Origin of the sequence: Enorma shizhengliae, from assembly GCF_009676995.1 — a bacterium.
Lineage (GTDB): Bacteria > Actinomycetota > Coriobacteriia > Coriobacteriales > Coriobacteriaceae > Enorma > Enorma massiliensis.
Genome location: NZ_VTFZ01000011.1, coordinates 57,672 through 115,223 on the forward strand (window position 1 = coordinate 57,672; position 57,552 = coordinate 115,223).

Annotated in this window: 50 protein-coding genes, 2 tRNA genes and 1 other RNA gene (2 of these 53 running past the window's edge); 10 read left to right on the plus strand and 43 right to left on the minus strand. The window is 61.9% G+C overall.

Features of this window, described 5'->3' with window-relative positions:
- A protein-coding gene (locus GJE22_RS08360; protein WP_144688755.1) for an ATP-binding protein crosses the window boundary here: on the minus strand, nt 1-289 show its 5' portion. Its footprint begins 1,004 nt before the window's first position; 289 of the gene's 1,293 nt are visible here — the first part of the coding sequence; the start codon lies at nt 287-289; its stop codon lies beyond the left edge, outside the window.
- 449 nt (nt 290-738) lie between these two features.
- Here GJE22_RS08360 and GJE22_RS08365 point away from each other — a divergent pair, with 449 nt between their 5' ends.
- From GJE22_RS08365 to GJE22_RS08375, 3 genes are read left to right on the plus strand one after another with little or no spacing between them, the layout of a single operon-like run.
- Complete coding sequence (locus tag GJE22_RS08365; RefSeq protein WP_144688756.1) at nt 739-3,129, plus strand: hypothetical protein; 2,391 nt, start codon at nt 739-741, stop codon at nt 3,127-3,129.
- Nucleotides 3,113-3,442, plus strand: a complete 330-nt coding sequence (locus GJE22_RS08370; RefSeq protein ID WP_144688757.1) for a hypothetical protein — start codon at nt 3,113-3,115, stop codon at nt 3,440-3,442. The genes GJE22_RS08365 and GJE22_RS08370 overlap by 17 nt, the downstream gene beginning before the upstream one ends.
- Nucleotides 3,443-3,460: 18 nt before the next feature.
- Complete coding sequence (locus GJE22_RS08375) at nt 3,461-5,551, plus strand: DUF4357 domain-containing protein (RefSeq protein WP_144688758.1); 2,091 nt, start codon at nt 3,461-3,463, stop codon at nt 5,549-5,551.
- A gap of 143 nt (nt 5,552-5,694) precedes the next feature.
- Here the strand turns inward: GJE22_RS08375 and GJE22_RS08380 are convergent, their stop codons facing one another.
- The 12 genes from GJE22_RS08380 to GJE22_RS08430 form a co-directional block, all read right to left on the minus strand.
- The gene (locus GJE22_RS08380; protein ID WP_144688759.1) at nt 5,695-6,846 is read right to left on the minus strand and encodes an IS256 family transposase; all 1,152 of its coding nucleotides are present in this window, start codon (nt 6,844-6,846) and stop codon (nt 5,695-5,697) included.
- A 331-nt stretch (nt 6,847-7,177) separates the two neighbouring features.
- Nucleotides 7,178-7,258 carry an AlbA family DNA-binding domain-containing protein gene (locus tag GJE22_RS10320; protein WP_407923531.1) on the minus strand — a complete coding sequence of 27 codons (81 nt, stop codon included), beginning with the start codon at nt 7,256-7,258 and terminating at the stop codon, nt 7,178-7,180.
- 324 nt (nt 7,259-7,582) lie between these two features.
- Entirely contained in the window at nt 7,583-8,677 is a 1,095-nt protein-coding gene (locus tag GJE22_RS08390) for a hypothetical protein (RefSeq protein WP_144688760.1), read from the minus strand.
- Nucleotides 8,667-8,852: a hypothetical protein gene (locus GJE22_RS09930; RefSeq protein WP_144688761.1), complete on the minus strand. Its 186-nt coding sequence runs from the start codon at nt 8,850-8,852 to the stop codon at nt 8,667-8,669. Before GJE22_RS09930 ends, GJE22_RS08390 begins: the two co-directional genes overlap by 11 nt.
- 50 nt (nt 8,853-8,902) lie before the next feature.
- A complete protein-coding gene (locus GJE22_RS08395) occupies nt 8,903-9,697 on the minus strand; it encodes an ATP-binding protein (RefSeq protein WP_235895864.1) in 795 nt (264 codons plus the stop codon).
- 148 nt (nt 9,698-9,845) lie between these two features.
- Nucleotides 9,846-11,456: a glutamine-hydrolyzing GMP synthase gene (guaA, locus tag GJE22_RS08400; RefSeq protein ID WP_235895865.1), complete on the minus strand. Its 1,611-nt coding sequence runs from the start codon at nt 11,454-11,456 to the stop codon at nt 9,846-9,848.
- A 131-nt stretch (nt 11,457-11,587) separates the two neighbouring features.
- Nucleotides 11,588-12,310, minus strand: coding sequence for a phosphatase (locus tag GJE22_RS08405; RefSeq protein WP_144688762.1), 723 nt, complete (start codon nt 12,308-12,310; stop codon nt 11,588-11,590).
- 102 nt (nt 12,311-12,412) lie between these two features.
- Entirely contained in the window at nt 12,413-13,354 is a 942-nt protein-coding gene (locus GJE22_RS08410; protein WP_144688763.1) for a metallophosphoesterase family protein, read from the minus strand.
- 245 nt (nt 13,355-13,599) lie between these two features.
- Nucleotides 13,600-14,409 carry a phosphonate ABC transporter, permease protein PhnE gene (gene phnE, locus GJE22_RS08415; protein WP_019128965.1) on the minus strand — a complete coding sequence of 270 codons (810 nt, stop codon included), beginning with the start codon at nt 14,407-14,409 and terminating at the stop codon, nt 13,600-13,602.
- The gene (gene phnE / locus GJE22_RS08420) at nt 14,406-15,185 is read right to left on the minus strand and encodes a phosphonate ABC transporter, permease protein PhnE (protein WP_019128964.1); all 780 of its coding nucleotides are present in this window, start codon (nt 15,183-15,185) and stop codon (nt 14,406-14,408) included. Before phnE (GJE22_RS08420) ends, phnE (GJE22_RS08415) begins: the two co-directional genes overlap by 4 nt.
- The gene (gene phnC / locus GJE22_RS08425; protein ID WP_019128963.1) at nt 15,185-15,955 is read right to left on the minus strand and encodes a phosphonate ABC transporter ATP-binding protein; all 771 of its coding nucleotides are present in this window, start codon (nt 15,953-15,955) and stop codon (nt 15,185-15,187) included. Before phnC ends, phnE (GJE22_RS08420) begins: the two co-directional genes overlap by 1 nt.
- 207 nt (nt 15,956-16,162) lie before the next feature.
- Nucleotides 16,163-17,122, minus strand: a complete 960-nt coding sequence (locus tag GJE22_RS08430; RefSeq protein WP_019128962.1) for a phosphate/phosphite/phosphonate ABC transporter substrate-binding protein — start codon at nt 17,120-17,122, stop codon at nt 16,163-16,165.
- A 228-nt stretch (nt 17,123-17,350) separates the two neighbouring features.
- Here GJE22_RS08430 and GJE22_RS08435 point away from each other — a divergent pair, with 228 nt between their 5' ends.
- On the plus strand, nt 17,351-18,379 hold the full coding sequence (locus GJE22_RS08435; RefSeq protein WP_144688764.1) for an asparaginase: 1,029 nt from the start codon (nt 17,351-17,353) through the stop codon (nt 18,377-18,379).
- Between the two features lie 441 nt (nt 18,380-18,820).
- On the opposite strand, the gene GJE22_RS08440 is transcribed toward GJE22_RS08435, so the two are convergent.
- Nucleotides 18,821-19,030: a helix-turn-helix domain-containing protein gene (locus GJE22_RS08440; RefSeq protein ID WP_235895866.1), complete on the minus strand. Its 210-nt coding sequence runs from the start codon at nt 19,028-19,030 to the stop codon at nt 18,821-18,823.
- 109 nt (nt 19,031-19,139) lie between these two features.
- Here GJE22_RS08440 and GJE22_RS08445 point away from each other — a divergent pair, with 109 nt between their 5' ends.
- The gene (locus GJE22_RS08445; protein ID WP_144688766.1) at nt 19,140-19,961 is read left to right on the plus strand and encodes a hypothetical protein; all 822 of its coding nucleotides are present in this window, start codon (nt 19,140-19,142) and stop codon (nt 19,959-19,961) included.
- A gap of 531 nt (nt 19,962-20,492) precedes the next feature.
- Here the strand turns inward: GJE22_RS08445 and GJE22_RS08450 are convergent.
- The 3 genes from GJE22_RS08450 to GJE22_RS08460 form a co-directional block, all read right to left on the minus strand.
- Nucleotides 20,493-20,879 (minus strand): DUF1648 domain-containing protein, encoded by a 387-nt coding sequence (locus GJE22_RS08450; RefSeq protein ID WP_144688767.1) that lies wholly within the window; start codon nt 20,877-20,879, stop codon nt 20,493-20,495.
- A gap of 58 nt (nt 20,880-20,937) precedes the next feature.
- A complete protein-coding gene (gene ychF / locus GJE22_RS08455) occupies nt 20,938-22,014 on the minus strand; it encodes a redox-regulated ATPase YchF (RefSeq protein ID WP_087185944.1) in 1,077 nt (358 codons plus the stop codon).
- Nucleotides 22,015-22,179: 165 nt separating this feature from the next.
- Nucleotides 22,180-23,445 (minus strand): 4Fe-4S binding protein, encoded by a 1,266-nt coding sequence (locus GJE22_RS08460; protein WP_144688768.1) that lies wholly within the window; start codon nt 23,443-23,445, stop codon nt 22,180-22,182.
- Between the two features lie 249 nt (nt 23,446-23,694).
- On the opposite strand from GJE22_RS08460, the gene GJE22_RS08465 reads away from it, so the two are divergent.
- Nucleotides 23,695-24,342, plus strand: coding sequence for a zinc ribbon domain-containing protein (locus GJE22_RS08465; protein WP_186297449.1), 648 nt, complete (start codon nt 23,695-23,697; stop codon nt 24,340-24,342).
- Between the two features lie 225 nt (nt 24,343-24,567).
- Here GJE22_RS08465 and lysS read toward each other — a convergent pair whose 3' ends face one another.
- The 5 genes from lysS to GJE22_RS08490 form a co-directional block, all read right to left on the minus strand.
- On the minus strand, nt 24,568-26,595 hold the full coding sequence (lysS, locus tag GJE22_RS08470; RefSeq protein ID WP_144688770.1) for a lysine--tRNA ligase: 2,028 nt from the start codon (nt 26,593-26,595) through the stop codon (nt 24,568-24,570).
- Between the two features lie 187 nt (nt 26,596-26,782).
- Nucleotides 26,783-27,250 carry a GreA/GreB family elongation factor gene (locus GJE22_RS08475; RefSeq protein WP_019128953.1) on the minus strand — a complete coding sequence of 156 codons (468 nt, stop codon included), beginning with the start codon at nt 27,248-27,250 and terminating at the stop codon, nt 26,783-26,785.
- 125 nt (nt 27,251-27,375) lie between these two features.
- Complete coding sequence (gene tatA / locus GJE22_RS08480; RefSeq protein ID WP_022349674.1) at nt 27,376-27,636, minus strand: twin-arginine translocase TatA/TatE family subunit; 261 nt, start codon at nt 27,634-27,636, stop codon at nt 27,376-27,378.
- Nucleotides 27,637-27,896: 260 nt separating this feature from the next.
- Nucleotides 27,897-29,378 carry a YfcC family protein gene (locus tag GJE22_RS08485; protein ID WP_144688771.1) on the minus strand — a complete coding sequence of 494 codons (1,482 nt, stop codon included), beginning with the start codon at nt 29,376-29,378 and terminating at the stop codon, nt 27,897-27,899.
- A 229-nt stretch (nt 29,379-29,607) separates the two neighbouring features.
- On the minus strand, nt 29,608-30,804 hold the full coding sequence (locus GJE22_RS08490; RefSeq protein ID WP_144688772.1) for a M20 metallopeptidase family protein: 1,197 nt from the start codon (nt 30,802-30,804) through the stop codon (nt 29,608-29,610).
- 201 nt (nt 30,805-31,005) lie between these two features.
- Between GJE22_RS08490 and GJE22_RS08495 the strand changes: the two genes are divergently transcribed.
- Nucleotides 31,006-32,454 carry a helix-turn-helix transcriptional regulator gene (locus GJE22_RS08495; protein ID WP_144688773.1) on the plus strand — a complete coding sequence of 483 codons (1,449 nt, stop codon included), beginning with the start codon at nt 31,006-31,008 and terminating at the stop codon, nt 32,452-32,454.
- A gap of 43 nt (nt 32,455-32,497) precedes the next feature.
- Here GJE22_RS08495 and GJE22_RS08500 read toward each other — a convergent pair.
- From GJE22_RS08500 to GJE22_RS08535, 8 genes are all read right to left on the minus strand, one after another.
- Nucleotides 32,498-32,574 (minus strand) — tRNA-Pro (locus GJE22_RS08500).
- 38 nt (nt 32,575-32,612) lie between these two features.
- On the minus strand, nt 32,613-33,527 hold the full coding sequence (gene ispE, locus GJE22_RS08505) for a 4-(cytidine 5'-diphospho)-2-C-methyl-D-erythritol kinase (RefSeq protein WP_144688774.1): 915 nt from the start codon (nt 33,525-33,527) through the stop codon (nt 32,613-32,615).
- Nucleotides 33,517-33,813, minus strand: coding sequence for a Veg family protein (locus GJE22_RS08510; RefSeq protein WP_019128947.1), 297 nt, complete (start codon nt 33,811-33,813; stop codon nt 33,517-33,519). Before GJE22_RS08510 ends, ispE begins: the two co-directional genes overlap by 11 nt.
- Nucleotides 33,814-34,396: 583 nt before the next feature.
- A complete protein-coding gene (gene dtd / locus GJE22_RS08515; protein WP_087185868.1) occupies nt 34,397-34,843 on the minus strand; it encodes a D-aminoacyl-tRNA deacylase in 447 nt (148 codons plus the stop codon).
- A complete protein-coding gene (gene rdgB, locus GJE22_RS08520; RefSeq protein ID WP_144688775.1) occupies nt 34,840-35,577 on the minus strand; it encodes an RdgB/HAM1 family non-canonical purine NTP pyrophosphatase in 738 nt (245 codons plus the stop codon). Before rdgB ends, dtd begins: the two co-directional genes overlap by 4 nt.
- A 337-nt stretch (nt 35,578-35,914) precedes the next feature.
- Entirely contained in the window at nt 35,915-36,655 is a 741-nt protein-coding gene (gene rph / locus GJE22_RS08525; protein WP_144688776.1) for a ribonuclease PH, read from the minus strand.
- A 214-nt stretch (nt 36,656-36,869) separates the two neighbouring features.
- Nucleotides 36,870-37,775 carry a glutamate racemase gene (gene murI / locus GJE22_RS08530; protein WP_144688794.1) on the minus strand — a complete coding sequence of 302 codons (906 nt, stop codon included), beginning with the start codon at nt 37,773-37,775 and terminating at the stop codon, nt 36,870-36,872.
- Complete coding sequence (locus GJE22_RS08535; protein ID WP_144688777.1) at nt 37,775-38,704, minus strand: HAD family hydrolase; 930 nt, start codon at nt 38,702-38,704, stop codon at nt 37,775-37,777. Before GJE22_RS08535 ends, murI begins: the two co-directional genes overlap by 1 nt.
- Before the next feature lie 112 nt (nt 38,705-38,816).
- On the opposite strand from GJE22_RS08535, the gene GJE22_RS08540 reads away from it, so the two are divergent.
- Nucleotides 38,817-38,892: transfer RNA gene (locus GJE22_RS08540), tRNA-Val, on the plus strand.
- 182 nt (nt 38,893-39,074) lie between these two features.
- Here the strand turns inward: GJE22_RS08540 and GJE22_RS08545 are convergent.
- The 12 genes from GJE22_RS08545 to GJE22_RS08600 form a co-directional block, all read right to left on the minus strand.
- On the minus strand, nt 39,075-40,361 hold the full coding sequence (locus GJE22_RS08545; RefSeq protein WP_144688778.1) for an aminotransferase class III-fold pyridoxal phosphate-dependent enzyme: 1,287 nt from the start codon (nt 40,359-40,361) through the stop codon (nt 39,075-39,077).
- Nucleotides 40,362-40,399: 38 nt separating this feature from the next.
- Nucleotides 40,400-41,371 (minus strand): acetylglutamate kinase, encoded by a 972-nt coding sequence (gene argB / locus GJE22_RS08550; RefSeq protein ID WP_144688779.1) that lies wholly within the window; start codon nt 41,369-41,371, stop codon nt 40,400-40,402.
- Nucleotides 41,372-41,464: 93 nt separating this feature from the next.
- The gene (argJ, locus tag GJE22_RS08555) at nt 41,465-42,730 is read right to left on the minus strand and encodes a bifunctional glutamate N-acetyltransferase/amino-acid acetyltransferase ArgJ (protein ID WP_144688780.1); all 1,266 of its coding nucleotides are present in this window, start codon (nt 42,728-42,730) and stop codon (nt 41,465-41,467) included.
- A 128-nt stretch (nt 42,731-42,858) separates the two neighbouring features.
- On the minus strand, nt 42,859-43,935 hold the full coding sequence (gene argC / locus GJE22_RS08560) for an N-acetyl-gamma-glutamyl-phosphate reductase (RefSeq protein WP_144688781.1): 1,077 nt from the start codon (nt 43,933-43,935) through the stop codon (nt 42,859-42,861).
- Between the two features lie 279 nt (nt 43,936-44,214).
- Nucleotides 44,215-45,549, minus strand: a complete 1,335-nt coding sequence (nox, locus tag GJE22_RS08565) for a H2O-forming NADH oxidase (protein WP_144688782.1) — start codon at nt 45,547-45,549, stop codon at nt 44,215-44,217.
- 234 nt (nt 45,550-45,783) lie between these two features.
- Nucleotides 45,784-46,791, minus strand: a complete 1,008-nt coding sequence (locus tag GJE22_RS08570; protein WP_144688783.1) for a patatin-like phospholipase family protein — start codon at nt 46,789-46,791, stop codon at nt 45,784-45,786.
- A 536-nt stretch (nt 46,792-47,327) separates the two neighbouring features.
- A complete protein-coding gene (locus GJE22_RS08575) occupies nt 47,328-48,539 on the minus strand; it encodes an ATP-binding protein (protein WP_144688784.1) in 1,212 nt (403 codons plus the stop codon).
- Between the two features lie 483 nt (nt 48,540-49,022).
- Nucleotides 49,023-49,390: a transfer-messenger RNA gene (gene ssrA, locus GJE22_RS08580) on the minus strand.
- 214 nt (nt 49,391-49,604) lie between these two features.
- A complete protein-coding gene (locus GJE22_RS08585; protein ID WP_186297450.1) occupies nt 49,605-50,864 on the minus strand; it encodes an AlbA family DNA-binding domain-containing protein in 1,260 nt (419 codons plus the stop codon).
- 398 nt (nt 50,865-51,262) lie between these two features.
- Entirely contained in the window at nt 51,263-53,044 is a 1,782-nt protein-coding gene (gene gatB, locus GJE22_RS08590) for an Asp-tRNA(Asn)/Glu-tRNA(Gln) amidotransferase subunit GatB (protein ID WP_087185878.1), read from the minus strand.
- Nucleotides 53,041-54,591 (minus strand): Asp-tRNA(Asn)/Glu-tRNA(Gln) amidotransferase subunit GatA, encoded by a 1,551-nt coding sequence (gene gatA, locus GJE22_RS08595; protein ID WP_144688786.1) that lies wholly within the window; start codon nt 54,589-54,591, stop codon nt 53,041-53,043. Before gatA ends, gatB begins: the two co-directional genes overlap by 4 nt.
- Nucleotides 54,591-54,896 (minus strand): Asp-tRNA(Asn)/Glu-tRNA(Gln) amidotransferase subunit GatC, encoded by a 306-nt coding sequence (locus tag GJE22_RS08600; RefSeq protein WP_019128931.1) that lies wholly within the window; start codon nt 54,894-54,896, stop codon nt 54,591-54,593. Before GJE22_RS08600 ends, gatA begins: the two co-directional genes overlap by 1 nt.
- A 234-nt stretch (nt 54,897-55,130) precedes the next feature.
- On the opposite strand from GJE22_RS08600, the gene GJE22_RS08605 reads away from it, so the two are divergent.
- Both GJE22_RS08605 and GJE22_RS08610 read left to right on the plus strand, forming a co-directional pair.
- Entirely contained in the window at nt 55,131-56,042 is a 912-nt protein-coding gene (locus GJE22_RS08605) for a LysR family transcriptional regulator (RefSeq protein ID WP_144688787.1), read from the plus strand.
- A gap of 257 nt (nt 56,043-56,299) precedes the next feature.
- Nucleotides 56,300-57,376 (plus strand): M24 family metallopeptidase, encoded by a 1,077-nt coding sequence (locus GJE22_RS08610; protein WP_144688788.1) that lies wholly within the window; start codon nt 56,300-56,302, stop codon nt 57,374-57,376.
- A gap of 92 nt (nt 57,377-57,468) precedes the next feature.
- Here GJE22_RS08610 and GJE22_RS08615 read toward each other — a convergent pair whose 3' ends face one another.
- Nucleotides 57,469-57,552: the end of an iron-containing alcohol dehydrogenase gene (locus GJE22_RS08615; protein ID WP_144688789.1), read on the minus strand. 1,131 nt of this gene lie beyond the right edge of the window; only the last 84 of its 1,215 coding nucleotides appear in the window; the start codon falls outside the window, past its right edge — the gene reads right to left on this strand; it ends in the stop codon at nt 57,469-57,471.

Genomic DNA, 57,552 nt, shown 5'->3' on the forward strand with positions numbered 1-57,552 from the left:
ACTGGACCTCGTCGAGAAAGACATAGTATTGCTCATGCCTGTTCGCGATCTTTGAGCGAAGGTGGGAGGACAGTGCGGCAGCGTCACGGAGGGCGGCGTTCTCCTCGACATCGAGCGCGACCTCGATGATGTGCTCGTCGTCGACGCCCTCCGAACGCAGGTAGTCGCCGAAGAGGTTGAAGAGCAGATACGTCTTCCCGCAGCGGCGGATACCCGTAACCACCTTGACCATGCCATTGTGCATGCGGTCGATGAGCCTGTTGAGGTATCGATCCCGCCTGATTTCCATGCATACCTCGCTTTGATTCACAGTTGCCATCTATTGAGCAATTTTGCCGCATGCGGCATTTTTTCTCAATAGAAGGCGATGGGTCTTAGCCATTGAGCGGGTTCGGCTCCCTAAAGCATGATTTCCCCTGATAGCTGTGGTGCCGAATCCGTCGTTACGCTGGATTCGTTCGCAGCCGGACGCAATCTACTTAATCGGAGCCAAATCAGCTGATTAGCTGCGAGCAAAGATAGCGGATGGCATCCATTGGTAGAATACGATGTAGAGAGAGTGGACGATGTAATACGTTCAGGAAAGAACATAGAGACCGCTCTCGACTACGTAGACAGGGCCGTGCTCATCGATCGTATGGGGTTTGAAGAAGAGGTGTGCGAAGGATGCCGGCGAATATGGCAGACGCTACAGGCAAGACGCCTGGGACGCAGTACGAGATAATTTGGTAGGCGATTATGGCATCAACTGGTCAAATAGTCCAAAGACCGGTCAAGATAGACTTTCATATCCACTCTGCCGCTTCCGCTCATAAGGATGGGCAGAAGGTCAAGGATGGAACGGTCGAAAACATTGGCGTTCTCTTCGAGAAGCTTGAAGAGTACGAGGTCAATATGGTCGCTATAACCGACCACGATTGCTTCGATTACAGCATTTACGGTGCTTTGCGCAGCAAGGTGGATAATGCTCGGTTCCTACAAAGAGTGCTTCCGGGCGTAGAGTTTACAGTGAGCTTCAAGACGAACGAGGGCAGCAAACCCATACACGTCGTTACGATCTTCGATGACAGAGATGAGGAGGCCGTTAAGCGCATAAGCACTGCGATACCCTTTAAGGATGGTAAGCCAAATTATGACGACGGCAACGCTTTCACCGAGGATACCTATTGGGGCATCATTCGCGATATCGGGCTAGACATAGTTGCCATCGCGCATCAAAAGAATTCGCCCGGCTCTGCGCGCACGAGGACAAACGATGCCAACAGTGTCGGAGAGGATCTGTACAACAAGTTCCTGTTCGTAGAGTACTTCGAGGCTTACGAGTACAAGAACCGAAGGAACGAGCTCTTCAACAGAAGTTACGCCTATACTCACGATCAACAAGAGCAGCTTCGCTTCATCACTGGTTCTGACTGCCATGTATGGAGCGTCTATCCGAACTACGACACTCAGCCAAACCAAGCCGACCGCAACTACGCCCCTACGTATCTCAAGTGCCTGCCGACCTTCAAAGGATTGGCGATGGCGGTGACTGACATTTCTCGCATTAAGACCGTGCCCAGCTTCTTTAGCGGCTCAACGAAGGCGCTAGGTGGAATTGAGATCACACTAGGTGGCGAAAACATCACCATCCCACTATCGCCTGGCATCAATGCAATTATTGGGGATAATTCGATAGGCAAATCTTCCCTGCTTAATGCGCTCAATCGTTTCGATGGAGTGAAGCCAACGGCTAAAAGAGGCCAGGAAAAGTATCTTGCCTCCGTGGGGCTCTCGCTTCGGACAACAATACCTGACGGCCACGTTCTCTGTTTCGACGGGCAGGAATCCATCAGGGAAACCTTTGCCAAACTCAGTGTTGGCAAAGCAAGAAAGCAACTCGACAAGCATTTTCCTGCACCCATAAAGCCAGCGCCATACAAGCTTTATGCCATGGGGCAGTTCAATATGTACCTGCAGGCATTAAGGAGATCATGCGAATATCAGGAAGCCCTCGCATCGCTCTATGAATACGTCATTCCTGCAGAGCGTCCATTAGAAGCACCGGAGAGCGTTACCTTCGACAAGGGAATAAAGCTGGATGACTCAAGCCCACACAGTGGTCTAATCAACGACATCACAGCCTCTCGTATCCAGCTATCTAATGCAGCCACGCTGCACGAAGAAGTTCTCACCGATGATGACAAGAAGGACTTTGATGCAGCGCTGGCAGCTCTCGTACGCATCACCGGGCGACACCAAAAAGTAGTTAGCAGAATTCACCTTGATGGCAGGGTCGCCAACAAGGTTGAAGAGGCTGTTACAGAGCGCGAGACCGCACAGAACCAAGTCGTAACCGATGCGCATAAGTCGCAAGCGGAATACCAGCATTCCATTGACCGCATTGGCGGCATGGTTGCAGATGCTGTGATGCACGAGCGCCGCTTGCAGGATTTCTCGTTTGACTTCGAAACAATGCCCGTAACAGTGGACCCAAATCCTGTCGGTGACCTGCAATTCGTTTGCAAACTCGGAGTTGATGCAATCACGCCGAAACTTCTCTCCTCGCTCATCGATGGGCTTATCGGCAAGCACAAGAGCCTCGATACCCTCACGTCCAGTTACGAGAGCGTCATTGATGCAATCAACAACTATCCCGATGGTGAGGAAGATCCTCTTTCGGTGCTCACAACCAGATTCGAAAGCGCGCTGGACGAGAAGCTGCAACTTGCGAAGTCGATTATTCGCGAGGGCGACGACGTCTACAACGAACTATCACAGGGCTACAACGCCCAAATGTATTTCGCACTGATGGCAGACAGTAGCGTTGGCGATGGCATCTATATTGTTGACCAGCCTGAAGATCAGATATCTCAAAAGGCAATCAAAGAGACGGTGCTAAGGGAGTTCCGTGACATCGCCAGCTCGCGCCAGGTGATCCTCATAACGCACAACCCCCAGTTCATCGTAAACCTCGACGTAGACAACGTGATCTTCATCGGCAAGAAAGACGGTGCTTTGTGCATCCGAAGTGGCGCCCTCGAATACGAGTGCGACGAGTACAGCATGCTAGAGACTGTCGCAGAGAACATCGAGGGCGGACTTGATACCATCCAGAGGAGGATGAAGCGATATGAAAAGGCAGGTTAGTTTCGAAGACACACAAGATAGTTACCGCTTCGTGCTTGTTGGTGATGGGGAAACCGCCTTCGAAATTGGCAAGGGCACCTTGACGTTTAGCACTAACGATTTCTACAAGCTCTTCTTTATGGGGTTGAAAGAGAAGCCTGAGTACGAGCTTGTACAACCTGCAGATAGCCTCCAAGGTCAGGCTAAACATGTCTTCGACACCGTCAAAGCGATCTTTAAGAAGGCTTGCGATTCGATAGACGCCTCATGGTTCGTGGAGGACGAAGAACAGGCTGCTGAATCGGTTGACGCTCTAAGTGAAGAGTCATTCTAAACAGGTTAGGATTGCATCATGCAGGCATACAAGAAGCAAATTGGCGACATCTTCCCGCGAAACAAGCTGTTGGAGATTCCTTTCTATCAACGCGCATACGTATGGGGAAAGACCGAATGGGAGCGCATCCTCGAAGACCTCAAGGGGATGTGCGAGCGTGATGAGGAGTACTTCCTCGGCTCAGTCATCCTCAAAGACACGACGGTCAAGGGCGCCAACGAGGAGGGCTTCGCAGGCAAGTTCGTAGTGGTTGACGGTCAGCAACGACTCACGACGCTCCTCGTGATGATGCGTGTCATCGCCATCCTCAACGATGACATCGACACCTTCGAGAACTTCTTCATCACCAAGAACAAGAAGAAGGACTTCGTCGCTCCGTCGATGCGGCACAACCACAAAGACAGGCCTGCTTTCGAGAGGATACTTGCCCTCACCGAGCTCGAGGACATCGAAGGTGAGACCGGCGTGATCGGTGCATACAACTACTTCAAGGAGAGCATCGACGAGGAGACCGCCGAGCTGATGGATCTGAGCGAGATGACCGAGCTCATGGCCTTCGTCATGATCACCGTGGACGACGGCGAGGACGAGCAGCAGATCTTCGACACCATCAACTCCCTCGGCGTGCGCCTCACCACCGCCGAACTGCTCAAGAACTACTTCTTCAGCAGCGAGGATATCGACCTCTACAAGGCAAACTGGGAGGCCGTGTTCGAGGCCGATGGAGAGACGCGTGCCTACTGGGACCAGGAGATAACGACCGGCCGCTTCAAGAGGTCCCTTATCGACATCTTCTTCGACTCATTGCTCCAGATCCTCGTCGAGGACAGCGAGATAGAGGTCACCGCCGACGACAAGAAGGCATACGAAAAGGTAGAGAAACTATTCCAGTCGTATCGCAACTTCATCGAGATCAGGCACTATCGGAGCAAGCAGTACGTGCTCGATTCCATAAAGCCGTTCGCCACGTGGTTCAAGGCGACCTTCAATCCCGACGCCTGTGACAGCGTCGTGGGCAAGGAGCCCGGAACCGACAGGATCAACGTCGTCATCTTCGGTTTGCAGAATTCGACGCTCATCCCGTACATCCTCTACCTGAGAAGCTGCATGCCAAACGACGAAGAGACATTTAGCAAGATGCTCGGCATCCTCGAATCCTTCATCATGCGACGCATCGTCTGCCGCGAGACGACGAAGAACTACAACAGGTTCTTCAACGGGCTCATCCGGGAAGACATCGACACGCCCGACAAGCTTGTCGGTAAACTGGCCGCGAAGGAAGATGTCACGACCGCCTATCCCGACGACGATGCTTTGAAGGCAAGTTTCCACGAGGAGCACCGCCTTACCTCGTTGCAGGCCAGAGGCATCCTCTACCTGCTCGAGACGGCAATGTGGCCGGAGGGGTCAAGTACCACCATGCTCGGGTTCAAGCCCTACAGCCTTGAGCACCTCATGCCCAAGAAGTGGCGCAACCATTGGGGTCGCCTCGGAAACAAAGAGGCTGAGGAGCAGCGCGACAGGACGCTGCTCACCCTCGGTAACCTTGCCGTGATTCCCCAAAAGCTCAATGGCTCCATCAGCGATTCCGCCTGGAAGTCTAAGAAGGCAGGTACCAAGAGGACCAAGGGCCTAACGCTCTGTGCTGGCGGGTTGCCGTCAATGGTAGAGCCTCTTGCTTCTGACGTGTGGAATGAGGATTTGATCTCTGAACGCGCTGATTTGCTTCTCGGATACGCCACGATAGTCTGGCATGTTGATATTCCCGATGTGCCAGTCGTTGTTGAACCCGACAATAGCGAAACGGTCCTGTATTTCTGCACGGGCAACGAGTCTGACCCATCAGGCTATCTGAGCAGCGGCGGATTTACGATACAGGCCGGGTCGCGTATCTCAAGGCACATAGTGCCTTCGCTTGAAGCCCATCATCCCTGGAGCGCGGAAGACCGTGAAGAGCTCATCGCCAATGGCACGATTGTGGACGGCGTCTTCCAGAAGGACCATGAATTCGAGTCGCCTACGAGGGCAGCAGACGTCATCATCGGGAGACCGACCAATGGCCAGGAGGCCTGGAGCACAAAGGACGGAAAACAGCTCAAGGAGCAATAGCAAAACCCCCAGCTTGTGACACCCCAAGACAATGCCCGTACCGGTAAAGGTGCGGGCATTGTTCGTCTCTGCCCGCCTTACGAGGTACCGTCAAGATTCTTTCGCACTTTACGACAACCCCATAGGCCCGCCTTCCGGTGCGTCTACTCGTCCAGCAGCGTCACGTCCAGGTAGCGGCGGGCGCCCCACTCGCTCTCCGCGACGTACTTCAGCCTCGCGGTCACGAGCATGAGGGCGCTTTTCCCATCGGGGAACGTCCCGACCACGCGAGTTCGCCTGCGGATCTCGCGGTTCAGCCGCTCGATGGCGTTGTCGGTCCTGATCCTCCGCCAGTGCTCGCGGGGGAACCTGGTGTACGCCAGGGTCTCTGCGTAGCCGTCCATGACGACCTTGGCGGCCTCGTTCAGCTTGGCCGTCCGGAGCTCCGAGGCCACCTCGATCGCCTTGGCCTCGGCGGCCTCGCGCGACTCCATGGCGTGGACGGCCTTGAGCATTGCCGCGGCCCCCGGCCGCTTGGACTTGGGCACCCTGGCCAGCACGTTGCGGTAGAAGTGGACCGTGCAGCGCTGGTAGGCGGCCTCCGGGAACACCTCGGCAATCGAGCCGACCATGCCGGCCGCCTTGTCCCCCGTGAACATGCGCACCCCGCGCAGCCCGCGCGACCTGAGCCACGAGAGGAACTCCCGCCAGCACCCGGCCGACTCGGTGAACCCCTCGGCGGCGCCTATGACCTCGCGGTAGCCGTCGTCGTTGACGCCTATGGCCACCATCACCGCCACGTTCTCGTAGGAGCCGCCCCAGCTTCTCTTCAGGTAGATCCCGTCGATGTAGACGTAGGGGTAGGCGCGCTCGAGGGGGCGGTTGCGCCATCGCTCGAACGCCTTCTCGTTCAGGTTCGAGACGGTGGCGGCCGAGACGCTCGAACCGCAGAGAATCTCGCTCACGTCCTCGATGCGCCTGGTGGAGACCCCGGCGAGGCACATCTCGATCATGGCCTCCTCGACGCTGGTCTCCCGCCTGCGGTAGCGCTCGATGATCGCCGTGGTGAAGCGCATGCCCTTGAGCTTGGGCATGCGGATGGTGACCTCTCCTGACGTCGTCGCGAGCTTCCGCTCGTAGTGGCCGGCGCGGTACGCCTCCCTCTCGGCGGTCCGCTCGTAGCGCTCGGCGCCGACCAGGTCTCCGGCCTCCTCCTCGAGGAGGCCGTTCAGGGTGTCCTCGACGGTCCTCCTGACGAGCTCGCCGAGATCGGCCCTCAGGGATTCCTCGTTCAAAGATACAATGGGATCGGGCATGGTCTACCTCCAGCATGTTTCTTGTCTAGGCAACTCGAATCATACCGGGGCGGGCCGTGCCCTCCTCTCTATCTGGACGCTATTCCGCTGTCAAAGTGCGCAAGAAATTGTACGTTACCCCGCTTTTCACGCGCACGTCGGCGTCTGCCACGCGGTCGTACACGACCCCCTTGAACGTATAGAGAGACGGTCCCATGGGGACCCAGGCCCGTATGACGAGCTTGTCATCAACGTCTCGCAGCCGTTCGAACTCAACCAGCGGCGTCGCGTTGAACAGGTTCGGATTGCTCGTGACGTTGGATATGTCCCGCTCGATGGAAAGCGCGGAGGCCTAGGGCACTCCTTCGACCGCACCGTCGTCCCGCACGCCGAGAAGGATGCTGCCTCCCTGCCGGTTGGCGAACGAGCAGATAGTCTCAAACGTGTCTTGGCCCGGCTGAGACCCCGCAACGCTTGAACTCGATACTCATGCCTTCGCCTACTTGGATGTATCTGTCAAGCGCGTCGCTCATAGGTGCTCCGTTCTATTCTGGTCATTTATATTAGTATTGTCCAGAATAGATGTTGCTTAGACGCTCGTCCCGTAGTCGCTCAAAATACGAAAAATGAACCCCTAAATGCTGCCCAATTAACCGTGGCTGCCTACATTAGTATCATGAGCACGACTAATATCCTTTGCATTTTGATGTTTGGCTACCTCCGAATGAAAGCTTTTATTAACTGGGCTATCTGATAGTCAAATCTCCAAATCGGGCAACGTGGGGTCAATCCTTCTTGCGTTGGCATTGGCGAGGGCCTTACCAACAACGGTAAGTCTAAGCGCCGACGGAATGCCGTTCCACCAGTCCTGCACCGTTAATATATTTGGATAGTTTTTGAGCTTCCGTTCGAGTGTGGCCTTCATTTCCTGTTCGTGTCCCGCAATGCTCATCTGATCAAACAATGTATCGAGAACAGAGATTTGTTCAGGATTCAGAGGTGCACTATTTGAAAAACCGTTCCCTTGCTCGGTAATGATGATTTTGTCGATGGCATCGCGGTTGGGAACTCTGAGCCTTACGTAACCATCATGTAACTCATGGTCGAGTAAGACGTCTATAGGAATATTAGCTTCAGAAAGTGAGTGAATGGCCTTTTCAAACTGCTCTGAATCTTTTTCCAAACCCCAGACAATATAACCACAGATAGCTTTGGAATAATAGTCGGCAAGCTTTAATAAACTGCCGAATGGCGAGACTCGCAAAGCATCGTGAATGTCAAGATTGTCAATCCACGCTCCCCCATTTGGAAGTTCATGTATTGGAAGCTTTCCGTATAAACAATCGAGCACGGTAAGCCCCTCATCGACTATTCCTGATGTAGGACCGTACTGGCTAGCCGCAAAATAAACGGTTAATCCATTCAGCTCCTCATCCGTGATTAAGTCAACGATTTCAATGGCTCTATTAATTCCTGCCGCCACATGACGATTGTGCGGCTCCTCAAATCGACGGCCAAGCAATTCAGAAAGCAGCTCTTTATCCTTATATTCGGATGATCTGGTAGCCACACGAGCAGCCCGCTCAAAGGAATCAACACAGGAAGGCTCCGCTAATGCATTGACCAAATCGGGCTTGTGAGCAAACAATCCGATTATCTCCGTTTTGAATTCGCTAATCCTCTGTTCGGCGACAATTCGAGACTCAAGAACACAGTTCGCAAGCGCTTGAGAGCAGCGTTCGTCGACTATCTCCGAAACCCTATTCTCGCTAATTCCGAAGTACTGATTTACGGTATCCGCCTGTACCTGATTTGAATTAGCGCCGGCCTTTTGAATCGCCTTACCGCTCATTTGATACACCGACCTGAGTCTGAACGGCGTTATTGCCCGCCTTCTGTTTCTGGGTTACGGATCTTTTTCCAGCGTTATAGCTGATGGGAATGCTTATCGCCGATGTGACCAAAGCGCTGACGAGCACTCCAATAATCTGCGAACCAACGCCATCGAAAATAACATTCCAATCCATCTTTCTTCCATCCTTCATGACGAGATTCCGCTGATTCGGCAACTAACATCTTAGGTTAAGCTTACCCACGCCAGCCCGAACGTCCGCCCCTCCCCGATCAGCTCCGTCACGTTCTCGTGCACGATGCCGCCGCGGTGCTGGATGGGGTCTTCGCGTGTGATGACGAACTTGGGCCAGTTGTCCCTTATCTGCTCGAGCGGTCGGTACTCGCGGTCCTCGGTCTTCCGGTCGTTCATGATGGTCATCGCCACCTGCACGTAGGCATATTCCATCTCTGGCGAGCGCATGACGAAGTCGCACTCGAGCTTGCCGATGCGCCCCACGCTCACCTCGTATCCCAGGCTCCTCGCGTAGCAGTAGACGATGTTCTCCAGCACCGGCCCGTAGTTGATGCGGTTGTCCGTGTTGAGCGCGAAGTAGAAGCTCAGGTTGGCGAGGTAGTACTTCTGCTCGCCTTTGAGCGACTTGCGCGACTTCATGTCGAAGCGCGCGCACTTGCTGATGATCTTGGCGTCCTCGAGTATCTGGAGGTAGCGGTTGAGCGTCTCGCGCTTGATGCGGACGCCCTGCCGCTCAAGGTCGGAGAGGGTGTTCGTGAGCGAGGTCGTCGCGCCAAAGTTGTTGATGACGTAGTCGCGCACCTGGTTGAAGACCGAGACGTTCTTCACCTTCACGCGGCGGCGAATGTCCCTCTCGAAGATCTCCTTGATGACGGAGCCCACGTAGGAGCGCTTGTCCGCCATCTTGGGGTGGCCGAGCGCCTTGGGAAAGCCGCCCTCGAGGATGTAGCGGTCGAGCTCAGCCACAGGGTTGGGGTCGACCGATTGCCCGAGGAAGCGCTTCATCTCGCGGTACCCCCTGAAGCTGAGCGTCTGCACCTACAAACGAATACCGGCTCCAATCTTTCGACTGGGGCCGGTATAACAAATATGGTATTTATCGGGGTATTTCTAGCAGAGTTGACGATTTATACCCCCATAACTGCCGAATTTTCTATTCCCACTCGATCGTCGCGGGAGGCTTGCTCGTGATGTCATACGCGACACGGTTCACGCCCGGCACCTCCGCCACGATGCGACCGGAAATCCTCGCCAGAACGTCGTACGGCAGCTTCGCCCAGTCCGCGGTCATGGCGTCGCTTGACTCCACGGCGCGCAGGATCACAGGCCGCGCGTAGGTACGCTCGTCGCCCATCACACCAACCGACCGGATGTCCGGCAGCACGCAGAAGTACTGCCAGCAGCTGTGCTCGCTGTTGCGCTCGCCGGTCTCCTCGAACAGACGCTGGTTATACGCGTCGAGCTCCTCGCGCACGATCGCGTCGGCGTCCTTCAGGATGCTGAGCTTCTCGGGATCCACGGCACCGATGATGCGAATCGCCAGGCCCGGGCCCGGGAAGGGCTGACGGTACACGATGTGCTCCGGCAGGCCAAGCGCCAACCCCAGCTCGCGCACCTCGTCCTTGAAGAAGTGGTCCAAGGGCTCGATCAGGTCGAAATGCACGCCCTCAGGGAACGGAATCAGGTTGTGGTGGCTCTTGATGGTCGACGCCTTGCCGCCCGTCTTGCGCGCGCCGCTCTCGATGATGTCAGGATAGATGGTACCCTGTGCCAGGTACTTCACCGGGCGCCCGTCCTCCTCGAGCTGCTTCGCCACGGCAAAGAACTCATTCCAGAACTGCGTGCCGATGATGCGGCGCTTCTGCTCGGGGTCGGTCACGCCGGCCAAGAGCTCAGCATAGCGGTCCTCGGCATGCACATGGATAAAGTCCACGTCGAACTGCTTGGTGAAGACCTCCTCAACCTGCTCGGGCTCGCCCTTACGCAAAAGACCATGGTTCACGAACACGCAGGTCATCTGCTTGCCGATGGCGCGCGCACCGAGCGCCGCCACCACGGAGGAGTCCACGCCGCCGGAAAGCGCCAGGATCACGCGATCCTCGCCCACCTGCTCGCGAATCTCGGCCACCTTCTGCTCGACCAGATTGTCCATGGTCCAGTCCTCAACCAAACCGCAGACACCGAACAGGAAGTTCTTGAGAATCCGCTGGCCATGCTCCGTATGGCGCACCTCGGGGTGGAACTGCGTGGAATAGAGCTTCCTCTCGGGGCACTCCATCGCCGCCACGGGGCACACATCGGTCCTGCCCGTCACGACGAAACCCTCCGGAACGCGGCTCACTGCGTCGCGATGGCTCATCCACACGGTCTGCTCCATGGGCGTGCCTTTGAAGAGCGCAGAATCGTTATCGCAGGCAAGCGTCGCCGGCCCGTATTCGCCCACCTCTGAATGAGCGACCTCGCCGCCGAGCGTCACCGCCATGATCTGGTGGCCATAGCAGAAGCCCAGCACCGGAACACCCAGCTCAAAGATACCAGCATCGATGGAAGGGGCGTCTTCAGCATACACGCTTGCGGGGCCGCCGGAAAGGATGATGGCCGAGGGTGCCATTTGGGCAACCTCCGCCGCGGAGATGTCGCACGGCACGATTTCCGAATACACATGCAGGTCGCGCACGCGTCGAGCGATGAGCTGCCCGTACTGCGCACCGAAATCGAACACCAACACCTTCTGATTGGATTGGTCGAACCCGTTCTGAGCCACAGGCTGTCCTTTCTCGCAGAGGTCGGGCACCCGCCCGTACGCGCCATCATGCGCGCCTTTCGCATACCCATCCATCATACACGTTGCCTGAGCCGCCCCAAGGCGGCATACGACCGTTCCAGAAAAGGCCCCTACGCTCGCCGCGATTCCGCCAGCATCCGCTCGTACTTCTTGAGCGAGGTATTGGCCACAAGCTCCTCCGGGAACCCCGTGTCTTCAAGAGCGGCCAGCGCCTCCCCAAACTGCCCCACACCGCTCGTGTGGTGCGCATCGGTGCCCACGACCACGGGAGTCTCGTACCGCATGCAGAGGCGAAGAATCTCACGGATGTTCTCCGCCGTGTTCAGGCGATACGGAACGGTGCGCACCGAGGAGTTATTGACCTCGATGAGCACATGGTTCTCTTTGGCCGCCCGCACGAACCGCTCGAAATCAATGGGAATGAACCCGTCGTCCGGGTGCCCGATGATGTTCACGTACGGGTTCTCCATGGCGCGCAGGTACGCACGGGTATTCTCCTCGCAGGTACCCGCCTTGGTGCACATCGTATGGAAGCTCGCGATCACCACGTGCTGGCGAGCCAGGATGTCTTCGGGCATATCGACGCGGCCGTCGAAATCCATGATGTTGAGCTCCACGCCGTAGAACATGCGCACGCCCGAGAGCTCGCGCGGCAACTTGCCGTACCCCATGAAATGAAGCATGGGCGTCCAGTTGATGAGCTCAGGCGCGTGATCGGTGATGGCCAAGCCTTCGAGCCCCGCGCGCGCGGCGGCAGCGGCCATCTCGTCCACGGTAGAAAAGCCGTCGGGGCTTGCAAGCGTATGGGTATGGGAATCGACAACGAGCTGCATGGAAACTCCTTTACTAAACGATGGCGGCGCACCATGAAGCGCGGCCAAGCGAAGCGCTCGGACCGAGGCTGCCGCACAGGCACCCGGAACGCGGCGCCCGCACTACCCGAGCAGCATGTCGCCGAGCACCTCGCCACCATCATACGTCACCGCGCAGGCACGAACGATGCGGCGATCCCGCACATCGTACACGTTGTATCCGCTCAGTCGCCGGAAGCGCACCGCGCGCACGGGCTCCCCGCCCGCCGGGTGTACGTCGCACGGATCTGCCTGAAACGAGGTGGCATCGGCGGTATGGTACTCCACCCCCTCGTAGACACGGTGTGCCTGATGGTGCGTGTGCCCGTTGAGCACCGCGACACCCGGGCGCCTGAGCAGCTCGAGGAGCTCCACCGCACCGGGCAATGCCGGCATATCGGACTGGCTCGGGTCCATATGATGGTGCGTGCAAACGAGGGACATCTGCCCCCGCGACGCCGCCATCTCGAGCTCCCCGCGAAGCCACGCCAGGCGCTCAGCATCAACATAGCCGTCCGCATGCCCCGGCTCGCTCGTATCGAACGAGATGAGACGCACGCCCGCAACTTCTTGTGCATAGAGCAGCGGCTCGCCACCCAAACCGGGAAGCGCCCCGGGCCACCCCGCGCGCAGCGCCGCGCGGTCGTCGTGGTTGCCCGGCGTCACGATGCAAGGCACCACGGCACCCAAGACCTCTCGGCATGCGCGCTGAACGGCCTCGCCCACCGCACGGTACGCTGCCTCGCCCCCGCGCTCCACGAAGTCGCCCGTCAGCACGATGGCGCCAACGCGCTCACCCGCGTTATCCGCGGCCAGGCCCTCGCGCAGGCACACCTCGAATGCGGAAAGCACGTCGCCCAAGCGGTCAACCATAGCGGGATAGAACTCCGCCGCGGGCAACGAGAGCGGGCGGTCGCCCACCTCGGCAACCGCCCCATGCGCGTTATCCCCGCAGCCGTCCGCCCCCCTGCGAGCACCCTTCGACCCAAGCGAATAATGAATGTCCGACAGATGCAAAACGCGCATGAACCACCTCGCTATACCCTAGAAAAACGCTGATGTATCCACCAGAGCCGGACGCAATTGCAATTTTTGGGCACTTGCCCGCGCGAACCTCGGGTAGAACCGCAACAACCCAGAGGTCGCCGACCCCCTGAGCTGCGCTTTCTTCTGCTGGTAACCTTCTTATGCTTGCCCGTGGCGCCCGAAAGTGCCCAAAAGTTGCAAACGCGAACGTGAGGGCACCGCCGGGACCAAGTATCAACGGTTCTCTAGCGCAAGCGCTTGCGGATGGCTCCGCCCAAAAGGTCGATCGCGAACACGGCCACCACCACGCCGATGAGGATGATGCTCACCGTTGCCCAGTTGCGCGCCTGAATGGCAAAGATGAGGGGCGCGCCGATGCCGCCGGCGCCTACCAGGCCAAGCGTGGACGCAGAACGGACCGCGATCTCAAAGTGGTTGAGCGAAAGCGACGAGAAGATGGGCATGAGCTGCGGCAGGCGCGCGTAGAAAAGCGACTGCCAGAAGTTGCCGCCCACCGCGCGCACGGCCTCAACGGGCGCCTCGTCCATAGCCTCGATCTGCTCGGTAAAGAGCTTGCCGAGCATGCCGATCTGATGCACGCCGATGGCAAGCGCGCCGGCAAACGGGCCGGGCCCCACCACGCGCACGAAGATGATGGCATACACAAGCTCGGGGAACGCGCGCAGCACATTGCACACGAACTTGCCCACACGCGGCACCACGGGGTTGTGCCAAAGGGTGCGCGAGCTCACGAGCGCAAAGGGGATGGCGAGCACCGTCGCGATCGCCGTGCCCAGAAACGCGATGCCTATGGTGAGCAAAAGAAGGCTGATCAGGTCCTCGCCGGAGCCGTCGTAGACGTACCCCCAATCAGGGCTGAGCAGCCCGCGCAGCGCCTCGAGTGCGAGCGAGGGGTTGAAGGTCGCGAGCCCGGAATAGTCGAGCCCGATTGCAGACCATGCCACCACGGCCACCACCACGACCGAGATCGCGATGGTACGCGCGCGCTCGGATGCAAACAGCCCGCGGCGCGCGGGCGCAGTCGTCTCACTCATGCGAGCCTCCTTCTCACCGCTTCGCTCAGAAAGTCAACCACGGCCACCACGACGAAGATCATGAGAATGATCACCGACACACGGTCGTAGCGCAGCAGTCCGAGCGACGAGTTCAAGATAACGCCGATACCGCCGGCGCCCACATAACCCAGCACCGTCGAAGCGCGCACGTTAATCTCGAACGCGTAGAACAGATAGCTCGCGAGCTGGCTCATGACCTGGGGAGCAATCGACCAGAACGCAATCTGCACGCGCGTGGCGCCCACGGCTTCCGCAGCCTCGATGGGGCCCTCGTCCACTGTCTCGATGGTCTCGAAGATGAGCTGCGAGACCACGCCGAGCGTGAAGACGGCGATGGTAATCACACCGGAGAACTCGCCGATTCCCACGATCGCCACGGTGAGCGCGGCAAGCAACAGGTTGGGAATGGTGCGAACGACATCGAGAATGAAGCGGAAGATGGCCGTGACCACCTGGTTGCGCGTCACCACGGTCGTGGCGAGAAACGCCAGCGGCACCGCGACCGCAAAGCCGATCACCGTGCCCAGGACAGACATCTTGATGGTGCGGATCATCGGGTCGATGAGCGTGGGGATGTAGGAGAAGTCCGGCTGCATGAAGCGCTCGAGGAATGCGGTGACCTGCGGACCGCCCTGGATGACCTCAGCAAAGTCTGCATCGGTCACCGTTGCGCTCGCGACAACGCACGCGACGAGTACCAGCACCACGAACAGGTTCTTGTACCAGTCGAAATGTACGGTCTCGGAGATCTTCATCAGGCGGCCGCCCCCTTCGCCTCGCGCTCGGCAGCGTCCTTGTCGTAAATCTCGGCGAGGCGCTCCTCGGTGAGCTCGTCGGGCGTGCCGTCGAACACGAGGCGCCCGGCACGCAGCGCGATGATGCGGGTAGAGAACTGGCGGGCGAGCTCGACCGAGTGGATGTTCACCACGACGGTCTTGCCCTCCTCCTTGTTGATGCGCTCCAGGTCCTTAAGAACGGTCTGCGTAGTTACCGGGTCGAGCGAGGCCACCGGCTCGTCGGCGAGGATGATGTCGGCTCGTTGCACGAGCGCGCGGGCGATGGAAACGCGCTGCTGCTGGCCGCCGGAGAGCTCATCCGAGCGCGAGTGCAGCTTGTCGAGGAGGCCAACGGTAGCGAGCGCCTTCTCGGTGTTTTTGTAGTCCTCTTCGGTAAAGAGCCCGAAGATGCTCTTGAAAGTGGAGTAGTAGCCCAAGCGTCCGGAGAGCACGTTCTTCTGCACCGTCGAGCGCTTCACCAAGTTGAAGCTCTGCGAAATCATGCCGATCCGACGGCGAATGCGCCGGAGCTCGCGCTTGTCGGCGCGCGTGATGGAGGTGCCGTCGACGACGACCTCGCCCTCCGTCACGTCATTCAGGCGGTTGATGGAGCGCAGAAGCGTCGACTTGCCCGCACCGGAAAGGCCGATGATGGAGACGAACTCACCGTCGCCGATCGTCAGCTGGATATGGTCCAGGCCGCGCGTACCGTTGCCGTACACCTTGGACACGTCTTTGAATTCGATCATAGTTCCCCTCTTCATGGCATGGAATGCGCGCAAGCACGCGGGTCGGCGCGCGTTACAACCGCTGGGCCGCTCCGCATCGACTCATGGAGGCGATCCGGCCGGGCCCGTCAACGCAGAGCGTGCCCGCAACCGATAGAAAAGCGCCCGGCTGGGAGCGAACTCCCGGCCGGGCACGCCTTGCAAACCGGAAGCGCGGGCGCGGCTGCGCTACGCGGAGGCCTTCTCCGTGTACTCCTCGATGGTGTCGTAGGCAGACTCGTCGACCTCGGTGTAGCCCAGGTGGCTCCACATGGACATGGCCTCGGCGCCCTCCTCGTCATTCGCCATATTGAGGAAGGTCTCCTTGATCTTATCCTTCATGTCCTGGTCCATATCGGGCTGGACGGCGATGGCGTCGTTGGGGATATCGCCCTCGGTGAGGTAGAGCACGCGGAGGTCGGCGAACAGGTCGTTATCGGGGAAGCTGTTCGCGAAGACGTTGCGCGCGCCCTCGAACACGAAGCAGGCGTCCTGCTGGCCGTTGAGCACGGCGGTGATCTCGGACGGGATGTCGTTCACCGTGGTGAGCGTGCACTCGGTCACAGGATCGACGCCGGCGTCCTTGAGCTCGGCCACGGGGTAGATGTAGCCGGACGCGGAGTTCGCGGAGAGCGTGGCGATCTTCTTGCCCTTGAGGTCGGTGAGCTCCTGCATGTCGCTATCAGAGCGCACGAGGATCTCGCCCTTGAAGGTGCCGGTGAGCTCGCCCTCGATGGGAAGGCCGGTCTCGCGGTCATAGGCACCGAGCTCGGAGGTGAGCAGGGCTTCCGCGCAGCCCTGGTTGCGCGCCATGACGTAGGCGGCCGGCGGCATGATGCCGAGCTGCACCTGGCCGGAGGCCATGGCCTCGACGATGGTGGTGTAGTCGGTCGCAAGGGTCACGTTGGTCTCGACGCCGAGCTTTTCGGTAAGGTAATCGGCGAAGGGTTTGGCCTTTGCCTCAAGGCTGCCGTCGTTGTTGGTAGGCACGAACTGGACCTCGAGCGAGGTAATCTCGGCCGCAGCGCTGCTGCCGCCGTCGCCGTTGCCGCCGCAGCCAGAGAGCGCGGCAACGGAACCGAGCGCAAGGGCGCCGGTGAGAACGCTGCGACGGCTCACGGCGGTGTTGAGCATTTCGAACTTGGACATGATTCCTGCCTTCCATAACACCAGGACTTCATAAGACACGATACTCACGATACCATCACCCGAGCGCCCGCAGAGCGCAGAATGCCGACCCCTGACCGAAGGATTACATCCGTTTGCCGAATAATTCGCCTAGCTGCCTTCAATGGGAACTATGGGGGGTTTCCGTGCGGGGCGCGAGAAACGGGTACGCTTGTAGGAAAACGGCCACAGGAAAGCAGGTTCGAGCCAATGAAACGAATCCTTCTCATCGCCACCGGAGGCACCATCGCCTCCGCCGAAGACGGACACGGCCTCTCCCCCGCCCTCACCGGTGCCGAGCTCGCCGCATGCGTGCCCGAGGTCGAGGGCCTGTGCGAGCTCGAAATTTTGCAGCTCATGAATATCGACAGCACCAACATGCGCCCCGCGGACTGGCTCCGCATCGCGGGCGCCATCGAAGAGCGCTACGCCGCATTCGACGGATTCCTCATCCTACACGGGACCGACACCATGGCCTATACCGCCGCTGCGCTCTCGTACCTCATCCAAGGAAGCGCGAAACCCATCGTGCTCACCGGCTCGCAGCGCCCCATGACGAGCTCGTTTACCGATGCGAAGCTCAACCTCTACCAGAGCTTGCTCTATGCGCTCGACGACGCGTCGTGCGACGTAACGATCGTGTTCGGCGGCATCGCCATTGCCGGAACGCGCGCCCGTAAGCAGCGAACCATGAGCTCGAATGCCTTTACCAGCGTGAACTTCCCACCGCTCGCCTACATCCGCAACGACCGCATCGTACGCGCAGGCGCGGCTGGGGCAACCCCCGGGGTAGATGCGGCCCTGGCCGAGGCTCCGCTTCCCCCGGTCTTCCGCACGCTCGACGACCGCGTCGCCGTGCTCAAGCTCACTCCGGGCCTGAGCCCGCACCTCTTCCGAGCGCTTAAGGCCGATTACGATGCCCTTATCCTCGAGATCTATGGGCTTGGCGGCATACCGGACTACGGAACCAGCGGCCCCTCGTTCAAGGAGGCTATCTTCGACTGGGTAGACTCCGGGCGGAGCGTCGTGCTCACGACACAGGTGCCGGAAGAGGGGCTCGACCTCGGCGTGTACGAAGTGGGACGCGCCTATGCGGAGCATCCAGGCATTCTGCGCGGCGGCGACATGTCGACCGAGGCGATCGTTGCCAAGATGATGTGGGCGCTCGGCCAGACCCGCGACCCACTCGACATCGAGCAGCTCTTTTACCATCCCATCAACCACGATCGGCAGATGTAGCGCAAGCCCCTGGTGCACGCCTTCATACTTGGGCGCCGCCGTGCCGCCGCGTGGGATGCCGGGGCGTCGGTGCGCCGAAAGACTGGGCGCCCAAGCTCTACTGCGGCGGAAGCCGTTCACCAACCAGACGCCGCGCGCGTCTTCGGGCGGCTTCTGGACATCTCGCGCGTCTTCGGGCGAGGCTCGGACACGCATCTCGCTCACGGACGGTTTCTGGACACCGCCACATTCTCGGGTGAGGTTCGGACACCCATCTCGTTCTCGGGCGGTTTCTGGACATCTCGCGCGTCTTCGGGCGAGATTCGTTCATTCTTAGCCTCGAAAATGGCGAAATATCGCCCGAGAACGTTGGCGGTGTCCGAATGTTGCCCGAAAACGAAAGAAAACGAAATGGCCACGCCGCTACATCAAGGAGCGGCGAGGATGGGCGGTGCGCCGGCTTCAATCCCTCGGTTCCGCCAACAACAGTTCTGGTGCCACATCCAGGCTATCCGCGAGGCGTTGCAATTCTTTTAGCGTGATATTCGCCGTGCCGCTCTCGATCTGATTGAGATACGGCCGGCTTATGCCTGCCATCAGGCAGAAAGCGGTTTTACCAAGCCCCTGCTCCTCGCGCAGGCGGCTCACGTTACTACCAACGATCTGTCCCAAAGGTTCGCTCATATCGCAGAGTGTGCAGAATCGTCCGGCAGGTAACGTAAACTATAGTTTACGTTTCACAAGGCTCGCTAGTTATGAAGAGGAGGGTCGTTGCCACAAGATGCAGAGCGCTCGGCACGAGAACATGCGAAGCGAAAGCCGCCGAGAGCCCGCAATCTCGCGCGACGTAGGCCTCGCTTTGCGCAGCGCGAGCCGCGCTTCCCGCGGGACAGGCCACGCCCTTCGCGCCGCAGGCCCTGACCCCCGCAGCGCGAGCCGCGCCCCCTGCAGTTCGAGCCGAGCCTCACACGACAAGGACCCAGCCTCGCACATACTCGACCTCAAGAATGCCGCGTCTACCGCGAACGGCACGCACCATCTGCTCGTACTCGACATCGATGACCCGGCATCCGGCGGACCCCTTCTTACCGTCCCCGAGGCCCAGGCGTTATCGGACCTCCTCCGCATGGCGAAGGCGACGCGCGAGAAGCCCCGCGCGCTCGCCGCGCCCCACATACTGCTAGCAGCGGCAAGCTCTTACTCCGCGCATGAGGTGGTGCGGGCCTTTTCGCAAGCGGATCTTCCCTCCCCGCGCGTCATACTGCTCGACGCCTACGAAAACCCCGCCGTGCTCGCGCAAGCCGACGCCACAACAAAGCTGGCGCAGGCTTCACTCGCAAGCGGCAGCCGGTTGCAAGACGCTATCGTGATAGCCGCCACCCCATACGACCTGCCCCTTCTCTCTGAGGCAGGCACCGCTTATGCGCTGGAAGGAGCGGGAAGCGCCTGCCGCGCCGCAGCAGACTTCACCTTTCCCGCACGCCGGAAGGGAGGGCTCGCCCAAGCGCTCGCCCACCTCTGTCGCAACCTTTTTTCAAATGAAAGCGATTACGGCGGCATCGTTCCCTTCCGTCCGTTAGATGCCGCCGAGCGCCGCACGTAACTCTTTTCCAGCATGACGGGCGCCGAGCTGCGTTGCTACGAAGGCCCGGTCTTGGACGGCGCGGCGCCAACCCCTCCCGAAAACCCGATTTTCCCGTCGCACATTAGGCAACGGGAAATCCGCCCGCATCTCCACCTGCGGTTTCATCAGTTTTCATGACCTCAGCCGCCCAGGCAAGGGATGCGGCGATCCATAGCGAATGCCAATCCCACACGTCATCTCAGCCGCCCAGACGAAGGCGCGATCGGGCCGAATCCGAGAAACCCCATGCACCTGCCCCGGGGTCTCCAGGTCAGTGTTACCCCAGGGAACCGCTGCTGACACCTTCGGGGGCGAACGTGATTGCAACTTTTGGGCACTTCGCCGCGAGGGGCCCGGGTATCCGAGCCACGGCTGGGAGGATACCGGCCGCCTGAGCTGCTCCTTTCCTTCCGCCCTGCTCGCCTATATTCGCCGTGCACACGGGGAAGTGCCCAAAAACTGAAATATCAACGGTTCGGATGCCTCCGGCGTCCGACAAGCAGCGTTTTTCTAGAGGGCGAGGCTGAATCCCCGCTCAAAGAACGCCGCAGCGAGCAGGTAGATGTTGCAGACGTTCAGCAGCCCCGTCATGACGAGCCCGCTGCGAATCGAGCGACGATAGGTGAGCTCCGTCGCAACTCGGGAGTCGCGGATCGAGACGCCCGCCTGACGGCGCGCGGTAAGAATCATGCCAACCCCCAGAAGCAGGCAGATTCCCGGAGCGAGAAAGAGCTCGTACCGGCTAGCGTAGCGCGTGGGCTCGCCACCCGCGCCGAACGCCATTGCCACCGAATCCGGAAGCTGCGGAATCACGAAGAAGGCCTCTATGAGCGGAAGCACCGCGAGCAGGATGAGGACGATGGTGAGGTAGCCGTTCGTGCGACCGAAGCGAAACATGTATTACCGCCTATCTATCTCTTGATAACCCCGCGGCAGCAACCGCCGCGCATGCGTGCTACACGTTGAACCGGAAGTGTACCACGTCACCGTCGGCCATGATGTAATCCTTGCCCTCGATGCGGAGCTTGCCGGCCGCCTTAGCGCCCTGCTCGCCACCGAGCTCAACGTAGTCGTCGTAGCCGATGACCTCGGCCTTGATGAAGCCGCGCTCGAAGTCCGTATGGATGACGCCGGCCGCCTGCGGGGCCGTGGCACCCTGGCGCACCGTCCAGGCCTTGACTTCCATCTCGCCGGCGGTAAAGAAGCTCTGCAGACCGAGCAGCTTGTAGGCTGCCTGCGCAAGCACGTCCAAGCCGGGGCGCTCGAGGCCGAGCGACTCCAGGTACTCCGCCGCGTCCTCCGGCTCGAGCTCCGAGAGCTCCGCCTCCACCTTGGCACAGATGGGAATCGGCGTCACGCCGTCGATGGGCTCGAGCTCTTCGCCGAGCATATCCTCGTCCACGTTCGCCACGTAGAGCATCGGCTTCATGGTGAGGAGGAAGAGTCCCTTCGCGGCGGCGCGCTCCTCGTCGGTCATCTCCATGGCGGCGGCGCGGTTGCCCTCGTTCAGCCATGCGACCAAGCGCTTCGCCACCTCGAGCTTGGGGGCGAGCTCCTTGTCGCGGCGCGCCTCCTTCTCGAGCTTAGGGATCTGCTTCTCGAGCGTCTGAATGTCGGCGAGGATGAGCTCGGTCATGATGGTATCGGCGTCGGCGGCAGGGTCGACGAATTCGCCCGTACGCCCCACCTCGCGCATGACGTTGGGATCCTTGAAATAGCGAACGACTTCGCAAATGGCGTCGGTCTCGCGGATGTTCGCAAGGAACTGGTTGCCCAGGCCCTCGCCCTCGTTCGCACCCTTCACCAGACCGGCGATATCAACGAACTCCACCGTGGCCGGCACGATGCGCCCGGGATGAACGATATCCGCCAGCGCCTGCAGGCGGTCGTCGGGCACGTCCACGATGCCCACGTTGGGGTCGATGGTCGCGAACGGATAGTTGGCAGCAAGGCCGCCCTTCTTGGTGAGCGCGGTGAACAGCGTCGACTTGCCCACGTTGGGCAGGCCCACAATGCCGATGGAAAGAGCCACGAGATACCATCCTGTCTTGTATACCAGCGAAGCGGTGCGACGCGTGCGCCCCACCGCTCCCGTCATCGGTTTGCACCGTCTGATTATAAGGCCCCGCGCAGCGCAGCTCCACCCGTAAGCGGACGTTTTTGCCACCCCACACGCACAGTCGGCAACGAGGGGAAGCTAGTCGGCGAGCTTCTCCACACGGTCAAGTGCAGCGCTGAGCTTTTTCTTGGCCTCTGCCTTCATCTTCTCGGCCTCCTCGTGCGCCTTCGCTGCCTCGGCGGCCTTCTTCTCCGCCTCGGGATCAGGCAGCACGAGCTCCGCCGCGTCATGCTCCACCATGGTGAGCGCATGCGTTTCGCATACCTCCGCGCACAGGCCGCACCCCACACAGTACGTGGACTCTACCGCAAAGCGACCAGAATCGGTGATATCGCAGGCATGGAGCGGGCAGGCCTCTATGCAGTCGCCGCAGAGCGTGCATTTCTCGAAATCGCACACGGGCGTGCTCACCTGCACGTTCGGGGCAAGCTCGGGATGCGCCTGCAGCGTTGAGAGCAGCAGCTGCCTGCCCTGGGTAAGCACGCGGCGTCGTCTCTGCGATGTCGTGCCGGTAGCGGTCGCAAGCGTGCGCTCGAGCGCAGAGAGCTTCTTGGTGTGGTCCTTGATGCGCTGCGAGACCGTCGTCACCGCTGCCGTCGCGGGGTTCAGCTTGGAAACCGCCAGGCCGGTGGTCTTCATGATCTTATCCATGTATTCCTTGCGCTCGAACTCGCGGCGCTTGGTGCAGGAGAGCTCCTTCGCGTCGACCTCGAGGCCCATGGGTCTGCCGGACCATTCCTCCGCCGTGGCGATGGCGTCGCCCAGAAGCTCCTCGCCCTGTGCGTTGCGGCAATTCTCGCAGATGTCGAGCGGCAGGTACACGCTCACGTTAGGGAAGTCCATAAGGATGGAGAACCAGGTCTCGGCCGTGACCTCGCCCACGCACCCGAGCACGACCTCGTTTTCGCGCGGGATGCGCTTGAGGGCGCGCGTGCACGTTACATACGCCGTCTCATACGCCGCGGCGGCAGCGGCCACGGAATCGTAAAACTTTTTGGGGCGATGCTTCATGCCGTGGATAGACTCGGTCGGGCACACCGGCGCGCATAGACCGCACTTACGGCAGGAATCGAGCACGTCGATGCCGCCGTCCTCAATCTCGATGGCATTCACCGGACAGATCTTCACGCATGCCCGGCACGAGCTCTTTGTCGACCGGCATGCAAGGCACGAGAGCGCGTTGGCCCGCGGCTTCTCCTTGTAGTCTGCCGGGTTCCACTCGCGCTCCTCGGGCTCGGGATTGCCCAAGAACGCGTTCGTAAGATCGCTGAACGGCTCGGTGATGCCGCTCAGGCCCTTGGTGATATCGATGATGTCATCGAACATGTCGCGCTTCTGCGCCATGCGAGTTCCTCCCCTTGAACGGATGCCCGCGCATACCCGCCGCATCCGTATCGGACGTTTCGACGCGCACTATTGTACGGCACCCGTTGTGGAATCCGCATGCACGACATGCTCCGCGATTCTTTCCAAGAATGACCGAGACCGCTGTCCCGATTCGCGGCATAATGTGAAGTGTGTATGTGGAGCCATGCGGCCGGATGCGATACATCGTGCGCACAACGCCCGCCCGACACAGAGAGAGGACTCACTATGTTTTGCCCTAAATGCGGATCCCAGCTTGCCGATGATGCCAAGTTCTGCGGCGCCTGCGGTGCACAGATCCAGGCGCCCGCCAATACGACGCCGGCGCCCGGCGCTGCGCCCGCGCCGATTCCGGGGCCGGCTTCCACGCCGAACCCGTCGCCCGTTCCCGGGCCGGTGCCCACCCCCAGCAGCGCGCCCACGAGCTTCGGCGGCTCCTCGCTCGCAAACCTTGCTTCGGGCAACGCCGCGCTCTTCCGCATCATCAAGCTTGTAGCCGGCGCGATCATGCTCGTGAGCTTCTTCTTGCCGCTGTACGGCATCGCGGGCATCGTGAGCATCAGCGCCATGCAGATGACCTTCGGCATCACCCTCATGGGGTCGCATCTCGACGGCGAGTTCATGAACATCCTGTTCCTCATCCCCGGCATCCTCTGCCTGGTGGGCGTGCTCGTCCTGAAGGAGAAGCAGGGTAACATCCTGAACATCATCGGTGGCATCGGCGCGCTTCTGCTCGTTTTCGCAATCTCCGGCCAGGCCAACGCCCAAATGGGCGGTTACGTGTCCGTGAGCTTCGAGCTCGGTGCGTGGCTCTACATCCTCGCTGGCATCGCAAGCATCGCCGTCGGCGTGCTCGACATGATCAAGTCCAAGTAGGAGCGCTGGCATCTGCCTTGCGCCGCGTGTGACCGCCTCGAGGTTGGCTCGATTCACTTTGAGGACCGGGCGCCTGCGCTCCGGAAGCGCAGGCGATTCGCGCCGAGAAGCGCAACCCAATTAAACCAACGGCACCGCAGCCCAATATGAGCTGCGGTGCCGTTTTTGCATGCGAGCGTATGGTATAGCGTCCGCCCCGCCTTTTAGCGTGCGCTATCTCAAGCCTTAGTACAGCTTGGCACCCGCCGGAATGGCGTCGTCCACCATAAGGAGGTTCAGGCGCTCCTCGGGCTCTTCGCCCTCCCCTTCGGCATGAACGGCGCTGATGAGCATGCCGCACGAATCGATTCCCATCATCTTACGCGGTGGCAAGTTGGTGATGGCGATGCAGGTCTTGCCCACCAGGTCCTCCGGCTCGTAATACATGCTGATGCCAGAGAGAATCACGCGGTCCGTGCCCGAGCCGTCGTCCATAGTGAACTTCAGCAGCTTCTTGCTCTTGGGCACCGGCTCGCAACTCTTGATCTTGACCGCACGGAAATCGCTCTTGCTGAACGTATCGAAATCCACGAAGTCCTCGAAGAGCGGCTCGACCACGATCTTGGACGGATCGATGGTAGGGATCTTGTTCGGAGCGACGGCAACGCCCGCCGCACCATCCTGAGCTGCCTGCGCGGCATCCTTAGCAGCCTGCGCGGCATCCTTAGCAGCCTGCGCGGCGGCACCGGAGACGCTTCCCTTCTCGGGGCGCATGTGCGGGAACAGCAGCACGTCGCGGATGCTCGCGGAATTGGTGAGCAGCATGACCACGCGGTCGATGCCGATGCCGATACCACCCGCGGGAGGCATGCCGTACTCGAGCGCACGCACGTAATCCTCGTCGTACTCCATGGCTTCGTCGTCGCCGCCGGCCTTCTCCTCCATCTGCTTGGCGAAGCGCTCGGCCTGGTCCACCGGGTCGTTGAGCTCAGAGAACGCGTTGGCGTACTCGTGGCCGGCGATAACCAGCTCGAAGCGGTGCGTGAGACGCGGGTCGTCCTCGCGGCGCTTGGCGAGCGGGCTCACCTCAACGGGGTAATCGCACACGAAGGTCGGGTTGATGAGGCTCTCCTCACCCCTTTCGTCGTAGATCTCGGCGATGAGCTTGCCCGCACCCCAAGCGGAGTTGACGTCGATACCGCACTCGGCGGCCGCAGCGCGAAGCTCCTCAATTGGCGTGTCGAGGTTGAGCTCACGGCCCATGGCCTCGGAAACAATCTCCGTCATGGAGCGGCTCGGCCACTCGCCGAAGAGGTCGATCTTCTGATCCTGGTACACGATGGTGCCCTCGAGCCCGACCGCCTTCGCGGCCGCCTTGATAACACCCTCGGCGAGCTCCTTCATGCCCTCGAGGTCGCTGTAGGCGCGATACGCCTCCATGGTGGTAAACTCGGGGTTGTGCGTCTGGTCCATGCCCTCGTTGCGGAAGATGCGGCCGATCTCGAACACGCGCTCATAGCCGCCCACGAGCAGGCGCTTCAGGTGAAGCTCCGTCGCGATACGCAGGTAGCACTCCTGGTTGAGCGCGTTGAAGTGTGTGATGAACGGCTTCGCGGTGGCGCCGCCCTGGATGGTCTGCAGGATGGGCGTCTCCACCTCCATGTAGCCATTGTTTTCCATGTAACGGCGGAAAGCGCTGACGATCGCCGAGCGCTTGCGGAAGGTCTCGCGCACGTCGTCATTCATGATGAGGTCCACGTAGCGCTGGCGGTAACGGGTCTCCTTGTCGGAGAGGCCGTGGAACTTCTCGGGCAGCGGGCGCACTGCCTTGGAGAGCAGCGTCAGGCGCTTCGGAGCGATGGAGAGCTGGCCGCGCTTGGTGCGCACGATCACGCCCGTCACATTGATGATGTCGCCCAGGTCCAGGTCCTGCAGCAGGGCCCAGTCCTCCTCGCGCATCTCGTTGATGCGGCAGAAGAGCTGGATCTCGGCGGTGGTATCGCGCACCACCACGAAGGCGATCTTTCCCTGGCCGCGCTTGGCCATGATGCGGCCACCGATGCTCACCACGTCATCGGTGTCTTCGCCCGCCTCGAGGTCGGCATACTTGGCCTCGATGTCGACGACATGCGCCGTAACCTCGGAATGCTCCGGATACGGATTGCCGCCGGCCTCCATGATGGCAGCGCGCTTGGACAGGCGATGGGCGCGCTCGTCATTCAGCGTCGACACCGCCTCCGACGCGTTCTGCGTGCTCTCCTGCGTCTCGCTCATATCTTGTTGCTCCTTGCTATCTGTGGGCCCCATGTGCCCAGAACATCATGTAAAACTCGGTGCGACCCCGCTGCAACCGCAAACAAAATCGCCTCTGTGCGACCCCGCCAGCGCCGCGAACCAAAAAGCTCCCCGAGGCCTCGCGGTCCCAGGGAGCATGCATTCGGCTCTGCGCTCGACCCGGGGCCTAGCGCGCGATCTTCGTAATGGTGTAAGTACGCGTCTTGCCAGACGGCAGCACGACCTCGACGGTCTCGCCCACCTCATGGCCCACCAGGGCGGAGCCCACCGGGGACTCCATCGAGATGCGGTTCTCGAGCGAGTTGGTCTCGCGCGAGCCCACGAGCGTGAAGTCGTGAATCTCGCCATCGGCGTCGACGACGGTCACCGTGCTACCGAGCGTAGCGCCAAGAATACCCGCCGCGTCGAACTCGGCCACCTGGGCGAGCGTGTTGCGGATCTCGCGGATGCGGGCCTCGTTCTTGGCCTGCTCCTCCTTGGCATCGTCGAACTCGGAGTTCTCCGAGAGGTCGCCGAAGTCGCGCGCGACCTTGATGCGCTCGACAATCTCAGTCCTATGTTCACCCTCGCGCCACGCAAGCTCCTCTTCGAGCTTCTTGCGGCCCTCGTCGGTCAGTGCCTCGCCATTCGCCATGCGGAAGACTCCTTTAACGCCGTTTCTACCATCGACCCACCATAATAACGGCCGACCGCCCGCGTGGGGAGGTCGGCCGCATGCGCTCTATAGGAAGAACAAAGCTCCTTGATGAAGGCTGCGCCTTACTCGGAGATGGGGCCCTCGTCCTCGCCGGACTCCTTCTTCTTCTTTGCCTCGGCAAGCTTCTCCTCGAGCTCGCGAATCTCGCGGTCCTCGGCGCTCTCCTCGGGCTCCTCCTCGGTCTTGTCGTCGCTCGACATGCCCTCACGGAGGTTCTTCACCGTGGAACCAAGCGACTTACCGAGCTTTGGAAGGTTCTTGGGCCCGAAGATGACCAGGACCACGACCAAGATGACAATCCACTCAAAACCTTTAGGGATCATAACGATTTCCTCCAGTTACACGTCAAACAAGCTCGAAAGAGTATACCGCGCGAGCGTTGCTCGGACAACCGCGCCATATTATCAACGCGTCTAGGCAATCCCTCCGAAACACCTTCCTATACTGGCAAAACATCGCCCGACGGCACGGTTTGGCCATCGGGCGATGTAAGCGTTCGGTAAGGCTGGATGGCCCTGCACGCGCTAAGGAGCGGCTTGAACCTCCTGCTTAGCCAGCCGTTTCCTCCTGCTTCATTGCTGCCCTACAGGACGAGCATGAGCACCGTGAGCACGGCAGCGGTCACCAGGGTGAGCGCGATGAAGAACTTAAGCGTAAGCCTGAGGAACGTGGTGTAGCTCGTGTGCGCGAGTTCCAGGCCCGAGACGATAACGCCGTTCGTGGGGGTGATCATGGCCACGACGCCGTGCGCGGCAACGTAGATCATGATCATGATGTCGGGCGAGAAGCCGAGGTTGTCGGCCAGCGGCCCCATGATGGGCATGGAGACCGTCGCCATGCCGGAGCTCGACGGGATGAGGAACGAGAGCACGAAGTAGAGCGCGTAGCTCGCCGGGGCGAAGACCACCGCGGAGACGCCGCGCAGAGCGTTGGCAGCAGCGTTGAGCACGAAGACATCGAGCCCGGTCTCGGCCATGAGCACCGAGATGGCGCGGGCCACGGCAATCACGAGGGCGGTCGAGATCATGGTGGAGCAGCCGTCGATGAAGGTGTTCACGATCTCCTTCTCGGACAGACCGCCCACGAAGCCAATCACGATCGAAATCACGAAGAACCAGATGCCGCACTCGGTGAAGTACCACTGGCCAAGCGGCAGGCCGGTCAGGATGGCGCTCCAAGCCGTCGAAGGATCGTCGGCCGTGCCGCCGATGGCGAAGATGTTGATACCGAAGCTCTCCCACGGAATGAACGACACGATCATGATGAGGAACGAAAGCGCGAACAGCACGAGCACGAGCTTCTGCTTGCCCGTGAGCACGGCGTTCTTAAGGTTCGAAGCCTGCTCGTCCTCAAGCGCACGGGTCTCGTCGGCATAGGCAGCGTCCATGCGAGCGAGCTCATCGGCCGTCATGGCAGAGTTGGAGCGGTCGGCCTTGACCTTCTTGGCATAGTTCATCACGAAGGCGATGCCCATGACCTCAGAGATCACGAAGAGCAGGAAGCCCACGGCGATGAGCGTACCCTGGTTGACCGCGATGCCCATATCGGTAAGCGCCGAGGACGCGATGGCGATCGAGAACGGGTTCACCGTGGAACCGAGCGTACCCAGGCCGGCGCCCAGAAGCACCACGAGGGCGCCCACCATGGAATCGAAGCCCATGGCGAAGGTCACCGATGCGAGCAGGATGTAGAAGGGGATGGTCTCCTCCATCATGCCGTAGGTGGAGCCGCAGATGCCGAATGCGAGCATGAGCACCGGGATGAGCAGCGTATCGCGGTCACCAAGCTTGCGAACGAGCGTGGCGATGCCTGCATCGAGCGCACCCGTCTTGTTCACCATGGCGAGGAAGCCGCCGAGCACGATGACGAAGAGGCAGACGTCGATGGCGTTCTTGAAGCCGTCGAACGGTGCGCGCATAACCTGGGCAAGGGTTGCGCCCGTAACGTCGGGCGTGAATGCCGCGACGATCCAGGTGCAGATAGCAACGAAGATCAGGCACCCGATGAGGATGGTGAACGAGGTCGGCATGCCCCGTTTCTTCTTTTTCTTGACAGCTTCGGCCATGAGTCCTCCTTTTCCGCCGGCTCATCCGTAAAGCCGGCACGTACAACCGTTGTTCGTTGAGAAGATCGAGTGATCGGATGCAGACGAGCACGGGCGGGCGCATCGAAACTTCGAGATGGGGTGCGTCGAGAGCGCGGCCGTTCTCCAGCCGCACGGCTCTTCTCCATAGGACCGCGCGCGTCAGCCGCGCACTCGACGCCCCACGTGTGCCCCGCCGCGCGAAGTCGTCCTACTCCGCATGGCGACTCAGATAGGAAAGCGCGCTGTTGGCAAGCAGAGCGGAGCCCTTCCAGAACACCGTCTCGTCGAAATCGACGTTGGGATGGTGCATGCCGCAGCCCTCGTGCCCCGGCAGCGTGCCCGTGCCGAGGATGAAGTAGGTCGTGGGGGCGTTCTCGGCGATGATGGCAAGGTCGTCGGTGCCGGAGAACGGCGCTTCGAGTTCCTGCACGGGCTCGTCGAAAAGCTCGTTCGCATAGCCCACGAGCTCCTCGGTAAGCGCGGGGTCGTTGTAGGTGTTCGGCACGCCGCGCAGGAAGTCTACGGTCGCCGTGCCGCCAAACGCCTCGGCGATGCTCTTGACCATGCGCTGCGCATGCTCTTTGAAGCCCTGGCGCACGCCCGCATCCTGCGTGCGCAGGGTGCCGAGCATAGAAGCGCTATCGGGAATCACGTTTGCGGCGCGGCCCGATTCAATCTTGCCGAACGTTGCCACGCACGTCTGCGTAGGATCGACCTCGCGCGCAATCAGGTTTTGGAAACCCTGGTAGATATGGCAGGCGATGTTGATGGGATCGATGCCCTGGTGCGGGGTGGAGCCGTGCGCGCCGCAACCGGTGATGCGCACATCGATATCGTCGATCGACGAGAAGATCGTGCCCTTGCGCGTATAGATGGCGCCGGCATCGAATTCGAGCGCTTGCACGTGCAGCGCCGCCACCGCGTCGACATGCGGGTTCTCGAGCACGCCGGCCTCGAGCACCGCGTCACCGCCGCAGTACTCCACAGGAGCAACACCTTCCTCGTCGGGCTGGAAGAGCAGTTTCACGCAACCCTTCAGCTCCGCCTCATGATCCTTCAGGATCTTCGCAGCGCCAAGCAGCATAGCGGTGTGCGTGTCATGGCCGCACGCATGCATGTTGTTATTCGTTGAGGCGAAATCGAGCCCCGTGGCCTCCTGAACCGGCAGGGCATCCATATCGGCACGAAGCATGAACACCGGGCCGGCCGCCGGATCGCCCACCTGCGCGAGGAGCGCGCCCTGGCAGGGCGACGAGACCTCATAGCCCATTTCCTCCAGGCGCCCGCGCACGTAGGCGCACGTCTCGTCCAAGTCGAAGCCGAGTTCCGGGTGCTGGTGCAGCCAACGGCGATCGCGCACGATCTGCTCCTGCAGCGCCTTTGCCTCATCGATTACGGTACTCATCACATCGCTCCTTTACTTTGCATATGCCCCGCTTGACGCGATGGGTTTGGTCGTGAAACGATACTAAAGCATTGCTCGCCCGAACGCATGGGCGCGCGCCACCATGTTTCATGCGTCGGAAAATTCACCCGGCACATGTGAGCGCGAACGGTACGAACGAGCAGATAAACGGTATCACCCCAAATGGGTGAGGGAGGTTACATGGCCGAAATGCGCAAAGAGCTGCCCGCGTTGCCGTGGTCGATCGCCGTGTTTCTCGTCGCGCTCGTCTCGCTTGTCATGCTCATGCACAACAGCGTGCTTCTGCCCACGGCGTCCACGGACCTCATGAATGTGAGCGTGTTTATCTCGGGTCTGCTCTATGTTCCCGTTGCCATCGTAGCGCGGCGATGCCCCAAGGCGCTTTCGCTTGCGGGCTGCTCATGCGCCGCTGCCGTGTGCGGCGCGGTCGCGATGCTGCTGTGGCAGAGCGTTCTTGCCAACCCTACCGACGGAACGCTCTTCCTTGTTACCGATACGCTCTTCAACGTGAGCCGAGGTTGGGGAACCATTCTCGCCGCACTCGCGCTCTCGCGCATACCGCGCAACGCGCCCACGATGGTGGCCGCACTTGCCGGCATCGCGATCTCGTACGCCATCTGGCCGCTTCTGCGCTCCGCCACCGAGGCCGCGCCGGCACTCTTCGGCATTATCATGCTCGGCATGCTCATAGGAACGGGTGCTATAAACCAGCGCGACCTCTTCGCCCGCATTCGCGAGGCGGCGAGCCCCCGCGACCTCGAAACGACGAACCCCTTCTCGTTCGTGCCGCTCTCGAGCAAGCTCTTCGTATGCGTAGCCCTGTTCGAGACCACTTTCGGCTACGCCACCGCCACGCGGTTCAACGCCATGCAGGGTTGGCAGTATGCGCTGCTTGCACTCGCCTACGGTGCGCTCCTGCTCGTATGGAGCCGCGCGCGACGCTTCACCTTCGATGAGGATGCTGCGTTCCGGCTCTGCACGGTAACCGTAATCGCCGGTTTCCTGCTCACGCCAGCGAGCTCCTTGCCCACGTCGGTAACATCGACGATCATCGAGGCCGGCTCAGAATGCTTCTACGCGCTCATGTTCTCGGTCCTCGCGAGCATCGCGGCGCGCAATCCCACAGGTGCGCTCGCCGTGGTGCCCTTGGGGTTCGCCGTCTCATCCTGCTCGTCTGCGGTGGGGTTCGCTGCTGCCGAGAGCATCATGACCGCGCAGGCGAATGGTTGGACAGATGCCCTGCTTATAACGAGCGCCTTGCTCTCAATCGTCATCTTCTGCTTCGTGTGGATCGGGCTCGACGGCTTTCGCTTCCGCCGCTTCTTCCAGGCGATCGTTCCTGCTGAGGTTGCCGAGGAGCGGCCCGCGCGCACGCCTTCCGACGACGCCCAAGGCATAGACGCCGCGCTGCACTCGCTTGCCGAACGTCATGGTCTCACCGCCCGCGAACGAGAGATCTTGGGACTGCTCGCCCGCGGACATAGCGGGAAATCGATCATGGAGCGCCTCACCATCTCGGCGAACACGGTGAAAACGCATACACGCCACATCTACAAGAAGATCGATGTCCACAGCCAGCAGGAGCTTATCGATTTGGTTGAGGAGCTTGCACACGCTGCAGCGAGATAGCAAAACAGGCCAGAGCTCATCGCCCTGGCCTGCCTGAATTCGCTGGTCGGGTTGACTGGATTTGAACCAGCGACCCCCGCGTCCCGAACGCGGTGCTCTACCAAACTGAGCCACAACCCGTTAGCAGAAGGTATGTTAGCAGAACGCGCGCCACAATGCTAGCAAACTTGCAAAGAGAGTCCGGACTTCTCCATCGTTGCTGCGCATGACCACCATCCGCACTTCGAATCAGCGTCGCGCGCGATGCGCTCAGCAGCCCCCATGCTCTCGCAGAGCGCGAACGAGCAGGCTCCGGAACCAGTCACCTGGGCGGCAAGTACCCCATCCTGGCCACGCAGCCACGAGACAACGCTTGCAATTTCGGGAGCGATCGCGCATGCCGCGGGGGCAAGGTTATTCGCTATGTGTGCCGGAACCTCGGCGGCATCGTGCGCCCGCAGGGCCTCGAGCAGCGGATCGAGCGGGGCGGCAGAGGGCGGGTCTTGGTCGAACACCTCGTAGGCCTCGCGGGCCGTCACACCGGCGCAGACGGGTTTCACGAGCACAATAGGCATACCCGCAAGCGGCTCAAACGCCTCGCGCAGGCGGTCTCCCGCACCATCGCAATAAGCGAGCGCCCCGTACAGAAAAAAGGGAACATCGGCGCCAATGGAGCGAGCGATGGCATCGACACGCTCATCCCTCGGGTTGATGCCCCATGCATGGCAGAGGCCCATGAGCGTCGCCGCGGCATCTGATGATGGGCCGCCCAACCCCGCACGCAGCGGAATATGCTTCTCGATCACGATTTCAAACGATGGCTCTCGCCCAAACGCCTCTCCCAAGGCACAAGCCGCCCGGTAGGCGGTGTTATGCTCCATGGGAAAATCTGCCTCGGGAACGGTGCGCACCGTAAGGCGCTCTGCCGGCGCAAGCGTCACAACATCTGCTAGGCTCGTCGCCGCCATGACCGAATCAACGCGATGATAGCCCCGGTCATCTCGCTGCGTGTGAACACCGAGGTACAGGTTAACCTTCGCGGGCGCGATAACGACAAGCGCCCCTTTGGATTCGTCGGACGCGCTAGTGCTCATCGGACTGGTTGCCGAGCGGCGTGAAGATATGCTCCCCCGATTCCGGGTCGAAGAGCTCGACCGTACCGGTGAGCACGTCGACGTACTGGTAGCTCTGGCGCGAGGTGCGGCCACGACGCTCGTTCACCTCGACGATGAACACAGCGGGGTGAACGGTCTTGACCGTGCCCATGCGCTCGATAACGCGGGTGCGCCCCATGTTGGCCTTGACCTTCACGCGCTCGCCCACCATCTGCGCAAGCTTGTCTTTGATTTCGTCGACGTGGTTGACCTCGAGCTCGTCCATTACTATGCCTCCCGTAATGCGCCGAAAATCGGCACAGTACTCCCAAGTTAGTCAAAACTGATTCAGTATAGCAGCGCGAATAGCTCGCTAAAACCCCCGGTACAGGAACGTCACATACCGGTTGATGGCCCGCCCGCGCCCGACCGTACCATGCTGATGGCAGCACCGGGTTGGCGGCGGCACCGTGAAGGAAGCAGCGTCGGGTTGATAGCGGTGCCATGAAGGGAGCAGCACCGGGTTGGCAGCGGTACCGTGAAGGGGGCAACTCCGGGCAAGGAGGGCGCTTCTCAAGCCCTCGACGCACATGATCCGCCGCATCAACCCGGCGCGCCGGGAAAAGGTGTACATGAGCGTCACGAAAAGCCTCATTTCAAGCTTTTTTTGACGCTCGTGTACACCTTTTTGGAACGAGCCAGGTATATCGCTGGCCTACTAGGGCTGGCGAGCTGAATTAATGCATGTTCGCGGGGCAGAGAGAGCAGCGTCACGCTCAGAACGAGCGCGCGCTGCCGAGCAGGGGCGCGCTACAGCGCGCGTAGCCTAGCAGGCACGCCGTAGCGCATCGGCGCCAAACAGGAGGACGCTACAGCGTATCGGTGTCGAGCACGATGGTGAAGGGCCCGTCGTTTACAAGCTCCACCTGCATGTTCGCGCCAAACGTTCCCGTGGCAACGCGCGAGACGTCTTGGCGTGCCAGCTGCACGAAGTACTCGTAGAGCTCGTTTGCGTGCGCTGGGTCGCCTGCCGCGGTGAACGAGGGCCGGCGCCCGCGGCGGCAATCCGCAAAGAGCGTGAACTGCGACACCACGAGCACCTCGCCACCTACATCGTCAATGGAACGGTTGGTTTTGCCATCCTCGTCTTCCATAATGCGCAGGCCGAATAGCTTCTTCCAGAGACGGTCTGCCTCCGCGCGCGTGTCGTCGGCACCAACGCCAAGAAGGACGAGGTACCCTTGGCCGATACTGCCGGTTACCTCGCCGTCGATGGTGACGCTCGCCCGTGTAACGCGCTGAACGACCGCTCTCATTGCACACCCTCCTCCGGGGTGGCAGCCTGCGGGGAGACGCGCTCGGCATCCTCGACCGGAGCAGCGACTCCCTCATCCGCCAGTGCAGAGGCATCGCGCCGGGCGCTGAGCTTGGCGCACAGGTCTTCGAGCGCATGGAAGCGGTGGCTGATGGCGTTTTTCTCCTCTGGCGTGAGCTCGGCCATGGTCTTGCCCGGCGTGTCATCGGGCAGGAAGAGCGGGTCGTAGCCAAACCCATGCGTGCCGCGCTCGGCATGGTCCACCACGCCCTCGCAGGTACCCTCGCCCATGGTGACGAGACCGTCGGGCTCGATGAAGGCAATCGAGCTCACGAAGCGCGCCGCGCGCGCAGCATCCTCAACTCCCTCTAGCTTGGCAAGAAGCTTGGCATTGTTGGCGGCATCGTCGCCGTGCACACCGGCATAGCGCGCCGAATAGACGCCTGGTTCACCGCCGAGCGCATCGACCATGAGGCCCGAATCGTCTGCAACTGCCGTGAGGCCCGTCGCCGCCACGGCCGCCTCCGCCTTGATGATGGCGTTCTCCGCAAAAGTGGTGCCCGTTTCTTCCAGGTCCTCGAAATCCCCGAGCTGAGAAAGCGCTACGAACGTCATCTCCGGAAGCGCGCGCCCCAAGATTTCCTCGATCTCGACGAGCTTATGCGCATTCCCCGTGGCAACGACCACCGTACGCGCCGGATCGAGCGCAGCCGCATCAATCTTTTCTAACGCCATGAGAACTTCTTCCTCTCCTATCGCGCTGCAATAAAACCGCTTGCCTACGAACCGCACCTGCCGGAGGACCCGCATGGTTCCACGCAAACGTCCTCGCCGCGGCAAACGTTATCGAACATCCTACGGAACGGTCCGCCGCATATCATCCCGTGCTCAAACATTCTCGTCGCATCGGCAAAGCCGATGCTCCTGCGAAACTGCGCGCGGGACGATATACGGCGGTCCTAGAAGGGCAATCGGATGTTTCCTAAGCAAACATTCCGCAGCCGCGAAGCGGCGAGGACGTTTGCGTGGAAACTTCTGATTGCCCATAAGGGAATCCTAGGAGCACTCTCGACTAGTCCTCGTCCCGAAACGCCGTAACCTGGTTCTGGAGCCCGATCAACTTCTCGATGCCCTTATCACCCATATCGAGCAGCCTTCCGAGCCGCTGCCGGTCGAATGGCGTGCGCTCGCCCGTGCCCTGAATCTCGACGATCTCGCCCGTGTCGGTCGCCACGAGGTTCATGTCCACCTCAGCACGAGAGTCCTCGCGGTAATCGAGGTCGAGCAGCTCGCAGCCGTCCACCACGCCCATCGAAACCGCGGCGACCTGGCCCGTAAGCGGCAGTCGCGCGATCTTTCCGGCCTCGACCCACGCCATGAGGGCATCGTGCAGCGCCACCCAAGCTCCGGTCACCGCCGCGGTACGCGTTCCGCCGTCTGCCTGAATTACATCGCAGTCCACCGTAACCGTATACTCGCCGAGGGCACGGAGGTTGGTAACGGTGCGCAAGCTTCGGCCGATGAGACGCTCAATCTCCATCGAGCGGCCCTTGCGGCTCGCCCGCTCGCGCGGCACGCGCCGACCCGTCGAGGCGGGAAGCATCGCGTACTCCGCCGTAACCCATCCGGCACGGCTCGCACGGCGCCAACCGGGCACGCCCTCCTCGATCGTCGCCGCGCAGAGCACACGGGTATCGCCGAACTCCACGAGGCACGACCCCAGCGCATGCTTGAGCACCTCGCGGGTAAGCGCCACTTCGCGCATCTCGTCCATCGCGCGGCCGTTTGCGCGATCGATTTCCATATAATCCAAGGTTTCCTCCCCATCGTATCTCACTATGGCAAGAACCGGCCGTGCCGGCTCCCGTATGACAGGTTTTGCGGGCTGGCGGCAAGCCGCCCTCTGCCGCGCGCCGTGCGTCCCCCGCGCCCTGCTGATCATCCCCGCAACCCAGCGGCAGGTCGCCCCGGGGCCTGCGAGCCCCGCAGCCTCGCGGCTGCCCCCCGCAGCAGGCGGGCTCCAAGGCCTAGCGGCGGTACATCTCCTCAAGCTCGCCAAGGTCTACATGCACGATGCTCTTGAGCGGTTGCCCGAAGATGAAGCTTCCCGCCGCCGCGAACTCGGCAATGTTATCCGAGGTTGTTGCAAACCGGTGCTGAGGCTCCACATCGGCCGCGGCAAGCTGTCCGCGGCGGTGCAGGATGTCTTTGAGCTCGCGCGTGGTCTCCTCCGCAGACGACACCACCCGCACGCCCGTGCCAAGCGCATGGCGGATGGGCCCTGCAAGCAGCGGAAAATGCGTGCAGCCGAGCACCACGGTGTCCACCTCGGTATCGGCGATCGGCGAGAGCGTCCTCGCTACTTCGGAACGAATCTCGGGGGTATCGAAGATATCGCCGTCTTCGAGCCAACGCTCCTGCAGATGCGCGCCCGTGGCCAGCTCGCGCTCGACGATGTTCACGAAGCTTGGAGCGGGGCACCCGTATACATCCACGCCCGCATCGAGACTCTGGATGGCTCGCGTGTATGCGCCCGACCGCACCGTGAGCTCCGTAGCGAGCACGCCCACCTTCCGCGTGCGCGTCGTGTTGATAGCCGCCCGCGCGCCCGGAGCGATCACGCCGATCACGGGAACGTCGAGCGTCTGCTGCGCCACGGTGAGCGCCGCCGCGGTCGCGGTATTGCAGGCAATCACGATGATCTTGACATCATGTGCCTCGAGCCAGCGCCCCGCTTGCAGGGCGAAGGTGCGCACCTCGTTCTCCGAGCGCGGTCCATAGGGGCAGCGCTTCGTATCGCCCACGTAGTAAATCGATTCGTGGGAGAGCGACGTCGCGATCGAGCGCGCAACGGTGAGCCCGCCCAAGCCCGAGTCGAAGACGCCAATCGGGCGGTTATCGTAGGCGAGGGGGCTGACGCAGCGGTCATCCATCACATCCGCCTCCCCTGCGCCTCCAGCAGGCAGCGCATGGCGTTCACCCAGCCATCAACGATGCGTCCGCGCGCCACCACGGTCTTGGGGTGCTTCTCGAGAAGAGCATCGGCGTGCGGGTCGCCCAGCGCATTCTCCACCATGATGAACTGCGCCACGGCATCGGCCATGAGGAAATCGGACGACGAGTCGCCGATAGCGAGCGTCTCGGAGCGGTCGATACCGCGAAGCTCGCAGAAGCGCTCGATGGCACGCCCCTTGCCCAAGCCCTTCGGCATGATGTTGAACGCACGGCCGCGCACCCCTTCAGGCAGATGAAGCGTCGTGGGCGCTGAGATGTAGTTGAGAAAGCCGTTGTCGCCCCAGTCGAGCGCCATGCCCGAGGCGTCGAGCAGCGCGATCGCCTCCTCGTCTGGCACCTCGCCGCGCAGGCCGATGGTAACCTCGCGATGCTTATAGCCGTTCGACATGTCGTTATGGAATTCGATGAGCCCCGGCCAGCGCGAGATGAACTGGTCGCAAAGCCCGGTCTGCTCGATAACCTCATGCGGCGTGAGCCCGCAGGCGGGATCGTAGTCCATCTCCGCCGTGAAGTACTCCCAGGTATCATGTGGGCGATCGATCATGATGATGCCACCCATCTCACCGATGTAGGAGGTGAGGCCGAGCACGCGCGAATCCTCGTGCAGCATGGAGCGATTCCGGCCCGAGCACGGGATGACCTCGATTCCCGTCTGCTTGAGCGCGATGAGCGTCTCCACGAAGGCGCAACTTGGTTCGCCCGCTGCGTTTGCGAGCACCGTAGAGCCAGGCCCCATCATCGTGCCGTCAAGATCTGTGAACACATAGCGCACGCGAGCAAGGCGCTCGCGCAGAGCCTCATCGGTGTTTTCGCCGCTGAGAGCCTCGGGCAGATAGGTAATCGGCATGCATCCTCCGCTTTGATCGTGGCTTGCGCGCAAATGCAATTGCGGTTTGTCCCTATCATAAGATATGTCCCGTTGCCGTCAGCGAGCGAATTCGGCTATACTCAGACTCCACGGGCGATTGGCGCAACGGTTAGCGCAGGTGCTTTACACGCACAAGGCTGGGGGTTCGAATCCCTCATCGCCCACCATAGTTTTTGTTGACCCCGCACACGCGGGGTCTTTTCATTTTCATGCCCATCACAGAGGGATTCGAACCCGCAGGGTCGCGAGCTGCGCAAAGCGCGCGAGCGTCTTTGCCAGCACGCGACGCAAGGCGGCAAAGCCGCGCAGCGATCCGGGGCTGTTGATAAAACGAACCGGGTTCGTTTTATCAACAGCTCAAAACGGAGGTGAGGATCTGGGCAAGCTCGTCCACATTCTCCTTCGTGCAGATAAGCGGCGGCAGGAAGCGAAGGGTGTGGGCGCCCGTCGCGTTGATGACCGCTCCCGCTTCGAGAGCGGCGGTCACCACATCGTGCGCATCCCCCGCACCCTCATCCAGATCGCAGCCGAGCATGAGGCCCGCGCCGCGCACCTCGACCACATGCGGCACCTTCTCGAGCTGCTCGGCCATATAGGCGCCAACCTCGGCCGCCTTGCCGGCATACCCACCGTTCACGAGCTCGCAGAGCGTAGACTCGGCAGCAGCCACGGCAAGACAGCTCCCGCCGAAGGTCGAGCCGTGATCGCCCGGCTTGAAGGCGTCCGCCACCTCCGCGCGCGCCACGCATGCACCAGCCGGCACACCGCCCGCGATGCCCTTCGCCAGGCTCATGATATCCGGCACCACGCCTGCGCGCTGGATTGCGAACGGCTTCCCCGTGCGGAACACACCCGCCTGGACCTCGTCGGAGATGAGCACGCCGCCCACCTCGTGCACAAGGCGAGCTGCCTCTTGAACGAATGCCGCGTCGAGCGGGTGCACGCCGCTTTCGCCCTGAATGGGCTCGAGCATGACGGCGCAGATCTCGCCTCCAAGCTGGGCAAAAACCTCGCGCAGCTCATCAATGTCGTTGGGCGTGCATGCCACGAACCCGCCCGGGAGCGGACGGAAGGCGTCCTGCAGGCGATTTTGCATGGTGGCGGCAAGCGTCTCGAGCGTGCGGCCGTGGAAGCCGCCGCGCAGGCAGACAATCGTGTTCCCGCCGTTGCCGCACCGCTTGGCATACAGGCGCGAAAGCTTCATGGAGCACTCGTTGGCCTCGGCTCCCGAATTGGAGAAGAAGGTTTTCCAAACCTGCTCGCCCTCTTGCGGGGCAGCAGCGGCACGCACGGCCTCGGCATCGCCCTCGGCGATAGCACGGGCAAGCACACCGGCGCCCGCAAGATCGTCGTTAGCAAGCTTGGAAAGCAGCGCCGCGACCTCGCCGCGATGCTCGATGTAGAAGTAATTCGATACGTGCATGAGCTCTGTGGCCTGGCGCTCGACCGCGCCGACCACCGCTGGGTGCCCATGGCCCAGGCAGCATACCCCGATACCCGCCAGGAAGTCGAGGTATTCGCGGCCCTCGGCGTCCTTGAGCGTCATGCCGGCGCCTTCCACAAACTCCACTTGGCTCCTACCGTATGTATGCATCACGAACTCGTTATCGAGCGCGCGCTCTTGATCGAATGTCATCGTCTTCTTCCTCTCCATTGCCTGGTGTATCTCTCTGCCTAACGCGACTCGGCGTCCTCATCCGCCTCTGCCAAGCGCGACGCGAACGCGCCGAGCGGGTGGGGATGCCGGTCCTGCTCGTACGACTCCATTGTGGAATGCATCACGGTGCCCAAGCCGGTGTCGGTCAGGAGCTCGAGCAGCAGCGAATGCGGCGTGGTGCCGTTGATGATGTGCGCGCGGAACACCCCGCCGCGCAGCGCTCCCACGCACGATTGCAGCTTGGGAATCATGCCCTTGTCGATGTCGCCACGCGCGAGCAGCGCCTCGGTCTCCTCGAGCGTGAGGTTCGAGATGAGCGAGCTCTTATCAGAGAAATCCTCATAGAGGCCGTCGACATCCGTGAGGTAGATAATCTTGTGCGCATGCACGGCCTTAGCGACGGCCCCCGCCGCAACGTCGGCGTTGATGTTGAAGAAGCCGCCGTCCTCCCCCTGCGCAACGGTCGCGACCACGGGGATATAGTCGTTGTCCATGAGGCTCTCGAGGTAGTCGGCATTAACGCGCGTAACACGCCCCACGCGGCCAAGGCCGGGATCGAGCTGCTCGGCAACGATCGTGCCCGCATCACTCCCCGAAACACCCACCGCAACGTTGCCGTGCTGGTTGATGGCAGCCACGAGCTCCTGGTTCACCTTGCCCACAAGGACCTCGCGCACGATCTCCATCGCTTCCGGCGTGGTCACGCGCTGGCCATCCTTGAACTCCACGGGAAGGTCGTAGTGCTTGAGCGCCTCGTTGATGGCCGCGCCGCCGCCGTGAACGATCACGATGCGCGCACCGATAATCTTGAGCAGCAGGATGTCGCTCATCACATCCGAGCGCAGCTTGGCATCGACCATGGCGGCGCCGCCGTATTTGATCACGACCGTGCGGCCGGTAAGGCTCTTGATCCACGGCAGCGCCTCGAAGAGCAGCTGGGCGGTCTGGTCGCTATTGAGCGACGGCTTGGCATCGCGTGCGTACTTCATGCTCATCCTCCCATACGCCTGCGGGGCCCGGTCCGATCACCGGCCCGCGGTGGGTCAAAACAACCCCGTCCCAAAATGACCGGTCAAAATGGCTCACGAACGGTAGTCGGCGTTAATCGAAATGTAGTCGTGCGTGAGGTCGCAGGTCCAGACGGTGCACGAGGCATCGCCCGCGCCAAGATCCGCCGCGATGACGATCTCCGGCGCCTCGAACCGGCGCAGCGCCTCGTCCTCGTCGAACGGCACCGTGAGACCGCCCCGGCACACGGGGATGTCCATGATGTCGATATCGACGTCCTCCTGGTTGAAGACCACGCCGCACTTACCGAGCGCAGCCGCCACGCGGCCCCAGTTGCAGTCGTGGCCGGCCACGGCGGTCTTCACGAGCGGCGAGTTCGCGACCGCGCGGGCAGCGGTATCGGCATCCTGCGGCGTAGCGGCGCCCGAAACCGTAACGGTCACGAGCTTCGTAGACCCCTCGCCATCGGCGGCGATGCCACGGGCGAGCGCCTCGCACACCACATAGATGGCGCGCTCGAGCTCTTGGTAGGCATCGCTACCCTCGTCGATGGGATCGAGCATCGGCGCAGCCTTGCCCGAGGCGAACATGATGCATGTATCGTTCGTCGAGGTGTCGGAATCGACCGTCACCCTGTTGAACGTCTGGTCCACGGCGGAGCGCAGCAAGCCGTGAAGGGTTTCCGGGCGCACGGGAGCATCGGTGGTGATGAGCGCGATCATGGTTGCCATGTTGGGCATGATCATGCCCGAGCCCTTGCAGCAGCCACCCACCGTGAACGTGCTGCCCAAATAGCCCGCAGCCTGGCTCTCGTAGGTGACGGCGTACTCCTTGGGGTGCGTGTCGGTCGTCATGATCGCAAGGGCCGCATCGGAACCGGCCGCACGGGAGAGCGCATCGGCAGCAGCGGGAATACCCTCTTCGAAGGGTTCGATGTCGAGAATCTGGCCGATGACACCCGTAGACGACACGAGCACCTGCTCGGGCTCGCAGCCCAGCACCTGGGAAGCGATGTCACAGGTCTCGTGAGCGGCAGCGATGCCGACTCCTCCCGTCGCTGCGTTGGCGTTGCCTGAGTTCACCACGACGCCGCGAGCCATGCCGTAGCCCACACCGCCCAGATGGGCACGGCTCACCGTGACCGGGGCCGCGCAAAAGCGGTTCTGGGTGAAGGTGCCCGCGACCGGGCACACCTCGTCGGCAACGAGGAGCGCCATGTCGAGGCGCTTCGGGTCTTTGCGGAAGCCCGCATGAACGCCTGCTGCCATGAAGCCCTGCGCGCTCGTCACGCCACCGTTGGGCACGGCGCGAATCCTCGCATCAAACTCATCGATATTCATAGGTCCATCCCTTTTGGTCCAGCTTCTACTTCGTCACAGTGTACCGAGCCGCGGCACCAGGGGCAACGACGGAAACCGCGCCCTTTGCGCCGACGGCGCGCCTGCTACTTGCGCCGGCAGCGCGCCTGCTACACCGGCAGCGCAACCAAAGGAAGGCCTCGTCGCTCGTCGAGCCCGAAGACGATGTTGGCGCACTGGACCGCCTGGCCCGCAGCGCCCTTGCAGAGATTGTCGATCGCGCCGATGGCGATGAGCGCCGACGCCTCGTGGTTCACCGCCAGACCGATCTGGCATGCGTTGCTGCCCGCCACCGACGACGTCTTGGGCACCTGGCCGGCGTCGAGCACGCGAACGAAGGGCCGCCCCTCATAGAAGCTGCGATAGGCGCTCACGGCCTCCTCGGCGGTGAGGCTCGCAGCAGACGGCGCGAGCGGCAAGGTGACGGTGGAGAGCAGGCCGCGCTTGAGCGGTGCCAGATGCGGCGTGAAGACCACGCGGCCGTCCAGGCCGAGAATCTGCTCGATCTCGGGCGTGTGACGGTGGCGGCACACGTTGTAGGCCTCGACGTTCTCGTCGGCGCTGCAGTAGTGCGTGCGCGCGTTCGCCGACTTGCCCGCACCCGTGACACCCGAGATGGCATCGACCACCACAGGGCCGCCTTCCGCAACCCAGCCCATGCGCACCGCGGGTGCGGCGGCAAGCGATGTTGCCGTGGGAAAGCATCCCGCGCACGCCACGAGCGCGGGTGCGCCCGCTGCATGGCGCTCCGCCGCGCGATCGAGGTCTTCGGCAAAGAGCTCAGGAAGGCCGAAGGCACGGTCCTGCAGAAGCTCGGGCGAGGTATGGGAGACGCCGTACCAGCGCTCGTAGGTCCCAGGATCGCTCAGGCGATAATCTGCCGAGAGGTCGATCACCGTCACGCCGGCATCCAAAAGCCCTGGTGCCGCAGCAAGCGCAGCCGTATGGGGAACAGCGAGGAACACCGCATCGCATGTGGTGAGCACGGGGTCGTCGTGCGTGGAGAAGACGAGGTCGCCAGCGCCTTCTACCCCGGCAAACGCAGGGTAGACGCTACCGAGCGCCTGCCCTGCATCGGCATTGGACGTAATCGCCCGAAGCTCGAAATCCGGGTGCCCGAGCAGGATGCGCGCAAGCTCCACGCCCGCATACCCTGCCGCTCCGACGATGCCCACCGTGTACGCCATAACTCCCCCGCAATCAAATCATGCAGAATACTGCATTTGAAAATCTTTCTTATGCAATAGCATGAAAGAGTATCACGATTGAGCGTGCGGAGTTATCCGTTAACCCCCTTGAAACCTTCTGGCAGCGCCGCAAGGAAACATGAGCTGCTGACGCGGATGGAAGTGCGGGGAGGCACTGCGGCCGCGTTACTCCGTGCTGAGCGCCGTCTTGTCAACATCATCCGCGGCCGCGCCATGCCGCACTGGGCACCGTTGCGGCCGCGCCATCCCCGCCGAGCGCTACTCTGCGCCGAGCGCCGCCATGGTGATGTAGTTATACGGCTGGTTGAAGTGCGGCAGGAAGAAGATGTCGAGCAGTTTGAGCTTGTCGATGGTCACGCCTTCCTCGATGGCGAGTGAGAACATGTGAATGGCCATCGAGACGTCGTATTCGGAGGCGAGCTGCGCTCCCACCACGCGGCGGCTACCACGCTCGTAAACGATGCGAATCTTGACCTGCGCGTTCTCGCGCATGAATGCAGGGCGCTGGAGGTCTTCGAAATCGGTATAGAGCACCTCTAGCCCCGCCTTCTCGGCCGCACGGACCGAAAGGCCGGTAGAGCAGAGGTTCAGGCCCATAACGGAGATCGCGTTGGAGCCCTGCACGCCGATGGACTCGAGCGGCGTGCCGCCGATGCTGTGACCGGCAACGATGCCCGAGCGCACGGCATTGGTGGCGAGCGCGATATAGGTGGTCGCGTGCAACGCGTTCGAGTAGACGGTCGCGCAATCGCCGATGGCGTAGACGTCCGGGTCGCTCGTCTGCTGGTGACGGTCGACCAGATAGGCGCCGTTGTCAAAAAGCTCAAGATGGTCGCGACCGAGCGCGTTGTTCGGAATGAAACCGATGGCGTTCACCACGAGGTCAGCAGGATAGCTGCCCTGCTCGGTGGTAATGGAGCGCACATGCCCCGTCTCGTCCCCCACGTAAGCGCAGACGGCCTCGCCAAAATGGCACTCGATTCCACCCTGGGCAAGGCGCTCGTCCATGAGAGCGGCGAACTCGGGATCGTAGTAGCTTGCAAGCGACGCGGGAGCAATGTCGAAGATGCGCACGTTCTTGCCACGGCGCTTGGCCGCCTCGGCGATCTCGACGCCGATATACCCAGCGCCCACCACCGCGACGTCTTCCACAGAATCGTCGGAAATCTGACGATCAACCTCCTGGCCCTCTTGGAAGAGCTTGAGGAAATTGATGCCCGCGAGGTCGTGGCCGGGCAGCTTGGGCGCAATCGGGAGCGAGCCGGTTGCCAGTACGAGCTTGTCGTACTTGATCGTAAAGTCGGCACCCGTGCGCGGGTGGCAGCTCACCAGGTGAGCGTCGAAATCAATGCTCGTGACCTCGGTCTCCATAAAAACTTGGGCGCCCTTGGCCTCAAATGCGTCCTTGTTGGTATAGAAGAGCTTGTCGACGGAATCGATCTGGCGGCCCACCCAAAGCGCGGTACCGCAGCCGAGATAACTCAAGTTGGTGTTACGGTCGATCATCACCACTTCTTGATCGGGATAGGTGTCGAGCAGCGTGTTGGCGGCAGCGATTCCGGCGTGGTTGGCTCCAACGATGACGGTCTTCATCTCATTCCCCTCTCTCGCGCTGGTAAGCGCAGCTTGGACGTGCGAGGCTATTCGGTAGTTCGACCATATCGAAAATATGTTGCTTAAACAATATCAATTCTGTAAACGGCCCATACGCACTCGGTAATAGGGCGTGCGGCGGCGCGCGTGGCAGCACCTCGATCGCCACCGAACGAGAGCCCCATGCGCCCACAAGCCCCATGCGCCCGACAACGGATGGTTGGGCACGCGCCCTTATCGCTCGGCGAACTCCTTGATCTGGCGAAGCATGCGCGTAGCCTCTTGCCTTCCCGCTATGTAGAGCTCGAGAAGCTTCGACGCGTCGCGCTCAACGTGCCCCACCGTTACCGGGTGAGGCGGCGCAACCACGAGAGCCCGACCCTCGCGTTCGTAAGCCCAGATATGCTCGCGCTGCTCGTTGTAGCGCTCATGGCGCGTGGAGAGGGCATCGAGCAGATAGGGGTAGGCGGCATAGCGGGCGCGCGCTGCGGGCATGAGCTCGTACGGAGACTTGCGGTAGCCTCGGTGCTGGGTGAGCACCACGATCGCGCGGTCATACCCCTCCTCCTCGAGCACGTGCTCAATAGGCACGGAATCGGCCACGCCGCCGTCGAGGTAGAGGCTGCCATTTAGCTCAACGGGCTGTGTGACCAGAGGAAGCGAGGTTGAGGCGCGCACCACATCGATGTCGAGCGAGGCGTCTTGCACCTCGGGGTACTCGGCCGTACCGAACATGATGTTTGTGACGGTGGCGAATAGCTTCATGGGGTTTGCGCGATACGCCTCGTTGTCAAACGGGTCGATGCGGTCCTGAACATCGAAGAGCAGGAAGTCGTACCCGATCAAGCTTCCGTTCGCCGCAAGCGCGCGCGACCCAACGTAGCGTTGATCATCACAGAACGCGAGGTTGATACGGTTGACGCGCCCGATTTGACGCGATTTGTAGTTCAGGCCGTTCAGCGCGCCCGCAGACACACCGTAGCAGGCGGGAAGGTCGACGCCCTGCTCGAGCATGACGTCGATCACGCCCGCCGTGAACTGCCCGCGGAAGCTGCCGCCCTCGAGGATGAGCGCGCACGCGCCCGCTCCCGGCTTGGCAGAGCTCGTTCCCGGCTTGGCCGAGGCCGCGGCCGGCTCACCGCATATTGCGCCCGGCTCGGCAGAAGCCGCTCCCCCGCCTTGCCGCAGGCTATCGTGAGACTCTGCCTCGTATACGTCGGCTCCATGTATGTCTTGCTGCATTTCCGCACCCTTTTCTCATCGCATGCACCGCTGTGCTTCAGGCTCTTCTACCCCATTGGCCCAGACATACGCCCGCATCTTGAATCTTTGGAAAAGCCGCTATCCGGCAAGAGGGTTCAGCCAGAGGGCCCGGTGAGGGGAAGACCGGCAAGGTGAATCTACCCCGATAGGTGAATCTACCCCGATTTCATTAACAGGTGCTACGTCACCTCTGCGCGCGGGGCTCGAGACAAACTATCCGAAGGTGTGCCCTGCCGCTATGAATCGGTACCTGACCTATGCCATGGCAGGAACGGTCGGGCTCATCAGCGCATGGCTGCACGATGGCCGCTCGGTGCCGGTGGAAGAGATGAGATCTCTGCTTGGTCGCGTTATTCTGGGGGAGGCGCGGAACGGCTCTCTTCGAATGCAAGTGTCTACCGCACGTAGCCCGACCGTGCGCCCAACTTCGCCCACGTCTCAAGTTTCGCGAGCCTGCGCTGGCACACGTCTCGTACGAACGCTGCGGCGCTGCTGCCGAGGAGCGCCCTCCCGATCTATTTCAGCAACCAATCAACGAGACTGCGCTGCTCAATACCGTTATGGTCCGTCGCACCGATGCGGTCCAGGGTGAGCAGCGTCTTGGGGTAGGCGTCCCCCAGCAGCTCGAGCGGGCGCAGCTCGCGACGCAGCGTCGCCTCGTCCAGTACGGACAGCGCGACCTGATAGTAATGTGGTTTGCCCTCGCGCTCGGCAACGAAGTCGATCTCCAGATCCCCCACACGCCCTACGCGCACCGTGTGGTAGCGCCGCAGCAGCTCTAGATACACGACATTTTCCACGCGATGCCCGAGGTCGCTGCCGTCGCGTCCGAGCAGCAGATGTCTGAAGCCGAGGTCGCCGAGGTAGTACTTGCCCCCCTGCTGCAGCAGGCGCCGACCCTTGGCGTCATAGGGCTCGGCCTTGAAGATGAGGTAGCACTCCACGAGCGCGTTGAGGTACTCGCTGACGGTGGTCGGGGAGACTTTTGAGCCGTTTGCCGTCAGCGTGTCCGCGACCGTTTTGAGCGAGAAGCGATTTCCCACGTTATCGGCGAGAAAGGCGAGAAGCGCGCGCAGGACCGGCATGCTGATGCGGGGGTGCCGCGTCGCCACGTCTTTGACGAGGACGGTGTTGAGCACGCCGTCAAGGTACTCGGACACGTCCTCGGCGGGCAGGAGGGAGGCGTACGGCATGCCCCCCAGCGAGAGGTAGCGGTTGAGCAGCTCGGTATCGTCCGCGTCGTCCGCAAGGGCGGCGCGGGCGCCGCGATACTCCGCGAACGAGAGCGGCAGGAGCCTGAACTCAACATAACGGCCGGTAAGCAGCGTGGCAAGCTCGCTCGAAAGCAGATCGGAGTTCGAGCCGGTGACGTAGACGTCGCAGTCCTCGCGCGCGTACAGCGCGTCGACCGCTCGCTCAAAGCCCTTGACGCGCTGGGGCTCGTCGATAAACACGTAGCAGCTCGGGGAGCTGATGCGGGCGACGGCGTAATCGTAGAGCTCCTGCGGCGTGGTGGGGGCGGCAAAGCCCAGGCGCTCAAGATCAATCGAGACGATTGACCTCTCGTTCACGCCGGATTCGACAAGGGCTCGCTGGGCCAGCCTAAGCGCGGTCGACTTACCGCAACGCCTCAGACCGGTCACCACCTTGATGACGTCACGGTCCTTCCAGTGGAGAAGCCATTCGGTTGCCTGGGGGCGCGGAACGATGACTTGCTGGTTTATCATGGGCGAGTCCAATCTGTCCAACCAAATGGATAAGCTAAGGAAATAGCTTAATTTTATCCATTTATCTAGACGGATATCGGTGAATTGGTAAATCTATCCAACAAACTGGATGTATTGAGGCATGGAATCAGCTTTGCGGTGCATCACACATCACCTGTGTGTCGCTCTGACATACTTTCAGAGGAGTAGCGCGGAGCTCGCTGAGCTGGCCGAAGTGCCGATAAGGGCCATGCGGCCCTGCCGCGAGCGGGGCGGCACCTGCGCCGAGATCGGCGGGGAGCTGGGCGTCGACCCTGGCAGCATATCCAACTGGATCGGGAGGGCCGGCTCCGCGGGCGCAGGCGTCCGGAGAGGCACAGCCCAAAAAGCCAAGACGGATATGACCGGCTGACCGGAGCGAAGCCTTTACATCGCAAACTCGACTCGATATGGCGCGCGAAATAAAAAAGCAGGTAGATAACACTATCTACCTGCTACAGCAGTTGGTGGAGGCGCGGAGAATCGAACTCCGGTCCACGAAAGCCCCCTGATCGGCATCTCCAGGCTCAGTCACTGGTTTAATCTCGGATGCGTTGCGCGCAGTGACACGCTCGCGGCATCCCAACCGGTTCAGTCTTAGCCCGCACCATACCGATTACGTGCGCGGGAGCATTCCCCTAACATGACACCGCGCCCGGGGCGGGGAATTCCCGGGTTTGGCGTGCCGCTAATTAATTAAGCAGCAAGAGCCAGCTGGGGCTCGTAAGAAGAATTCTTGTCAATTCATTTTGACAGTACCCCTGTTTAGCGTGGCGAGGAGACCACGGCCTGCTTCCTCTCTCAGAGCTATCGTGTCGAAACCAGTCGCCCCCGAAGGACGGTCTGGGCAAGCCGCATCGCAGAGGCGCACCGCGCCGGCATGCGAGCAGCCGCACTCGACCTGTCAAAGAACGCGCCGGGCGCAGCTCGCAAAGCACGCGTTGTCCGGGTGAGTACTGTAGTGTACCACGCATGGACCCCGCATATACCCCTGCCACGGCAAATTCAATGCTATGGGCAGCACGCATGCCGACCCCCGTCGCTGCGTCACATGCGTTCGCGGCGGGCACCGCGCTCCGTGCGCAGCAAGGCATCGACCAAGCGGTTATCGTCATCGTCGGGCGAACCGAGTGGCAAGCCGCACGCCTCAAAGAAGTGGCTGCCAGCAAATTGCCGTGCGCGGAACGAGTCGTGCTCGCCGTCATCGAGATACCGCACACGGCTTCGGCAATCCGTCGTGCCGCAGAATAACGGCCCATGGCTCCGAACGTAATCGATATAGAGCGGCTCATCGGACCAAAGCAGCACGCCTGCCATGTTCTCGAGCTCATACGCCGTCGCGTACTCACGCCAACGCGCCTCGCGATAGCGAACATAACGGTCGAGCACCGAAGCCATCCGCGTCACGCGCGCAAGCGTACTCGCCGCCGACATCACATCCATCTTGTTCGTAGCCGCAAGCCCGCATGCCGTACCCAGCTCCGCGAGCGCGCCCTCGCGCTCCTTCCCCTCAAGAAGCACCGCCGGCACCGTGAGCTTCATCGACTCGTCCGGGAAAAGCTCAATCGCCGAATGCGGCATCATGTCCGCAAACGCCACCGACGCACGAAAGATGAGCGAATCGTGCGCATGCTGGATATGGCAGCTGAACCCCTGCGCCCCGAAAGCTCGGCGCATGGCATCGGCGCGGGCGTTGATTACCTCGCGCGACGAGGTCTCCCGCGTGGAACCCGTTCGGAAGAGGTACAGATCGAACAACGGCACCGCAGACGAGAAGTAGACCGTTCGGCGGCAGAAATCGGTAATCTGCGCCGCACGACGCGTCGCCTTGTCGTAGAGCTCCACAAGCGCAGAACCAGCAGCGGGCCCGGACGTCGAGCCCTCGCGAATCTCCACCACGCCATCGGCCACATAGGGCGGAAAACGCCCTTCATCTACACGCACCACAACAACCCCCTGGTCGGGGGCATCGGGATCGCTGATGAAGCGCACATCGAAGGGAGGCGCGGGAGAAACGTGCTTGCGGCACAGCTCCCCGATAAGCTGGCTGTAGTCCGCCGAAAGGCGCGGCACGGGACACACGGCATGATCGTCATCCGCGATGCCGATGACCAGCCACCCTCCCCGTGAATTAGCAAACGACGCGATGATCTTAGGAATCTTGCGCTTCACGCCCACCGTGAGCGACTGCTTGAACTCAAGCACATAGCCTTCGTCCATATCGGCGAGCTGAGCAAGGTCGGCAAACGTCACGTTGGCCAAATCCTTGGGATTGCCTTGGTCGTCGGTAAACGGGCTGAACGTCATGCACACCGCCTCCTGCGCAGTCGGTCTTTCGACCGTTATACCCATGAAACGCATGGGTGCCCCGCCACGATGGATGGTGAAGCTCATGTCGTTGACCGGGCGAACGAATGATGCTGGGCGTCGAGGAATCCGTCTTTCACAAACAAAGTGCGACTCATGAAGCAAAACGTGTACATGAGCGTCAAAAAATGCCCTATTTCGAGCTTTTCGTGACGCTCGTGTACACGTTTTTCATAGCAAAAAGCGGGCGGGACATCGTCCCACCCGCTTGAAAGCCGAGAACGCTTTGCCTGCAGGGCAGCCGGCGAGTTGCTCTTCCCCTGCCGGGCAGCCGGCGAGCCGCACTTCGCTTGCAGAGCCGCAAACGGGCCGCTTTTGCCTACTGGCCGTCGAAAACCCTACGACAGTGCCTGGCGCAAGAGCTCGTTGAAGAGCTTGGGATTGCCCTGCCCCTTGCTCGCCCGCATGCATTGCCCAACAAGGAAGCCGAGCACCTTTTGATTGCCGTCGCGATACTGCTGGGCCTGGTCGGGGCAGTTGGCAAGCACCTCGTCAACGTACGCCTGAAGCGCCCCAGCGTCGCTCACCTGGCGCATGCCGCGCTCGTCCACAATCTTTTCGGGGTCGTCGCCCGTCTGGGCCATGGCCTCGAAGACCTCGTGTCCCTGGTTCGAGCTGATGGCATCCGAGGCAAGCAGCTTGGCGAGCGATGCCACCTGCGCGGGTTCGAGCCCCGATTCCGCAAGCGTGCAACCTGCGGCCCGAAGATGGGCAGGCAGCTCGTTCACGATGAGGTTCGCGACCGTCTGGGCCTCCTTGCCCGCCGCGACCGCGCCCGCTGCCGCCTCGAAGAACGCGGCGGTCTCGGGGTCGCCGGCAATCTGCTCGGCGTCCGCGCGCTTGATCCCGAAGTCGCGCTCGTAGCGATCGCGCTTGGCGTCCGGCAACTCGGGAATCTCCGCACGGCAATGCTCGATGAAGGCATCCGAAAGATCGAAGGGCGCAAGGTCGGGGTCCGGGAAGAGCCGGTAGTCGTCCGCCGTCTCCTTGGTGCGCATGACCACCGTGCGCTTGCGGCTGGGCTCCCAGTGGCGCGTCTCTTGGTAGATCTCGCCGCCTTCCTCGAGCACCTCCGCCTGGCGGCAGATCTCGTAGGCAAGGCCATCATGCAGCGCCTTGAAGGAGTTGAGGTTCTTGAGCTCGGTCTTCGTGCCCAGTTTGGAGCTGCCGCGGCGGCGCAGGCTCACATTGCCATCGCAGCGCATGGAGCCCTTCTCCATCGAACAGTCCGAGATGCCGAGCGTGAGAAAGATGCGGCGGAGCTTCTCCATGAAGAGGCGCGCCTCCTCCGGCGTGCGCAGGTCGGGCTCGGTGACGAGTTCGATGAGCGGCGTACCGCAGCGGTTGTAGTCGATAAGGCTCTCGGCCGCCCCACCGATGCGGCCCTCTTCACCGCCCACGTGCACCATCTTGGCGGCATCTTCCTCCATGTGGATGCGCAGGATTCGGATGGGGACGGTATAGGATCCGTCCTCGTGGCGCACCGGGACAGCAAGGTTCGCGGTGTCGTACCCGCTCATGCCCGCCAGCGCCGATGTGGCCCCTTCTGCGGCCTCTTCTAGGACGGGTTCTTTTTGGCCCATCGTCGACGCGGTGCCGGCGTGGGCCGGCTTAACAGACGAACCCGCGCCCGATGCCATGCCTTCGGGAAGGTCGCGAGACATCGCGGTCGAGAGGCCCACGGCGTTGGCGCTCGCGCTGGCAAGGCTCTCGGCCTCCGCATCTCCGAACGCGCACTCCGGGCGCTCGGCGGCGCCGCGGCCGGTAACCTCCAGATCGAGCCTGCCATGCATGGCGAAGGCCACCGGACCCTGCGTGGTCTGGAAGTTCTTCGCCATATCCGGATAGAAGTAGTGCTTGCGGTAGAACATCGAATGCTTCTGGATCTCGCAGTTGGTGGCGAGGCCCGCCTTCACGATGTACTCGATCGCGCGCTCGTTGGGCACGGGGAGCGCCCCGGGCAGGCCCAGGCAGACCGGGCACACATTGGTGTTCGGCTCGTCGTCGTGGCCAATCTTGCAGCCGCAGAACATCTTGGTGTCGAGCGTCGTGAGCTCGGTATGAATCTCTAGACCGATTACGGCCTCCCAGTCCTTCAGAACCTCGCTGAGCTCCTTCATGCGAGCTCACCTCCCTTCCCAACGAATGCGGGCGCACAGGGCGCCCCGAGCCGGCCACCGCGCTCCGCGTCGGCAACCCCCGCACCCCATGCGCCCGGCGTGGCAGCCACCGCACGTTCGAGCGCGGAGCCGAACGCGATGAGTCGCTCGTCTTTGAATGCCGGTGCCACAAGCTGCGCGGCAACCGGCAGGCCAGATTCCTCGCCCACACCCAAAGGAACGGTCATGCCGCCGTTGCCCGCGATGTTGATCGAGATGGTGTACATATCGGAGAGGTACATCTGCGTGGGGTCGCTGATCTCGCCATGCTTGAACGCGGTGCGCGGCGCCGCGGGCATAAGGATGACGTCGACTTGCTCGTACGCGCGGGCGTAGTCCTCGGTGATGAGCGTGCGCGCCTTCTGGGCAGCGTAATAGTACTTGTCGTAGATGCCGCTGGAGAGCAGGTACGCTCCGAGCATCTGGCGGCGCTTGGCCTCCGCGCCGAAGCCGTGCGCGCGGGAAAGGGAGCTCTGCGCCGCAAGCGTGGTGCAGCCCGGCTCCTGGTAGCCGTAGCGCACGCCGTCGAAGCGGGCGAGATTGCTGAATGCCTCGGCCGGACCGATCACGTAATATGCGGCGATGGCAGCGTCGAGGTGCGGGAGGTCTACGTCCACGAGCTCAGCACCCGCGGCCTCGAGGGCACGAGCTGCCCCCTCGACGGCATGACGCACCTCCGCTGTGAGGCCCTCGGCCTCCATGAACGCGGGGATGATGCCCACGCGCTTGCCAGCGATGCTCGCCCCCACGTGCTCGGCAAAAACTGCCGGAACCTCTTGCGCGGTGGAATCGAACGGATCGGAGCCGCCCGCCACGAGCGCATCCATGGCAAGCGCCACGTCCTCGACCGTGCGCCCGAAGGGCCCCACCTGGTCGAGCGAGCTGCCAAAGGCGACAACGCCATAACGGCTCACGGCGCCGTACGTGGGCTTCATGCCCACCACGCCGCAGAACGCCGCCGGCTGGCGGATGGAGCCGCCCGTATCGGAGCCGAGCGCGATGGGCGTCATGCCCGCGGCAACGGAAGCCGCCGAGCCGCCCGACGAACCGCCCGGCACGCACGCGGTATTCCACGGATTGTTCGTGGGATGGAAGGCCGAGGTATCGGTCGAGGAGCCGAATGCGAACTCGTCCATATTCGCCTTACCCACGGGCACGCAGCCCGCGTCGAGCATGCGCTGGACACAGGTGGCGGTGTAGGGGCTCTCGTAGGTCTCGAGCATACGGGAGGCGCAGGTCGTGCGCGTGCCCGCGAGGTTCATGTTGTCCTTGATGGCGAACGGCACGCCCGCAAGCGGCGGCAAGGGCTCGCCCGCCGCGCGCGCGGCATCCACGCGTTTCGCGGCAGCCAGAGCGAGCTCGGGCGTGACCTGCAGGAACGCTTGAACCTGCGGGTCGCGAGCATCAACGGCGGCAAGCGCAGCCTGCGCGACCTCGACGGCGGAGTACTCGCCGGCGGCAATGCCCGCCGCGATCTGCGCAGCAGAGAGGGTGTCGATGGCAGCCATTACTCCTCCTCCCCCAAAATCGAAGGCACGCGGAAGCTGCGGTCGCGCGCGCTGCCGGCATTGCCCAAGGCGGCCTCGATGCCAAGCGCGCGCCCGGTATCCGGGATGTCGTCGCGCATGACGTTCGAAAGGCTCCCGATGGGATGGAACGTGGGATCGATATCGGGCAGGTTATAGGCGAGCACGGGCTCGAGCATCGCGACGGCGTCGTTCAGGTAGGCGCACATCTCGGTAAGCTCGTCGCCCTCGAGCGCGATGCGCGCGTAATCTGCGATACCGCGCACGTCGTCTTCGCTGAGTGCCATGAGCGCTCCTTCCGGTTGCATGAATGCGCTCTATTATACGTTGCCTCGGCGCGGCGGCCACCGGAGGCGCGCGTCGTCCCAAGTGGAAACACAGGGCGCGCCGGGCGAAGCCCTCGCAACCATGCCCGCGCTTCCATCAGCGGCTCGTGCCTCGAGCTCTTCCGAATATAAGTAAACGAGATTTGCGTTTAGTGTCCGTCATGCAGCCCCACGCCCGCCTGATGGGAGGCTCCTATGAACACCATACAACTGAGCTGCTTTGTCGAGGTGGCCGCGCAGCTCTCGTTTTCCAAGGCTGCCGAGGCGCTCCACGTGTCGCAGCCCACGGTGAGCCACCAGATCAAGGCGCTCGAAGACGAACTGGGTTGCGCGCTGCTCGTGCGAAGCACGCGCACCGTCCGCCTCACGGACGACGGCTTCGCCTTTCTTGAATACGCAAACGACATCCTCGACCTTGCCGCGCGCGCCGAACGTCGCTTGAAGCACAAGCAGCGCCCGAGCTCATTGCAGCTTCGCATCGGCGTGCATGACGGCCTTGAGGCGCAACTTTTTTTCGCTTCTGCCCTCAAGCGCATGAATGCCGAGGTCGAGGGGTTCGATCCGGTGATTCGCATGGCGCCCATGAGCGCGCTGCGCTCGATGCTCGAGAACGACCTCGTCGACGTGCTGCTCGAGAGCCGCGATTCCGCGGGCGAGCCCGATGCGGCATCGGTCTTCCGACGGCTCATGGAGTGCCCCGTCGTCTGCGTCTGCGCAGCCGAGAGCCCGCTCGCCGCGTACGAGACGCTTGAACTTGATGACCTTGCCCAAGGCGAACGCATGGCCGTCGGCGACCCGCACCACTGCGCCGCCGCCATCGTCGACCTGCAGCGCAAGGCGAGCGCGCACCTGCCAGCCGAGGCCATCATGATGGGCTACAACATCGAAATCGCCCTCGCGCTCGCAAACGCGGGCGCCGCCTTCACCGTGCAAGCAGATATACCAGCCATGCAGGTTCCGCCGCTGCGCTATGTACCCATCGAAGGCCTTCCCACTGTCTCGCTCGGCGTGCGCGCAAGGCGAGGATGCCGACCCGCGACCCTCGACCGCTTCATCGAAATCCTGGCCGAGGAGCTGCAGCGAACGCCCCCGCTTAGGCCCATGTAGAAAGGGGAACTTCGGGAACGCCCTGCCGGATTGTTCTCGCGAAAGGCGCACAGCGCATACGGGCCACGTATCCTTAGCAGCGGCCGCAGCATACTCTCTACTGCGAACTGATTACTGCGCACCGATTGCTCAACGAGCCCAGCAACCATATGTCACCATTCGGTTTCCCGTCCAACCGCACGGCGCGCGTGGCGTAAACTCAGCGTTGACTGAACACGCAGCGGGCCCCGCATCCCGCTCGCCGCCGAGGAGGCCCTATGAACACCCAACGTATCGATCGCGTGCGCGCTAACTTGCAGGCACGCGACCTCGACCAGCTGCTTATCGTCGACCCGCTCTCTATCTGGTGGCTCACGGACTACTACACCGAACCGTACGAACGCCTGCTGGCACTCTACCTGCCCCGCACCGGCGTACCGACGCTCTTCGTAAACCGGCTCTTCCCCGATGCCTCAAACACGGGGGCGCGCATCGCCTCGTATTCCGATACGGACGACCCGATCCCCATGCTCTCGGCAGCCATCGACCCTACGCGCCCGCTGGGCGTCGACAAGGAACTCTCCGCCCGCTGGCTCGTCCCGCTCATGCAAACGGGGGCCGCACGCGCCTTCGTGCTCGCCTCGGATGCCGTCGACGACGCCCGCGCGATTAAGGACGCCCGCGAGCAGGAGCTCATGCGCGCCGCCTCTGCGGTAAACGACGAGGCCATGGCATGGCTCGTTGAGCAGGTTCGTCCCGGCGTTACCGAGCTTGCCATCGCCGAGGGCCTCCTTGGCACGTACCGGCGCCTGGGAGCCGAGGACCATTCGTTCTCGCCCATCGTGAGCTTTGGTCCGAACGCCGCCGACCCGCACCACGAACCCGACGAAACGGCGCTCACCGCGGGCGACATGGTGCTCTTCGACGTGGGCTGCAAGCGCGATTGGTACTGCTCGGACATGACGCGCACGTTCTTCACGGCCGAGCCCACCGAACACCAGCGGGCCGTGTACGAGACGGTGCTTCGCGCCAACGAGGCAGCCGAGGCCATCGTGCGACCCGGCGTCACCTTCGCCGAGATCGATCTTGCCGCGCGGCGCATCATCGAAGACGCCGGTTGGGGCCCGCAGTTCAACCATCGCCTGGGCCACCAGATCGGTCTTCAAGATCATGAGCCCGGCGACGTCTCGGCCACGCACGACGAGCCGGTGCAGCCGGGCATGTGCTTCTCCATCGAGCCGGGCATCTATCTGCCCGGAGACCTGGGAGTTCGCATCGAGGACCTCGTCATCGTGACCGAGGACGGCTGCGAGGTGCTCAACCGCTACCCCAAGGGTGCGCAGATCATCGGCTAGCAGAGAAAGCCACAGAGCGTACGGCAAAAGAGGGCCCGCCCCGGACCATGTCCGAGGCGGGCCCCCGCGCATGCAATGTTGCAGCGTTTACGTTAGAAGTCGACGTCCACGTCGTTGTAGACGCACTCGAGAAGCTTCTCCATCTCCTCGGGCGTTGGCTGGCGCGGGTTGGAACC

Excerpts from the sequence above, each read along its gene's own strand:
- GJE22_RS08365 (WP_144688756.1), top strand. The coding sequence starts at position 739 with ATGGCATCAACTGGTCAAATAGTCCAAAGACCGGTCAAGATAGACTTT.
- GJE22_RS08370 (WP_144688757.1), top strand. The coding sequence starts at position 3,113 with ATGAAAAGGCAGGTTAGTTTCGAAGACACACAAGATAGTTACCGCTTC.
- GJE22_RS08375 (WP_144688758.1), top strand. The coding sequence starts at position 3,461 with ATGCAGGCATACAAGAAGCAAATTGGCGACATCTTCCCGCGAAACAAG.
- GJE22_RS08380 (WP_144688759.1), bottom strand. The coding sequence starts at position 6,846 with ATGCCCGATCCCATTGTATCTTTGAACGAGGAATCCCTGAGGGCCGAT.
- GJE22_RS08390 (WP_144688760.1), bottom strand. The coding sequence starts at position 8,677 with ATGAGCGGTAAGGCGATTCAAAAGGCCGGCGCTAATTCAAATCAGGTA.
- GJE22_RS09930 (WP_144688761.1), bottom strand. The coding sequence starts at position 8,852 with ATGGATTGGAATGTTATTTTCGATGGCGTTGGTTCGCAGATTATTGGA.
- GJE22_RS08395 (WP_235895864.1), bottom strand. The coding sequence starts at position 9,697 with ATGAAGCGCTTCCTCGGGCAATCGGTCGACCCCAACCCTGTGGCTGAG.
- GJE22_RS08405 (WP_144688762.1), bottom strand. The coding sequence starts at position 12,310 with ATGCAGCTCGTTGTCGATTCCCATACCCATACGCTTGCAAGCCCCGAC.
- GJE22_RS08410 (WP_144688763.1), bottom strand. The coding sequence starts at position 13,354 with ATGCGCGTTTTGCATCTGTCGGACATTCATTATTCGCTTGGGTCGAAG.
- phnE (WP_019128965.1), bottom strand. The coding sequence starts at position 14,409 with ATGAGTGAGACGACTGCGCCCGCGCGCCGCGGGCTGTTTGCATCCGAG.
- phnE (WP_019128964.1), bottom strand. The coding sequence starts at position 15,185 with ATGAAGATCTCCGAGACCGTACATTTCGACTGGTACAAGAACCTGTTC.
- phnC (WP_019128963.1), bottom strand. The coding sequence starts at position 15,955 with ATGATCGAATTCAAAGACGTGTCCAAGGTGTACGGCAACGGTACGCGC.
- GJE22_RS08430 (WP_019128962.1), bottom strand. The coding sequence starts at position 17,122 with ATGTCCAAGTTCGAAATGCTCAACACCGCCGTGAGCCGTCGCAGCGTT.
- GJE22_RS08435 (WP_144688764.1), top strand. The coding sequence starts at position 17,351 with ATGAAACGAATCCTTCTCATCGCCACCGGAGGCACCATCGCCTCCGCC.
- GJE22_RS08445 (WP_144688766.1), top strand. The coding sequence starts at position 19,140 with ATGCAGAGCGCTCGGCACGAGAACATGCGAAGCGAAAGCCGCCGAGAG.
- GJE22_RS08450 (WP_144688767.1), bottom strand. The coding sequence starts at position 20,879 with ATGTTTCGCTTCGGTCGCACGAACGGCTACCTCACCATCGTCCTCATC.
- GJE22_RS08460 (WP_144688768.1), bottom strand. The coding sequence starts at position 23,445 with ATGGCGCAGAAGCGCGACATGTTCGATGACATCATCGATATCACCAAG.
- GJE22_RS08465 (WP_186297449.1), top strand. The coding sequence starts at position 23,695 with ATGTTTTGCCCTAAATGCGGATCCCAGCTTGCCGATGATGCCAAGTTC.
- lysS (WP_144688770.1), bottom strand. The coding sequence starts at position 26,595 with ATGAGCGAGACGCAGGAGAGCACGCAGAACGCGTCGGAGGCGGTGTCG.
- GJE22_RS08475 (WP_019128953.1), bottom strand. The coding sequence starts at position 27,250 with ATGGCGAATGGCGAGGCACTGACCGACGAGGGCCGCAAGAAGCTCGAA.
- tatA (WP_022349674.1), bottom strand. The coding sequence starts at position 27,636 with ATGATCCCTAAAGGTTTTGAGTGGATTGTCATCTTGGTCGTGGTCCTG.
- GJE22_RS08485 (WP_144688771.1), bottom strand. The coding sequence starts at position 29,378 with ATGGCCGAAGCTGTCAAGAAAAAGAAGAAACGGGGCATGCCGACCTCG.
- GJE22_RS08490 (WP_144688772.1), bottom strand. The coding sequence starts at position 30,804 with ATGAGTACCGTAATCGATGAGGCAAAGGCGCTGCAGGAGCAGATCGTG.
- GJE22_RS08495 (WP_144688773.1), top strand. The coding sequence starts at position 31,006 with ATGGCCGAAATGCGCAAAGAGCTGCCCGCGTTGCCGTGGTCGATCGCC.
- ispE (WP_144688774.1), bottom strand. The coding sequence starts at position 33,527 with ATGAGCACTAGCGCGTCCGACGAATCCAAAGGGGCGCTTGTCGTTATC.
- GJE22_RS08510 (WP_019128947.1), bottom strand. The coding sequence starts at position 33,813 with ATGGACGAGCTCGAGGTCAACCACGTCGACGAAATCAAAGACAAGCTT.
- dtd (WP_087185868.1), bottom strand. The coding sequence starts at position 34,843 with ATGAGAGCGGTCGTTCAGCGCGTTACACGGGCGAGCGTCACCATCGAC.
- rdgB (WP_144688775.1), bottom strand. The coding sequence starts at position 35,577 with ATGGCGTTAGAAAAGATTGATGCGGCTGCGCTCGATCCGGCGCGTACG.
- murI (WP_144688794.1), bottom strand. The coding sequence starts at position 37,775 with ATGGATGACCGCTGCGTCAGCCCCCTCGCCTACGATAACCGCCCGATT.
- GJE22_RS08535 (WP_144688777.1), bottom strand. The coding sequence starts at position 38,704 with ATGCCGATTACCTATCTGCCCGAGGCTCTCAGCGGCGAAAACACCGAT.
- GJE22_RS08545 (WP_144688778.1), bottom strand. The coding sequence starts at position 40,361 with ATGACATTCGATCAAGAGCGCGCGCTCGATAACGAGTTCGTGATGCAT.
- argB (WP_144688779.1), bottom strand. The coding sequence starts at position 41,371 with ATGAAGTACGCACGCGATGCCAAGCCGTCGCTCAATAGCGACCAGACC.
- argJ (WP_144688780.1), bottom strand. The coding sequence starts at position 42,730 with ATGAATATCGATGAGTTTGATGCGAGGATTCGCGCCGTGCCCAACGGT.
- argC (WP_144688781.1), bottom strand. The coding sequence starts at position 43,935 with ATGGCGTACACGGTGGGCATCGTCGGAGCGGCAGGGTATGCGGGCGTG.
- nox (WP_144688782.1), bottom strand. The coding sequence starts at position 45,549 with ATGAAGACCGTCATCGTTGGAGCCAACCACGCCGGAATCGCTGCCGCC.
- GJE22_RS08570 (WP_144688783.1), bottom strand. The coding sequence starts at position 46,791 with ATGCAGCAAGACATACATGGAGCCGACGTATACGAGGCAGAGTCTCAC.
- GJE22_RS08575 (WP_144688784.1), bottom strand. The coding sequence starts at position 48,539 with ATGATAAACCAGCAAGTCATCGTTCCGCGCCCCCAGGCAACCGAATGG.
- GJE22_RS08585 (WP_186297450.1), bottom strand. The coding sequence starts at position 50,864 with ATGACGTTCAGCCCGTTTACCGACGACCAAGGCAATCCCAAGGATTTG.
- gatB (WP_087185878.1), bottom strand. The coding sequence starts at position 53,044 with ATGAAGGAGCTCAGCGAGGTTCTGAAGGACTGGGAGGCCGTAATCGGT.
- gatA (WP_144688786.1), bottom strand. The coding sequence starts at position 54,591 with ATGGCTGCCATCGACACCCTCTCTGCTGCGCAGATCGCGGCGGGCATT.
- GJE22_RS08600 (WP_019128931.1), bottom strand. The coding sequence starts at position 54,896 with ATGGCACTCAGCGAAGACGACGTGCGCGGTATCGCAGATTACGCGCGC.
- GJE22_RS08605 (WP_144688787.1), top strand. The coding sequence starts at position 55,131 with ATGAACACCATACAACTGAGCTGCTTTGTCGAGGTGGCCGCGCAGCTC.
- GJE22_RS08610 (WP_144688788.1), top strand. The coding sequence starts at position 56,300 with ATGAACACCCAACGTATCGATCGCGTGCGCGCTAACTTGCAGGCACGC.